Genomic DNA, 41,853 nt, shown 5'->3' with positions numbered 1-41,853 from the left:
CTTTCGTGAAAAAGAGCGAAAGTATGATAAAATCATCTGTTCTTATAAGAGTCCTGAAATATCTTGTCCAACAAAAGGGCTATCATTTATAAAAGTTGTAAACTGGTGTAAAAATAAGACTTTCGGCAAATTATCAAATCTGCCGAAAGCCTTTATTTCAAGCGTTTTTCACATATTTTCTTGAAACAGATTGTATCAAAATGCGGTTTTACATATCTATCTAATAGCCGTCTTTGATACAATGTAACTTTTCCCCAAACCTTTTAATTTTGCCCTATACTTTTTAATTTTGCCCCCATACTTTTTAACTTTGCCTCTGAGGGGTGTGCACGGAATAAAAAAGCCTTTGGGATATCTCCTGAAAGAAAATCCCAAAGGCTCCACCTGGCATTATTTATTCTCGTTAAATAACGTTTCTAAAACATCTCCATATTTTTCAAAAATTTCAAGAAGATAAGTATTCCAATGGCGGGCATCTTTTTCCGTGTTTCCGAATACATAATCCTCCTGCCCATAATCAATGACATCGAATGCCGGCATTGCCTTGCTTGCCCCTGCCGTCCTGTAAGCTGCGATATCTTTTAAAGAAAATGTGACTGCGGAAACATCCTCATGGTTTACCCAGCCGCTGATGTCCTTCCCTGCAGCTTCTTTGGCCGTTCCATTTGACTCCTGCCCTGCCGCTCCCGGCTTAGAAACAGAAACGGCGCCATCCACATATTCCCCATACATCTGGTCAACATAGAGGGAAAAGGAATCTCCCAATGCTTCAGACGGGACATGGCCGCCGTCCCACTGCCATTCAATCTCTGCATCAGCCCCTGCATTCAGCCATGCGATCTGCAGGTTCAGGGAATTGAACAGTGAGATGTCCCCTTCTGATGCACCCATAATGATTTTGATCCATGTTGGATCATCCGTGTTTTCGGCGCCGATGTAGTTTAAGGGGTTATACAGAGAAACAATATGATTCCCATACCTGTCTCCTGCATTGACCTCTTCGATATCCGCTTTATATGCAGCAACCATATCTTTGTAAGACTCATAGTTTGCAGAATCGCCCTTCCCGGTGGCAGACTGCGTTGTCCCGCCGTCAGGTGTCCCCACTATCATCTCCCCGGATTCTCCGCCCGGCATTCCGCTGTCAGGCATATTTCCGTCGGGAGGTGTCCCTCCAGGACCGCCCTCCGGCATTTTGCCGGACATTTCTCCATCCGGCCTGCTACCGCCCGGCATTCCGCCTCCGGGCATTTCTCCATCCGGCCTGCTACCGCCTGGCATTCCACCTCCCATCATGCCGCCGCTGCTGCCTTTTGCATAACGTCCTTCCAGAAATGCCTGCGCCTTATCTTCCCCTGTCATTGCCATGACAGCTTCATTACTGAGCGCACGCCCGTCTGCATCAAACCATGTCCACCCTTCGGCATAATCAAGGTTATCCAGATACCACTGCAGGTTCTGCGTAAATTCCGCCAGATACAGGTCGAGATAGGTCCCATAATACCCGTTGGTATCTGCGTGTGTTTCCGGGTCATATTCAATGGTCAGTGCAACCGTGTCATCCATATCACCATCACGGTTCAGGTCAAACCCTGCTGCACTCTCTGCCACGGAAAGTTCCTGCCCATTGATATATTCCATATAGGATTCCGACAGATACTCTGCAAGCTGCGCCTGGAAAGGCGTCTTGAAAGAGTATTCCGTGTTCAGGTAATACTCAAATGCCAGAGCCATATCCGCTTCATAGAGGGGTGTAATTGCACTGTACGCAATGCTCCCCCATGCACTGTCTGAGATTTCATAGTCCGTGCCGTCAATGGTGACCGTGGTGGAATATGTCCCATCCCCGTTTTTATACACGCCCACAGCGCCGGCTTCAATCTGGTAATCGTAAAAATCAGGATGGTTGGAGGTGGCTGCAAACATCGCCGCATGGGCGCCCCCGCCCGAACCGCCGGTAGATACAAAACAGTCCGCATTGCCGGGCAGGTTTCCGAGAAGGATATTGTACTTCACATATCGCGCAGCCGCTTTCTGGTCTGCCAGACAGGACGGGGCATCGCCCGTATAGTAAGTATTTCCCCCGTCATCAACAGCAGTATCCTGTTTTCCCCTGTTCCCGCAGGCAACATTAATATAGCCGTCAGCGGCATGGGATACAGAAGCCGCAGAATTGTTCTGTGAGCCATAGCCCGCTGCCCCGGTATTCAGGATCACAGGCGCTGTCGCCGCCGTATAGACCTGTCCGTTTGTACTTGTTATTTCTGCTTCATAGTCTATTACGAGGGAGCCTTTCACGGCAGCCTCTGCATTTTCAGATGTGGCATCGACATTTCCGTCCCCATCGGTATCAATGCCCTTAATATAAGCGCCGGGAACACATACCGATACCCCCTGCTGGTCGGGCAGTTCGGGATAAGCAACGGCAGACACGACGGAAAGCACCCATGCGTCCGCATCTTTGGAATATGTCCATTCCTGCCCTTCATTTTCTGCAAGGTTTAATGTCTGCTCAATATACGCTTTCTTTTCTTGATCCCCCTGACTGCCGCTTTCCCCTGCATTTGCCTGGGCACCGCTGCCCTCCTGCGGGGCATCCATATTCCCCGGCTTTCCTGCGCAGCCGAAGGTCCCTGCCGCCATTGCGAGGGAGAGAAACACTGCCAGTATTTTTTTATATTTTCCCATGAATATAGCCTCCTTTGCTCTGATGGCTTCATGGTACAACAGAAAGATTGAAGTTTCATTGAAAGGTTTCCTTTATTTCTGCAGGGGGATGCGGACGGCAAATTCCACTTTTGCCTCATGGCACAGCACTTCGATCCTGCCCCTGTGCGCCGTGACAACCGCCTTCGCTATGGCAAGCCCCAGTCCGTAATTCCCACTTTCACTGTTCCTTGCCTGGTCTGCACGGTAAAACCGTTCAAAGATTTTTTCACGCTGCTCTTTGGGGATTTCTTCCCCGTCGTTTATGACAGAAAGGAAAGCGGCATTCTTCCCTTTCGCTAATACAATCCCCACCGTCCCTCCATGCCCGCAGTGGCGGATGGCATTATCCAGAAGGATGGAGATAAGTTGCCTTAACTGGATGCTGTTCCCGCTGACCTGCACGCCATCCGCCACGCTGCTTTCCAGCGTTACCCCATTTTCAAAAGCCACGCTTTCAAAAGGCAGCGCTTCCCCGCTGACTAGACGGCCAAGGTCAATGCATTCCATCCGGGGGCTGACATTCTCCGTCCGGACAAGTTCAAGGAGCTGGGCCACCAGTACGCCCATCCTCTCGTTTTCATACTGGATATTTGACAGCCACTGGCTGCTGCCCGCTTCCCTTGCAAGCAGCTCGGCATTTGCACTGATAATGGAAACCGGCGTTTTCAGCTCATGGCCTGCATCTGAAATAAACTGCTTTTGCCTGCGGTAGCTTTCCTCCAGCGGCTTCACAATCTTTTTTGCAAGATATATGGCAAGGAAAAAAAGCAGCAGGATCGCACCACCGCCGAACACACATGTGTAACGGAACAAGGTAGCCATGCTGCCCTGCATGACCGTATTGTCCATAAACGCCACCAGCGTATAGCCTCCCTTATCTGCCATGAGGAACATAAGGCTCCCCCTGCTGCCATGTTCTTTCCCTCCATCCGCAATTTCCCTGGCAATTTCCGCAAGCTCCTCATCATCATAAACAAACCGCCCATCATTATCCGCCGCAAGCATCTCCCCGTTTTTGGAGAGCGCCACGGAATAGAATGTGGACAGCCGGAACGCAGGGGTATCCTCCGGGGCGTGCCTTCCCATATCCGGCCTGCCGTCAGGATGCCCTCCTGCTCCCGGCTGTGCCTCCAGCGAATAAAGCTCCACATAGCGTTCCAGCATTTCCCTGTTGGTTTTTGACACTTCATGATAACTGGAAGCGTAAATGACTGCAAGTGTCCCCAAAAACAGCAGGATCAGCACGGACATGATCGCAGCCACAATTTTCCGTCTGGATTTTCTAAACATTGTCGCACCTCAGTTCATACCCGATCCCGCGCACCGCCTTGATCTCCGTCTTTGCCCCCACAAAATACAGCTTTTTGCGTGTGAACGACATATATACTTCCACATTGTTATACTCGGCTTCGTTTTCATACCCCCATATTTTCAAGGCAAGCTGCTCACGGGTAAGGATCTGTCCCTGGTTGGCGATCAGGTATTCGAGGATGCGGTATTCCTTTTCGCCCAGACGGACACTCTGATTATTCACCGTACAGGCCAGGGATAATGTACCTGTATCAAGGACGATATCCCCGAATGACAGCGTGCCGTCCGATGAATGGATGTTCCGCCTGCCAAGGGCACGGAGCCTTGCCAGCAGCTCCTTCATCATAAACGGCTTTGTCAGGTAATCGTCCGCACCATTGTCAAGCCCTGTGACTTTATCGTCAAGCTCACTCTTTGCCGTGAGCATCAGGACAGGTGTGCGGATGCCTTTCTGACGTGCGTTTTTTACAATTTCAAACCCGTCCATTCCCGGCAGCATGACGTCAAGGATGATGATATCATAAACATTGCTTTCCACGGCATCCATGCCGGACACACCGTCAGCACAATGCTCCACCTTATATTTCTCCATGCGCAGGATTTCAACCAGTGCCTGCGCCATTCTTTTTTCATCTTCCACAAGCAGTATTTTCATATGGACACCTCCATCTTTATTGTAGCATAAAAGATTGAGGAAAGATTGAATTTACTTTTACTATTTTTTATGCTGTTAAAATAAGACGGCTTGGGAAACCAAACCGCCATATAGCCTTTATTCAGAATTGACCTCGAAGCAATACCCGACCTCCCTCACGCACCGGATGGTAAAAGGTGCATCCGGCTCCGCCTCGTACAGCTTTTCCCTCAGATGGCGGATATGGCATCCGATGGCATTGCTCTCATCCCCGTAGGAATCCTCTCCCCAGACCTTCCGGTATATCTGGTCATATGTAAGCACCTGCCCCCTGTTTGTCGCAAGCAGGCACAAAAGGTCATACTCCTTTGTGGTGAGGTTGATCTCCCGGCGGTCACGGTAAATCTTTCTCCGCCCAGGATAAATCTCCAGCCCCGGAAGCGACAGCATCGGCTCATCCCTCACCCGCAGGCATTCGATATCAGGATGGGATTCCACTATCTCCATGATTTTATCGAAGATATCGGAATCGCTGTCATGTATTTCAAATACTACTATGCGAACGATGCCATCACCTCCCCTACTTTGGCTTCATAAAATATCTTTGCAGCTTTCGGAAGCTCTCATCACTGATAGCGTGTTCAATCCTGCAGGCATCTTCTTCTGCGGTTACTTCATTGACACCTGCCGCAATGAGTTGATCCGTAAAAAATTGATGGCGTTCATAGATCTTCTCGGCGATTTCCCGCCCTTCTTCCGTCAAGTGCAGGAATCCGTCTTTATCCATTGTAAGGAAACCTCCATTCCGCAATACACCTACCGCATGGCTGATGCTTGGCTTGCTGAAGCCCATGTGCCGGGCGAGGTCTACGGAACGTACCATACCTATTTTCTTTTGTAAAACAAGGATTGCTTCCAGATAATCCTCGCCCGACGCATGAATCTTCATATTTTCCTCCTACACATTTACATTGAGCTTCCAGTTAGCTGATTTTGTCTGTAAATCAACCAGCTTCCGGTACAGCCCCTTCTTCTCCATAAGTTCAGAATGAGTCCCGCTTTCCGCAACAGTCCCCTCCGCAAGCACCACGATCCGGTCAGCCGCTTCAATGGTTCTCATCCTATGGGCAATCACCAGAACCGTTTTTCCCTTAATGAGTTTGGAAATCGCATTCTGGATTTCCGTCTCATTATCCACATCAAGAGAAGCGGTTGCCTCGTCCAGCAAAATAACCGGGGCGTCCTTTAAGAGGGCGCGGGCAATCGAAAGCCGCTGGCATTCACCCCCGGAAAGGGTAGAGCCATTCTCACCGATAACCGTCTGATAGCCCTGGGGGAGCCGCTCAATAAACTCATGACACATGGCCGCTTTAGCGGCAGCTATGACATCCTCATCCGTTGCATTTTTACGCCCCACACGGATATTCTCCATAACCGTATTGTTAAACAGCACCACATCCTGAAAGACAATAGAAAAATTTTTCATCAGCATGGTAGAATCCAATGGCGCAATATCCTTTCCACCTAGCAATATCTTCCCGCTTTCTAACGGATAAAATTTAGCGGCCAACTTTGCAACCGTACTTTTACCGCCGCCCGACGGCCCGACTAACGCCGTAACCTGCCCCTGCTTCGCCGTAAAAGAAACGTCCCGCAATACAGACTTGTCTTTCTCATAAGAGAATTTCACATGGTCAAACGTAATATCAAAACCATCCGTCTGAATATTTTTCTCCCCGGCTTCCTCCGGGTATTCCTCAATTTCTTTCAAGCGTTTCACCTGCAGGCCGACACTGAACATTTCCGCCATATTTGACATAGCGCCGGAAAGCGGGTCATACAGCCTGGAGGCTGCAATCAAAAACAAAATATACGTAAACAAATCCGTCCGGCCTCCCATAACCAGCCCATTCCCAACCACAATGACAGTCGCCAGGCCAAGCCGAAGAAACATCTGCCCGGTTGTCAGCAGACTCGCCGTTGTCAATTCAGAAGATACCTGCGCCTTTTCCGCAGCATCCATTTTCGCATCCAGTTTTTTCAGATATTCTTCTTCCTGATTACAGGCTTTAATATCCTGCACCGTTTCCAGGCACTCCTGAATCCCCTCCGCCAGTTCCAGCCTCGCTCCCATGTGCTTCTTTCCAAGTTTCTCCTGCCATCTGCGGGAAAGAAGCACGATTGCAAAAGAAATCGGAGCAACCCACAAAAGAGCAAGCCCCATCTGCCAGTTAAAAACCAGCAGGCCGACACACACGACAGAGGTTGAGATCACGGCACCCCAAAACTGCGGCACAGTATGGGAAAACGCATGTTCAAAGCTGGCACAGTCCCCCATGATCGTACTCGTCAGGTCTGAAAGGTCACGCTGGTGGAAAAAGTCAAGGGGCAAAGTCCGCAGCTTTTCCGCAAGGCGAATTCTCCGTCTCGCGCTTTCCGCATACGTCCCCATATACGCTGCCGTATATTGGAGATAATGCAGGATAAACACCACCGCCAGAATCAAAATTCCAATTCCGGTATAGAACCATGTGCTAAATTCCTGCGCCACCGTCCCTAACAGCGGAGCCAATAACCGGTTCAGGACAACCGCCAGCAGAATTACGGGGAGCATCAGACTGACGTTTGCAAGAACAGAATACACAATCCCCTTAAACAAATCCTTTGCGCCCTGATTGCTGAGAGCATATTTCTTTTTCAATGCTTCAATCATGGTTTGTATCCCCCTTTCCAACCTTCCAGGAAATCGAAGTCTGATAATCTTTCCACATGGCCGCATAAACACCGTTTCCAGCCAACAATTCCCCATGTGTTCCGCGCTCTATGATCCTCCCGTCCTTGAACACTAAAATCAGGTCGGCATCTTGTACGGTAGAAAGCCTGTGGGCAATCATCAGGACAGATTTCCCCTTCGTCAATTCCTCAAAAGCAAGCTGAATCTGATGCTCATTCTCTGCGTCAGCAAATGCAGTAGCTTCATCAAGCACGATAATAGGAGCGTCTTTCAGGATAGCCCTTGCCAAAGCAACACGCTGATTCTCGCCGCCGGAAAGATAAGTGCCGCCACTGCCTACAACAGTATCAAGCCCATCAGGGAGCCGGTCTATGATTTCCCCGCACTGCGCCATCTTGGCAGCCCTCAATACCTCCTCACGGGAAGCGGAAGGTCTGGCAGCCCGGATATTCTCTAAAAGGGTATCTTTGAAAAGGCGCGTATTTTGGAACACGAAAGCAACCCGTTCCATCAGGTCGTGCTTTGCAATATTACGGACATCCACGCCGCCGACAGAAACGCTCCCTTCCTGAACATCGTAAAAACGAGGAATCAGACTGGCCGCCGTACTTTTGCCGCTACCGGAAGCGCCAACCAGAGCAACTGTTTTTCCTGCAGGCACTTCAAAACTCACCCGATCCAGCGCTTTTTCTGCGGCTCCCGGATAGGAAAATGATACATCCCTGAACACAACACTTGCGTCTTTTGGTATCTGCAAAGAATCCGACTCCGGGAGCGGCTCTTCCTGCAAGATAGCTTCTACACGGCTGACCGCACTTTTAGCGGCCATGAGCTGCTCACTGGCAAACATGATCCGGTTCATCATCGTAGCACAGACCGGCGTAAACAAGCTGTAAAAAAGGAAATCAAGCGTCACGTCCGTATAAGCCGCCTGGCCGCTTACCGCCGATAAAATCAGCATGGCAGCCGGAATCAAAAGGACAAAAGTTCCATTCAGCGTCACGGTAAACCCGGTCAGCGGAATCCGGCACTTTAACGCATAGCCAAAAGCAAATTTCTGATATTCCTCAATAGCCGCATGAAAGTTTTTGAAAGAATAAATAGTCTGCTGAAATACCTTTACGACCGGAATGCCTCGGATATATTCAACAGCCTCCTTGTTCATTCCTTCCAGCGCGGTCATATACTTAGACATAAACTGAGCATTGTCACCGCCCATCATCTGCTTTAAGAAAAACACACTGACCGCCATAGGAATCAGACAACAGATCCCAAGCCTCCAGTCAAACAGAAAAATCAATACAAGAACAGTCACCGGCATGACAACAGCTCCGGTAAGGTCGGGCAACTGGTGAGCTAGAAACCCCTCTGTAAGCCCGGCGTTATCATCAATAATCTTCCGTAGCCGCCCGCTGGCATTTCGGTCAAAATAGCCCAACGGCAGGGTCACAATATGATGAACCGCCTCTTTTCTCATGTTTGTAGCGGTACGAAAGGCCGCAAGGTGAGAACAATTCAGCGCAAAGAAGTAGAGCAAAATGCTCAATGCTGAAAATAACACCGCCAGACATGCGTACCGGCTGCTGGAAACCGCAAACGTAACATCCCCCTGTCCGAGTACATGAATGAAATCCCGGATCACAAGCCAGATGCAGACAAACGGCAACATGGATAAAATGGTACTGATCCCAGAGAGTACGCAGCCCAGAATAGTCAGGCCGTGATATTTCCCGGCATACTGGAACATTCTGGACAACTCCCTATTATTTTGCTTATCCATAAGTCAAGCTCCTTTCTTTTTTCTGGCATACTTCATATGCCTACACGATATACCCGCCTGGCTCATTGCCCGCGCAAAAAGCAGGTAAGTTAGTATCGTTTAACTCACCTGATATAATAGAATACCTTCTTGTTTTCTGCCACTCCAAACAGCGCATATCTATCCAATCAGACACCCAAATTATTGTGCCATTAGGCAAGAATATAATTTATCCAAATTCCCCTGTAAAGAGAAATCCTCCACATGGCTTTTATCTGAAAAATACAAAGCCCGATTGCACGTCATTGCCGCAAATTCAAAGTCATGGGTAATGATCAGAATAGTTTTCCCTTTTTCAGCAAGCGATTTCAAATGGTCGGAAATCCTCCGCATATTCTGAAAGTCCAATCCGCTGGTCGGCTCGTCCAGAATCAAAACCGGCGTATCTATCCAATCCGATACCGCCAGTGTCAAGCGCTGCTTCTGCCCTCCGGAAAGAGTGGCCGGATGGAAGTCGCACCATTCATAGAGGCCATAGAGCCTTAGCAGCTCCTCAATCTGCCCGTCCTCCGCATTCTTTCTGTTCAGCTTCAATTCCTCTGCCACACTGTCGCCAAAAAGCTGACTGTCTGTATTCTGCGTGACAAAATAGGCAAAATTCCTTCTTCTTTTCCAGGAGACCTCCCTGCCGCAATATAACACCTTCCCGGATTTTTCCTTTTTGATTCCGCACAAAATATTTGCCAGCGTTGTTTTTCCTACCCCATTGTGGCCGATAACTGCGATCAGATCCCCTGAATATGCCTTGAATGACAGGTTTTCAAAAACAGGCTTTCTGCGATAGGCAAAAGAGAGGGCGCAGACAAACAAAATTTCTGACTGTTCCGCTTTCTCAGGAATTGCCGTCTCAATCTTATGCAAATCCGCAATGCGTATCCCGATTGTCTTTCGCTCCTGCTCTGGTAATTGCAGCAGTTCCTCTGACGACCACTCCTTTTCCAGCCGCCCATTTTCCATATAGAGAAAACGGTCTGCCAGATCAGTGAGATAGTATAAACGGTGTTCAGCCACCAAAACCGTATGCCCTTCTTCTTTCAGCTTCCCCATCAGCCCTTTCAATGCTTCTACCGAAAACATATCGAGATTGGCGGATGGCTCGTCAAAGACATAAATCTTAGGATTCACCGCACTCACAGAAGCTACTGCGATTTTCTGTTTTTCTCCGCTGGACATAGGGTAAATCTCTTTTCCCAACAGCATTTCGCCGTTGATCCCCCTGACTGCTTCCGCAACTCTGGTTTCCAACTCTTCAAAAGGCACACCGTAATTTTCGCAGCCAAAAGCAACTTCATCCTCTGTAATGCTGGCAAAAAACTGGCTGCGCGGGTCTTGAAAAATCGAACCGACAAGTTTTCCGATCTCATAGACTGGATAATCAGAAATAGGACATCCCAGCAAAGATGTCTTGCCGGTCAATGTTCCCTCATAAAACTTTTCCGCCAGTCCGTTGATGATACGGGTGATTGTTGTCTTGCCGCAACCGCTGCCCCCTGTCAAAACAACAAATTCACCGGATTTAATGTCCAGATTGATGTCCTTTACGCTGGAGCCTTTTGCGCCCGGATACTGAAAAGAAACATTTTCAAAAGAGACCACGGTCTGCCGCTTCTCATACCCGCTCATACTGCCACCGTCCTCTCCAAAACAAAATACATAACCGTGACAGCAATGGCCGCCACACACATGATCCAGTCTCTTTTTCGGAATAAAAGCTTTCTTCGGCAGCTATGGACTCCCGGATTGGAAATCCCCCTGCTTTCCGCAGATGCCGCCAGCTCCTCCGCAATTCTGGAAGAACGGAAGATTACCGGTGTTACAATGTACTCCATAGCGTCCAGCGGATGCCTCCATGACAACAATTTCCGCAGGCGCAGGGAAGCAAACACATCGGAAAATTCACTTCGTATCGTCGGAAAAAAGCGCAGCGTAAATGTGACGGGCAACGCAATCCCGTTCGGGGCATGGATTTTCTTAAATACAGCCACCACTTCCCCCGGAGGCATACCTAAAACGGGCTGTGCAGCCATAACCATCATCAAAATACGAAGTATCATAAACAGAAACATTTCCGGCATCAGAAATGTAACCCCATTTCCATCTGAATACAGGCGGAGTACGATAAACACACAGCACACAACAAAATATTTTACTGTCTGCCTGTAAAATCCCTGAATCAATAGATATATGCACAGAAGCCCTAACAGTGTATATATCAAAATGTCGCTTGTGAGCACTGCCACAAGCGACATCATGAGGACTATGACAAGCAGTTTCGTTCTGAAGTCAAATTTTATGCCCATAGTCTTATCTGATTGCCCCACTCTTTCTGAAATGTTTTACGATCAGCTTATTGCTGATCATACAGCCTAAAACAGCAAGAACAGCAGTAGCCACCAAACTCAACAGTACCCACTTGGGGTCGGTATAATACTGGGTTTGAATCTGAACCTGTTCCTCGCTGACGCCGGTAGCAAGAAACGCATCCTTAAAGAACCATATCTCCGACATACCATGCGCAGCCCGGACAAGTGCCGTAATAACCCACGAAACAGAAACTCTTTTAATGTCGTGGTAGCTGTCCTTTCCCCACATGGAAAGCTCGGCGATAATGCCACCGCCTAAAAACCATGGAATCATAAAAGGCCCCATCATCAAACCGGCAATGACAGCCCACATAATGTTATAAACCAGCGCAGGGCCGTGTTTGCCAACTTTCATACTCATATAAACATAAAACGGGGCAAGTATGAAACCGGCGCCAGCAGCATTGAAAATCATAGAATAAAACAGAGAAGCGCCGGTAAGCATAGAATACGCCATAAACACAACAAACATAATGGCACAGAAAATGCCTATGGTTGCCGCATCTTTGACAGAAAACTTTGTGGATACTGATTTTTCTTTTTCCATTTCGGAAATCCTCCTTTTTGTCTTACAGTAGTTAGCCAATTCTAACCTATGGACCAAAAAATAAGCCAGGTAAGCTGTTTCCTGCTTTTTTCTGACAGAGGATATTTTAGAGCAAATCAGACTTTTTCGCCACTCCAAAAAGTTCAATTCCTATCCATTTGGACACTCTTTCTCAAAGCGGTAGGTGGAATACCATAAACACTCTTAAATGCAGACGTGAATTTATTTGGATTCTCATATCCTATTTTTGCAGCAATCTCTGTAATCGACAAGACTGACTCTTTCAGCATCCGTTCTGCCACTTGTAACCGATATGTCCGAAGATATGCATAAATGGAAGAACCGTACACCCCGCGAAAACACCTTTTCAGAGCAGTAGGCGATATGTGAAATCTCTGTGCCAACTGTTCAATAGTAAAATGCGATGTCAAGTCAGTCGTGATAAATGCAGCAATTTCTTTAATCAATTTAACCTGGCTGCTACTATAATAATCTGTCTGTACCACTTCTTCTTCCGCATCAAGGTCACTTAAAAAAAGCAGCAGTTCTAATATTTTAACTTTCATATAGCCTGCTTTTCGCTTCTCTCTGACATGGTACATTTCTGAAAAAATATGTTCCACTGACGGATTTGCCCGCATAATACAACAGCGGTTTTCTTCACAAATATATGTATGAATTTTCTCTAAGTCAATACCCAACATTTCCATAATGGAACGAATCTCTGGTATTATCTCATCCAAATTAATAACAACAGTAATCCCATGATAATGGTTCAACGGGAATGATGAATACGATTTTTTACGCGTCAGCGAACCAATCGCCAAATCCCCCTGTGCCATATAGCAACAACTGTTTTCACCAAAACTACACTCATACCGCCCTTCACGACAATGATTTATTTCAATTATGTTTTTTGCCGTAGACTGTTTCTGGTTACAGTACGCTGTATGCATATCGTTGTAAAAAAGTTCTATTCCTGCAAAGACCGAATAACAGGTAATTTCTCCCGTCCCCGTTTCATTTTCAAACTGAAACTTTGTACACGCAGATGTAGATTTTTGGGTTATAAGCGCTGTACCATATAAATCAATTCCATGAAAAGAATCATTCTTCTTTGTTTGTATAATATTATCGCTTAGGGTTGAACCGGCTAAAACCATAGCTGCCATTTCATATGTGCTATTCATAGAATCTCCTCCTTGCTTGTAGTTAGTTATATCTAACCATTATAAGTATAAGCAAATTAAAACGCTTTGTCAAGTGTGTGGGAAAGCATCACTGATAATACTCCTTAAAAATAATAGAGGCTTTATGTAGTCACACCGTCTTTACTATACTCCGCATCATTTTTGCGGAATAATACCCTCCAGCACCTATGAGTAAGCTGTGGAGGGTATTCCCTATACCTTTATCTCCGTTTCATTTCTAAATACAAACTAAATGCCCTTCTTATTCCATCGCCCAATTCTGGCTCTGCGTCTGGAGCTTCACCATGCGGGCATAGATGCCATCCTTTTTCAAGAGCGTATCGGAACTGCCCTGCTCCGCCACTGTGCCTTCCGAAAGGACGACAATCTGATCCGCCCCGGCAACGGTACGCATACGATGGGCAATAATCATAACCGTCTTATTCTCAATCAGCCTTGACAACGATTCCTGAATCAACGTCTCATTTTCCACGTCAAGGCTTGCCGTCGCCTCGTCCAGCAGGATGATCGGGGCATTCTTCAGAAACGCCCTGGCAATCGAGATACGCTGGCGTTCCCCGCCTGACAGCTCGCAGCCGTTCTCACCAATCAGTGTATTCCACTTGTCCGGGAGCTTCTCCGCAAATTCGTCCACGTTGGCAAGCCTCGCCGCCTCAATCACCTCCGTATCGGTCGCATCTTTTCGCCCCAGGCGGATATTCTCCATGACCGTATTGTTAAACAGCGTCACATCCTGGAACACGATGGAATACAGGGACATCAGCGATTCCGGGTCAATTTTCGATATATCCATACCGCCTACCGTGATCCTCCCCTTCTGGATATCCCAGAACCTTGAGGCAAGGCGGGAAACCGTCGTCTTTCCGCCGCCGGAAGGCCCGACCAGAGCAGTGACCTGCCCCTGCTTTGCGGTAAAGGACACATCCTTCAATACTGTTTCCCCGCTGTTATAGGAAAACCCAACATGGTCAAAGGCAATGTCATATCCTCTGTTTGTCAGCTTCTCTGCGCCTTCCTGTTCCGGGTGGCTCAAAATTTCATCCATCCTCCTGCACTGGATATTCCTTATCATGATAATTGCACTCAGGTTATCCAATGCGGCGATCAGCGGGTCATATACACGGGAAACCAGGATCATAAAGGCAAAGAACGTAAGCAGGGTAATTTTACCGTCTGCTAACAACGCGCCTCCCGCCAGCACAGTCGTAGCGATGCCTACTTTAAGCACCATGCGCCCGCAGGTATGGAATACCGCATTGGTAAGTTCACCAATCACCGTATACTTCTCCACATCCTTTATTTTTCTGTCCAGCCCTTTCAGGTACCCCTCCTCCGCATTATTTGCTTTCAGGTCGCGCAGCGTTTCCAGGCATTCCTGTATGCCGTCCGAACACGCAATGGACACCTCGTTTACCTTTTCCTGCCTGCTGCGCATGACTCCCGCCGATGCCAGTATAATTCCGAAGGAGACAGGCAGCACCCACAGGGAGGCGAGCGCCATGCGCCAGTCGAAGATAAAGAGCCCTGCCGCAATCAAAAGGGTGGAAATAAGCGAGCCTATAAATTCCGACACCCAATGGGATAATCCGCCCTCTAATGTCGCACAGTCCGACATTAGAACCGTTGTCAGGTCGGACAGATTTTTTTTTCCGAAAAAGGACAGGGGGATCTTCCGCAGCTTCTCCGCAAGGGAAAGCCTGCGCACACCGCTCTCCACATAGGTGGCGAAAAAGGTGGCGTTGTACTGGATATAATATGTCAGCATAATGAGTCCGAGGGCAATGACCAGACCTGCGATGTAAAATGTACTTTTCCCCTCCGGGATGCCCCCATCCAGCAGGTCACCGATGAGGTTATATAACAGCACCACCGGAACCATCAGGGAAAGATTATGCAGGATGCAGGCGAAAAATGCCTTTACCATGTCCTTTGCGCCCTTGTCAGACAGGGCAAACGTGTGCTTTAACTTTTCATGCATTTGAAACACCTACCTTCCATTTTGCCGCTTTGTTGTACTGCCTCCACATTTCGGCGTACAAACCGTCTTGGTCCTTAAGCTGACCGTGTGTGCCTGTATCCGCAATCTTCCCGTCTTTGATTACCACAATCCTGTCTGCACCGGTAACCGTGGAAAGCCTGTGGGCGATCATCAGCACGGTCTTTCCCTTTGCAAGCACAGAAAACGCCGCCTGTACCTTTGCCTCATTGTCCGGGTCAGCAAAAGCGGTCGCCTCGTCCAGTATCAAAACCGGTGCGCTTTTCAGCATTACCCTCGCAATGGAGATACGCTGCTGCTCCCCACCCGACAGATACACGCCTTTTGCACCCACCACCGTATCCACGCCCTGCGGCAGTTTCTCAAGGATATCGTCGCATTGCGCGTCATGGAGGGCTTTCAGGATTTCTTCGCGGGAAGCGTCCGGTTTCGCCATCCTTACATTTTCCAGGATAGATGTTTTCAAAAGTTTAGAATCTTGAAAAACAAAAGATACCGTATCCATCAGTTCTTCTTTTGGGATATCTTTTACATTGACACCGCCGATTTTCACGCTGCCGCTGTTTACATCCCAGAACCTTGCCACGATGCTGGCAAGGGTGGTCTTTCCTCCGCCTGACGGTCCCACAAAAGCAACGTGTTCGCCCGGCTTAATCGTGAGAGATATATTTTCCAGCGCGTTCCTCTCAGCGTCCTTATACCGGAAGGAAACCCCGGAAAGTTCCACGGAATTGTCCTTCGGATGTTTCAGATGATCTGTTTCTGGCAGCGGCTCCATTTCCAGGATGCTGTCAATGCGGGACATGGCATCCGCCACGATCAGCTTATTCTCGCTGGCATACATGATTTTTGTCAGCGTCAGCGTAATGATCGGCGTGATAATGATGTAATATATCAGGTTCAGTAAAAACTCGTTTGTCACCCCGCCCGATGCCATCACCAATGCCGCTGCAACCAGTACCGCAAAAATCCCGTTTACCAGCGTGGTGTAGCACATCATGGGGAAACGCAGGTCTTTTGTATAGGCAATCACCCATTTCTCATAATTGTCGATGGCTTCCTTGAACCGCCTGAAAGAGAACACTGACTGACCGAAGGTTTTGACCACCGAAATGCCCCTTACATACTCCACCGCCTCACCCGCCATCTGCCCCAGGGCGTTGTTGTATTCTTCCATCTTTTTCGCCATGCGCTTCCCTGTCATAATGCTCATAATGATAAACGCCGCCGCAACCGGCAGAAGGCTCAAAAGCCCCAGCCGCCAGTCAAAGACAAGCAGAAGGACGATAAGCCCCACGGGTGTCGCAAGGGCATTTGCCTTGTCGGGGAGCTGGTGGGCAAGATAGGTTTCCGTTGCTGCGCTGGATTCATAAACAGTCTTCCTGACTTTTCCGCTGCCGATGCCGTCCATAAAGCCCATGGGCAGGGTCACGATGTGGTGCATTGCTCTCATCCGCATATTTGCCTGCACCCGGAACGCCGCCAGATGGGAGCATATGAGAGCCGCAATATAAATCAGGATCGCCGCCACTGCGAAAACTACCGCCATCCATCCGTTATGGGACAGGTTCTGTACATCCCCGTAATTCGGAGCCGCATCCAAAACTTCTTTGATGACTTTCCAGATGTACACAAACGGGAGCAATGCCACCAGTGCGCTCAGCGCGCTTAAGATCCATGACGCTATGGTCAGGTACTTATAGCCCCCGGCATACCGAAGGAGCCGCTTTAAATTGGATTCTTTTTTCAAAAGTAAGACCTCCTTGTATGTTTTTTTATGATAAAGGGAACGCTGCAGTCATTCCCCGTTACCCTTATGAAATATTAGTTAGTTTTTACTAACCCGCGAAGAAAAATATAATAGAAAGCCCGCAATGCAAACTTTCTATTATCGGCTGCCGGTCGGATTACTGCCCCATCTCGACTGGCGTCTCGATGGAGTTTCTCGTCAAATGCCAATCTGAGCAAGCTCGATTGGCACTTTCCTCGTTATTGTCCCATGATTTTCATCCACCCTGCGGTGTAGAAATCATTTAACTGCTGCAAAAACGCCTTTGCGTCGTCAAAAGGCATCCTATGGAGAACCATTTCAAAAAAGGCGCCTATCATCCCTGTTGCCATGATATGCTCCAGCCTTTCGTCAATTTTGGGGGAAGGAGTCCCAAGCCGCTCTAAGACTTTATAATAATGATGGGTAGCCTCCACCTCGATCTCCACCATGTCATCGATCATGGAAGCGTATTTCGTACCTGCCGAACATTTCAGGATCAGGTAAAATTCATCCATATGCTCACAGGAATATGCCAGCAGCTCATTCATACACTCTGATGACATCTTTCCCATCTGCTCTGGCTGCTTTTCCATGGGCAGGCTTTCAAAATATTCATGGGTCTGCTTATACCGCCCCATCATATATTCATAGGCCGGGTCCACCAATGCCGCGAACAGTTCTTCCTTGCTGTCGTAATAGCCGTAAAATGCCCCGGTGGTCACGCCTGCCGTTTTGACGATATTTCGCAGGGAGGCAGCCTGGAAACCCTTTTCCATAAATTCCGCTTTTGCCGCCGCATGAATCAGCTCCAGTGTGTTTTTTTCCGGCTCACTCATTCTGCCGCACGCTCCTTTCCTTGTAACAGTGTTATATATCACTGTTACATAGTATAGTCCAGACCGGAGTTTTTGTCAAGAGGATAAAATAAATTTCATCTGAATGCCCAAATCCCGTTTTGATTCTCCCTGCATTTTTATACCATTTGCAAAACCGAATACTTCATAAAAAAGAAAAGCCCCTGCCCACACTCCAAGTGCGTCAGAAGCCTTTTCTGTCCTCTAAACCTTATGCTTTTATCTCCATCCCGTTCTTAAAGGTAAACCGGACGTCATCCCTGCCGTAGACCGTCGCATAGTCCACCAGTGCGTACCATGCGCCCTCATCGAAGCTGTCCACGGCATCCCTTCCAGCGTATCCACCAGGTTCTGCATCATCTCCCGCTGCGCCTGCTTTGCCACGATCCCGTCCTCCACCTCGCCGAGCCGCGCCTTTGCCCTGTCGAACCGCTCTGCAAGGGCATTATAGCGTTTTTCGTATTCCTTCTGATTCTGCGCGATGCGGGTGTTTTCGGCAATGCACTGCTGTATCAGCTCCGCCACCACGTTCATCTCCTCCTGCAGGTGCTTTTTCTCCCTGTCCAGTTCGTCCGTCCCAAATGCCGCCTCCTTCATCTCCTCAAATGCTGCCGTAATCTCCGCCCTTTCCCTGCAGAAACTGTTCAGCGCCCTGACGAACAGCGTCTTTATGGCTTCCTCGTCAAGATGCGGCGTAGTGCATTTCTCCCCGCCGTCAAATTTATGGTTGCACTGCCAGATTACCTTCCGGTACTTATCGTTGGAATGCCATACCTTGGAGCCGTACCAGCTCCCGCAGTCCCCGCATTTTATCTTTCCGGAGAAAACGCCCACGCAGCTGTTCCGGTTCTTCCCCGGCCGCCTCGCCTTCATCAGCGCCTGGACGCTGTCAAAGACGTAAGGCTCTATGATGGCCGGATGGTTCCCCTCCACATAATACTGCGGCACCTCGCCCTCATTGACTTTTTTCTTCTTGGAGAGGAAATCCACCGTGTAGACCTTCTGGAGCAGGGCGTCGCCTTTGTATTTCTCGTTGGTGAGGATGGATTCCACCACCGCCTTGCCCCACACTTTCTTGCCGCCCGGAGTCGGGATGCCTTCTTCCGTCAGTATCTTTGCGATTTTATAAGGTGAATGCCCATGCAGGAACAGCCCGTAAATCTTCCGCACCGTTTCCGCCTGTCCTTCGTTGATGATAAGGTTCCCGTCCTCTCCCCGGTCATAGCCGAGGAACCTGCCGAACGGGACGCTCACCTTGCCGTCTGCAAACCGCTTCCTCATGCCCCAGGTGCAGTTTTCCGAAATGCTCCGGCTCTCCTCCTGCGCCAGCGAGGACATGATGGTGATGAGCAACTCGCCTTTGGAATCGAATGTCCAGATGTTTTCCTTCTCAAAATAGCATTCGCAGCCGTTCTCCTTCAGCTTCCGGATGGTGGAGAGGCTGTCGACCGTGTTCCTTGCGAACCTTGACACGCTCTTGGTGATGATGAGGTCGATGCGTCCGGCGAGGGCGTCCTCCACCATCTGGTTAAAGCCGCTACGGTGCCGTGTGGAGGTTGCACTGATCCCCTCATCCGAATACAGTTTGACAAACTCCCAATCCTCCCGGCTCTGTATGTAATTCGTATAATAATCGCACTGTGCGGCGTAGCTGGTCTGCTGGTCTTCCATGTCGGTGGAAACGCGGGCGTAGCCTGCCACCCTCCGCTTCTTCCGGCTGCTGATCGGGTCCGCCGTAAAGCGGTTTAGCGTAGCCGGTATCGTTGTCACGTTCTTTGCCATTTCCTCACCTTCCCTCCATAAAAATGACACGCGAGGCTCCCATCCTCCAGCGCCGCAAGCTCCTTTACCTGTTTTTCAAATTCAGCCCCGTCAAATTCCTCCATGCCCATCAGGTAAGCCGAGATTTTGCGGATGTCCGAATCCTGGAAATCCCGCCCGTTGCATTCCGTCCGGACTCTTGACTTTCCGCTGCACCGCCAGTAGGTGTATTTCCCATAACAGCAGTATTTGTGGTAAAGATTGCCGCAGGAGGCGCACCGTATCTTCCCCGTAAATTCCTCCGTGGATGTGTTCTCGTGCCTGCTGCCGCGGAGCTTCAGGGCTTCATGCATCCTGACCGTGCCGTCCTTCAGATGGAAGTCTATGCTCCCGGTTTTCTGCACCACCATCCGCTCCAGCGTTTCCTCAAAAAAGCCTTCGTTAAATTCATCCTGCCCCATAACCTTGCAGAAGATTTCCCTTATCTCCGAATCCGGGTAATTCACGCTGTCGCAGGTCACGCCGTGGCTGCTTTTGGCGCGGCAGTACCAGTAAAGATGCCCGCCGTCCGCAGTCTGGCTTACCGCCCTGCCGAAACACCGCCCGCAGGTTCCGCAGAAAATCTTCCCATCAAAAATGTTTTTCGGGCGTTTCCCTGCTGGCTTGTCAGGCTTTGGGGGCTTCACCGGCTCCGGCGGGGCCTCCCACACCTTTGTCTGCCCGTCCAGGAACGCCGCCTCAAGGCTGCCATCCGGAAGTACGGTAAGCCCCCGGACGGATTCCCCGAAAGCCTCTGCATCAAATTCCTCCATCCCCATCAGGCCGGCGCATATCCTCTGGAGCTGTTCTTCGGAATAATTGCGGCTCCGGCAGGTGATGCCTTTCTCTTTCTTCGCCCTGCAGAACCAGCTCACATATTCCCGCCCTTTCACAGTGGCCGAACGCCTCGTATAATGGCATCCGCAGATGCCGCATTTTATCTTCCCCGTGAAAGGGTATGCAGGATTTACCAGCGCCGCCCTTCTGATGATCTCATCCTGTGCCTTGTCAAAAACCTCGCGGCTGATGATCGCCGTATGGTCGTTTTCCACATAATACTGCGGGAGCTGCCCCTGATTCTTAATTTTATTTTTCCGTATGGGGTCTTCAATAAAGCATTTCTGGTACCTGCGGTCGCCGATGTAAATCTCGTTGCGCAGGATATAGTTTAAATGGGTGTAGGAAAGGTCATATCCCCTCCATGATTTTATCCCAGCCGCTTCCAGTTCGCTTTTGATTTCCCCAAGCGGCATGCCCGATGTGAACCTCTCGAATATCAGCCTTACGGCTTCTGCCTCTTCCGGCACGACCTCATAATTTTCGCCGTCATAGCTGTATCCGAATACCCGTTTGTTCTTCACTCCGTTCTCGCCGGACTGGTACCTTTTCCGGATTCCCCATTTCGAATTTTCCGAAATGGAGCGGCTCTCCTCCTGTGCAAACGAGGCAAGGATGGAAAGCATCAGCTCCCCGTCCCCGGAAAAGGAATGGATATGCTCCTTTTCAAACCGCACCTCCACCCCGATATCCTTTAAATGCCTAACAGTGGACAGCAGGTCCACTGTGTTCCTCGCAAACCTTGATATGCTCTTGGTCAGCACGATGTTCACCTTCCCCGCCTCGCAGTCCGCAATAAGGCGGAGGAACTCGCTGCGTGCCGCCGTCCCGGTCCCGCTGATCCCAAAATCCGCATACACCCCGGCATATTCCCACTCAGGGTTTGACTGTATCAGCCCGTTATAGTAACTCACCTGTGCGGAAAGGGAATGGGCGAGGCGGTCCGTTTCCATGGACACGCGGGCGTAGGCTGCGACTTTCTGCCGCTTCTTCAGAGCCGGTATTTTCGGCTCTATCCTGCTTATCTTCGCCATAAGATCACTCCTTCCGCTACTATACATCACTCTAAAACCGCATTAAGTCAACGGTTTTCCAGCCAATAATGTACCCGAAATCGGGCGGTATTTTTCCAGCAGTTTTGTATCAATTATGGCTAATACCTCTTCATCGATGACGCCCTTTTCCAGCATGGATTTAGCGATGGAGAGCGAGATATAATACAGCTTTTCCGCCCGGAGCTGCTCCTCAGTCATCTGCCCCGCCTCCTCCAAACCGGTCCTTGATATAGCAGGCATGGGAGCAGTATTTCCTTTTGGAATTGCCGTAGGCCGTGAACTCCCTGCCGCATCCGGCGCAGGTATGGGTGTAGACCGCTTTTTTGTTCAGCATCTCCGGATGTTCCTTCCACCATTTCTTCCGGCACTGCGCAGAGCAGAACACCCTCGTCTTCATCCCCTCGGCCTGCACCAGCGCCGCCCCGCACTCCTTACAGCGGCTGCCGGTCTCCTCCGGCGCTTTCCCCGTCCTGTTCCCGGTCAGGCCGTTCCGCCTGCAGAACGCCACCACGGCATCCTTTGTCAGCCCGGCCTCCTTTGCTATGCTCGCATATCCAAAGCCGCTTTTACGGCGCTTTATGACCATATTTTTCTGTTCTTCCGTCATGAGAACCACCTCCTGCGGAGGCTTATGTATTTTACCCCTGCTTATAAGAAAGCCTCCCATTTCATTGCCACGGCAGAAGGGAAAACTTGAGGGTAAAATAAAAAAACCGCCTTACGGCATCTTATGAGCCGCAGGCTTGTCACTATTCGCTGTTCTTTCATGTCGTTTTATAAAATATCATATTCTGTCGTGAAGCTCCGCAACACAGAAAAAGCAGCCTAGTTTCCCAAACTGCTTTACCGTTTATTCTGAATTAACCTCGAAGCAGTACCCAACCTCCCGCACACAGCGGATGGTAAACGGCGCATCCGGCTCTGCCTCATATAGCTTTTCCCGCATGTTGCGGATGTGACAGCCTATGGCGTTGTTTTCATCCCCATAGGCATCCTCTCCCCATACTTTGCTGTATATCTGGTCATAGGTAAGTACGCGCCCTTTGTTCGCCACGAGCAGGCTGAGAAGGTCATATTCCTTTGCCGTAAGCCTTATCTCGCGGCGGTCACGGTATATTTTCCTGCGGCCAGGATAAATCTCCAACCCCGGAAGCGAAACCATCGGTTCATCCCGCCGCCACAGATGTTCAAAACCCGGATGGCGTTTCAGGACTTCCATGACCTCGTCAAATGCGGAAACATCCTGATCACCAAATTCTATCACCATTACACGTCCGATACAGCCACCTTCTTTCCACTGGCTTTCTGATCATTGTATCTGCCAGCCTTCCGCCTGTTCCCTGATACGCACAAATTCACGGTAGGTTCCTTCCTGTTCCAACAGCTCTTTATGCGTCCCTTTCTGCGCCACCGTTCCTCCATCAATTACAAGAATCTGATCCGCATTTTCAATCGTTGCCAGCCTGTGGGCAATCGTGATGATCGTCTTCCCACAGGTCAGTTCAGAGATGGCTTCCTGGATCAGATGCTCATTCTCTGGGTCGATGCTTGCCGTGGCTTCATCAAGGATAACGATAGGCGCGTCTTTCAGCATCGCCCTGGCAATCGAAATCCTCTGCTTTTCTCCGCCGGACAGTGTGCCGCCGCCCTCGCCGACTACCGTATCATATCCCTGCGGCAGTGATACGATAAAATCATGGCACCTCGCCGCCTTTGCCGCCGCTATGACTTCTTTCTCTGTGGCATCCGGTCTTCCGAAACGGATATTATTTCGGATCGTGTCGTGGAACAGATACACATTCTGAAACACCATGGATATATTTTTCAGCAGGCTGTCGCAGGTAAATTCCCGCACATCGTGTCCGCCCACACGGATACTGCCCGCCTGCACGTCATAAAAACGGGCGATCAAATTACAGATGGTCGTCTTTCCGCTGCCGGAAGGCCCGACAATGGCAGTTGATGTTTTTTCAGGTATGGTAAAGCTGACATCCTTAAGCACTGTCCGCCCCGCATTATTTCCTTCCCCGTACCCAAAATCCACATGGCAAAATTCTATCCCGAAATTTGAAAGGACGATATCTTTCCCGTCACGGTCAATATAGTTTCCCTCTTTCAGCGCGTCAATCTGATCCATCGCTGTATTGATGATACCCAGCACATGGGCGCTGTCGCTGACTGGCTCAAGCGAACCGAAAATGCCGAAAGAAAAGAACACAAACATCAGCATAACCGGCATTTCCATGCTCCCGGCAAGGGCAAGAAAACAGGCAGCCGCAGCCAGGAATACCGATGCGGTTTTCAGTGCCAAAAGGTGTCCGCAGTTTGCCGGGGTAAACCCATATTCAATTTTCAGCCGGATATCACGGTTTTCCCTGGCTGCCTCTTTCATGCTCTGCATGGAGGCGCCGCCCTGCCCAAAAGATTTCACGGTGGGAAGTCCGCGGGCATACTCTAACACTGCCCCGGACAGCTTCCGCCCTGCCTCTGCTTCCCTTGGGGCATTCCTTACACTGTGTTTTGACACCAGCAGAAGGAATAGAAACGAAACCGCTGCGCCGACCAGCGCGATCAAAGCCGTAAGTGGTGAAAACACAAGCAGGCTTAAGAAAATAACGAGGAAGTTCAGGTAACCGCCTACAAAATTATCAATCATACGGATTCCCATGTTTTCCAGTGTATTTAATCCTGTGGTGATCGAATTTAAAATATCCCCCGTGCTGTTTTTCTGGAAATACCCAAGGGATACCCGCTTTAATGCGTCCCCGATGGCAAGCCTGTCTTTTGCCACAAGCTCATAACTGATAGCTTCCTGAAAACGGGAACGCATATAGTCAAAGAAAAACCGCAGGATGACTAACAGTGCGATTACCCCAAAGCTGATGCCTGCCCACTTTCTGTCAAAAGCCGTTTCTTTCTGTGCGGATGCAAGTAAAAGCCCTACGGTATACGCCGCCACCATCACCGGCATGGCGGCGAACAGATGGGAAAAGAAAGAGAATACAAACCCAGCGTATAATTTCCCCTTAAATTCACCGCACCAGCCTATGATCCGTTTTAATGTCTTAAACATTTCCTTCTGCCTCCTTTCCCTGCTTTCCTACCGACCAGTTCTTTGCACCGATATGGGACCCCCACATCTTTCGGTACAGCGGGCAGCCCATCAGCAGTTCTTCCTGCCGCCCCTGCGCCACGAGCTCTCCGTTCTCCAGCACCACGATATTGTCAGCGTTTTTAATCGTGGAAAGCCTGTGGGCAATAACCAGCAGCGTTTTCCCTTTCGTCAATTCCCGTATGCTTTTCTGTATCTTATCCTCATTCTCCGGATCAGTGAAAGCGGTCGCCTCGTCCAGTATAATGACTGGCGAACCCTTTAACATCATCCTTGCAATGGCAATACGCTGTTTTTCGCCACCTGACAGCCGTTTGCCAGCTTCGCCCGCAGGCGTGTCATAGCCATTTGGCAGCTTTCTGATAAATTCCTCGCACTGCGCCGCCCTTGCCGCTGCAAACACTTGCTTATCACTTGCGTCCGGATTTCCCATACGTATATTTTCCTTGATGGAGCAGCGGAACAGGAAATTATCCTGTGCCACAAAGCTGACAATGCCGGAAAGCTGTGCAAGGGGCATTTCCCTGATATCCACACCTCCGATGGAAATGCTCCCGGCAGACACATCGTAAAACCGGGAGACCAGCCTTGCCACCGTGGACTTTCCCCCGCCGGACGGTCCCACCAGCGCAGTAAAGCTGCCTTGGGGCAGTTTTAAGGAAACGCCGTGCAGCACCTCATCCTTTTCATAGGAAAAACGGACATCTTTCAGTTCCACACCATAGCCTTTCAGTTCTGCATCCTGCCCTTTTTCCGGCAGTTCCGGCAGTTCCAGATATTCCTGCAGTTCCTCCACTGTCATCTGCACTTTCTTAATTTCATTGGAAAATACCTCCAGCTTCGCAAGGGAGCCTACCATGGACATGGAAAGCATGACAGCGAGTGCCGTTTGTGCCGCTGTAATCGTCCCTCCCGCCCCAAGCAGGAGCGCCGCAGGCAGGACTCCTAACAGTGTGGACGGGAACAGGGCAAACGCTAGTTTCATTGTCACCCAGGTGGAGGAAAGCCACCTGACCACAAATGTCCTGTAATTCAGGATGGCAGAGGAAAACTTCCCATAGGATTCCCCGGCCCGCCCGAACGCCTTGATGACCTCGATCCCCTCCACATATTCCACAATGTTGCTGTTCATCTGTGCAAGGGATTCGTTGTATGTGTCATAGTTTTTCCCGCTGATTTTGAAGGTCAGCCCCATACAGATGAAAGAAAGCGGAAATGTAACCAGGGACGCAAGGAACAGCCGCCAGTCAATCGCCACAAGCGCCGCCATGCTTACCAGCGGCAGTACAATATGCCCGCTGCCCTCCGGAACCAGATGGGCAAGGGGCGGCTCAATGTCCTCGATTTTATCCACCATAATCCCTTTGATCTCCCCGATGCTGTGCTTCGCCACTTCCCCCAGCGGGGCGTGTAAAAAGCGGTCTGCCACACGGTTCCTCAAACCTTCCAAAATGTGATAGGCTGCGTAATGGCTCGCTGTGGTGGAAAGCCCAAAACAGAGTACCTTCCCCGCATAAGCACCAAGTGCCAGAAAGCTCCATGACCAGATTCCAGAAACCGAAACCGTCCCATCTAAAAACAGACAGAGTATACGGTAAAAACAATAGTAAGGCACAAGTCCCGCCGTAATGCTGATAACAGACAAAAATACCGACAAGATCAGTTTCTGTTTCCCTTCACGGGCATAGGACAGCAGACAGGATAAAAAAATCTTCTTTTTGATTCGACTGCCCGCAGACAAATTTCGTTCACTCATATGCAAACTCCTTCCATAAAACAAAATAAGAACGGGTAGCTTTCACTAACCATTCTTATCTTAACGCTTTCGGAAGCCGCTTTCCGCTCCACCCCGCCCGTTTCGCCCCGATTGGACAAATACTTTTTTTACTGCTGCAGGCGGTTCCGGTAATCCATCGGCGTCATCCCCATCTTCCTGCGGAATGCCGCCGCAAACTTGCTTGGGCTGTCATATCCCACGCACCCGGCAATCTCCGCCACACTCATTTCCCGCTTTGTCCTTAAGAAAACTGCCGCCTGGTTCATCCGGTACTCCAGAAGATAGCTGCCGATGCTCGCTCCAAAGACCGATTTAAAGCAGTTTTTAAGGGGCGTCAGCGGGATATCAAAACGGCGTGACATCTCCTCCTGCGTGAAATTCTCATCCATATGCCCCACAAGAAACTGCTGCACCGCCTTGACCTTTTCCACCTGCGTCCGGTAAAAATACGGCTTCTCCGCAGGATTTTCCGGCAGTTCCAGTGCTTCCAGATACAGCAGCAGTTCCAGAATCTTTATCTTAAAATAGGGCCGCTTGATCTTTTCCGGCACTGCGTACAACTCCCCAAAAATATGCTCGATAGAGCCTGCGCCATGCACGACGTAAGGGTAAATGCCGCCGCAGAACTTTTCCTGCAATGCCCGCAGGTTCACGGGAAAGTCCTTGATCTCCTGCGGCAGGAACCGGCAAGCCGCATCCATATCAAAAGACACCATTGCGCCATGGTAATGGGAAAGCGGCATCTCAAAATGCCCGGTGTGGGTAAGCCTGCGGTCAAGTTTCAGATCCCCCGCCTCCACATAGGAGTAGGCGTCGTCAGCCGCCGGATACTCCAGCCGTCCCTCCCGGCAGTGGTCGATGCAGAAGAGGTTCCTGTCCGGCTTGAATTCGCTTTCGTAATAACGGATATGGAAATCGTTATAGGAAAGGCTGACTCCCGGAAAAACCTCATAGATGGTGATAGTCCCTTCCCCTGTTTCATTCCGGAACTGGTACACGCTGCATCCGTCGTTTTCCGCCAGTTTCACGCCGGTACCGCCCGTAAGCAGGAAATCATCCATTCCCATCCCTCCTTCCGTCCATTTCAAAAATACGGTCGCAGGCCTTCTCCATGAACTCCCTGTCGTGGGAAACCACCAGCACAATGCATCCATGCCCCGCCAGCTCCCGGATCATACAACCCACCCCCAGCATATGCCTATAATCCAGCCCGCTCGTGGGTTCGTCAAATACCATGAGGCGCTTTCCTGAAAGGATGGCAGTTGCCACAGCCAGACGCTGCTTCTGCCCTCCCGACAGTGCCATCGGGTGGCGCTCCTTAAATTCCAAAAGGTCAAAGGCTTTCAAGATTTTTTCTATCTCCTCCGCCCTGCCCTCCGGCATGGACATCTCGCATTCATCCCATACACTGTCCGAGAAAAGCTGGTGGTTCACATCCTGCATGACAAGGCTGCACGCCCTGTTCCGCTGTTTCCGGTTCAGGGCCTTCCCGTCAAGCCGGACTGTCCCGCCCTCTTCCTTTAACAGTCCGCACAGACACCGCGTCAGCGTAGTCTTGCCCGCCCCGTTATATCCCACGATTCCAAGCACCTCTCCGGGAATTGCGGAAAAGCTGATCCCCTCAAATACTGTCTTCCTGTCAAATGTGCAGGAAAGATTTTCTACCGACAGACCGTCCTTCGTTCCGGGCGGCCTGGCACATGGCAGCTCCATCACAGGGTCAGTGAAACTCCGCAGCCCCATACGGATACGCTGCTGTTCCGAGATTCCTCTAAATTCATCCCCCGAAAAAATCCGAATGATCTTTCCGTCCTGCAGGAATACGGCACGGTCTATCAGATCCATCAGGAAATACAGACGATGCTCCGCAACAATGACCGTCCGCCCCTCTTTTTTAATCTGCATGATCTGCCTCCGCAGGATATCAATTGCCTCCGCATCCAGGTTGGCTGTCGGCTCATCCAGCACAAACACAGACGGGTTCATGGCATAAACGCTTGCAAAAGCAAGGCTCTGTTTTTCCCCGCCGGACATGGAGAAAATATTCCTCCCAAGAAGCGGCCCGATTTTTAACGCCAAAACCGTGGTTTCCAGGCGTTCTTTGATCTTCTCCGGGGCAACGCCCGCATTTTCCAGCCCGAACGTGATCTCGCTGTCAGAATCAATATTGAAAAACTGTGACTTAGGGTTCTGGAACACGGAGCCGACCTGTTCCGCCAGGCGGTACATTTCCGTATCCGCAACCTCCATCCCGTTTACCGACGCCCTGCCTGTTAAAGCGCCGCCTTCCACAAAATGGGGGATCAGGCCGTTGACCAGCTTTGTCACCGTTGTCTTGCCGCACCCGCTTTCCCCGCAGAGAAGCACGCACTCACCCTGCCCGACCTGCAGGTCAATATGGGATAGCGTCCCCTGCTCTTTCTCATATGCAAAAGAAACATCCTGTATCTCTACCACAGACCGCACCTCCTATCCTGCCGTAACTGAGATAAAACAAAACACAACGCCGACTGCCAGGCATAAAAAGTCCTGCACGCCAAATTTCATTTCAACCATGCTTGTTTTATGCACCGGATTTTCAATCCCCCTTGTGACAGCGGCGGCAGACAGTTCCTCCGCAGTTGTTGTTGCCGAAATCATGACCGGAACAAGCAGACACTCCATTTTCTGTATCCCATGGATGTCCCGCAGCTTCATGGCATCCCTTATGTACCCAACTTCTTCCTTCAAAGCCGGAAAATATCGGATGGTCACTGACAGCGGGATGATCAGCCCCTGCGGAATATGGCATCTGCGCAAAGCTGCCATAAGCTCCCTGACAGACGTCTTCTGTAATATCAGGGTCCCCACAATCAGGCAAGGAAAAACCTTTCTCGCATAGGAAACCAGAATGGTAAAGCTGCTCGCTAAAATCTTCGGCCCGTTTGGGAAAACATAATACTGCAGGAACAGGCAGAGTCCAAAAGCAAACGCCAGTCTGCCTGCGGCTTTTGTACAGCCGCAGGCAATAATCAGCAGGAGCAGCAAAACCACCCATGTAATCTCAACCCATAGGGAATGCTGGGTAAAAGCCACTACATTTGCCAGCACCAGAAACAGCAGCTCTGTCCGAGGGTCGAATTTCAGCATATGTTTTTTGCACGAAACGCCCATCACACAATTCCTGCCTTTACAAAATGTTTTTTGAACAGGGCTTTTGCAATAAAAGCACCAATGATCCCGCCGATGATAGGAGCCACAAACAGCACAACCAGCATGGCGTTGGAAGAAAGCGCTTCTACTGCGGACACATAATCCGCAGGCATCCCCTGCTCTGTAATCTGTGCGAGAAAATCAGCTTTAAACAGCCAGATGGGTAACGGGGAGCCGACCATTCCGAGTGAAAAAATCACATAAGAAACAGAATTCCCCTTAAAACTGTCATACTTCGTCATCCCGCGGATCACTTCGGCCAGGATGCAGGTGGATGCCATGGAAATCAGGATCACCAGGGTAAACTGTCCCGTTGCAAAATAAATCAATGCCGTAATCAGCCCCATCAGGAACACTGCTCCGGGCTTTTGCACCTTTGCCGCCATCAGCATGAAGGGAATCCCCGCAAAGACAGCAATAAAGCCGGGCATCAGCATCCACAGCACGGGATGGATGCCTCCCATCAACATAAAGGCGAAATTGATGACAAAATAGATTGCGGAAAAAATGCCGATTGTGATAAGGTCCTTCCCTTTCAGCCCTTTTCCGTTTTTTGAGTTTGACATGGTTTTTTCCTCCTTGTTGGTTAGATTAAGCTAACCATAGTTGTTTAAAAAAAGCGGATTTCCGCTTTCTTTTTTAGGATAACAAAAACCAAATCCTTTGTCTGTCCCGTTTCGCCCAAATTGCACCGATTGGACACTTTTATTTTACTGCTGTTCTTCCCGGAACTCCGCATGAACCATAAAGCTCATATGGAACGTCCGCATCACCCATGCGAAGATTCTGGTAACTACGCTTTTTCTCCAGCCACCTTTCAGGTATCCGTCTATGTAATCCCGCTCCGCCACATTCACGATGCAGTCAGACCAGCCTTCCAGTTCTTCCTTTGGCCTTTCCAATGAAAAGAAGGACTTCGTCTTATTGCCCGCCATCTTCACTTCCGCATTCACGCCCTTAAGCCCCACGGCATTCACCGCATCAAAAGTGACCATGCCGCCTGGGAAACGCTCCGCCATGGTGCACAGAAGGCGGCGCACCTGCTCTTTTTCAAAATAGTAAAACAGCCCTCCCGCTGTAAACACGATCCCATCCGACCGACGGAAATCAATCCGGTCAAACCATGAGAGATCATTCAGGTCACAGACCACGTTCCGTTCCAGCTTCCCATGCGGGATGTGCTTTTCACGCAGCGGTATCACATTTTCCATATCCAGGCAGTACCACGGATTCGTTTCATTCCCCATCTGCTGTCTGAGGCAGCTAAGCCCCGCACCTAGCTCCACGACTGCGGCACGGGGATATTTTTTCAGATAATGCCTGATCTCCCACGCCATGTTATACTGGCGGATCAGGCAGCACATCCACATATACTGGAACCGGTACAGTTTCTTGTCTGACCAGTCCACGCCTATTTCTTTTACAATCCTGCCCGCGTCATGGTCGGGAAACAGCGAAGGGTACTTTTCTGCCGCTATCGCCCGTCCCCATAAAGGCATACACAATGTCTGCTGTACCGTGTTTTCTTTCAATTCCGGCATAGTTATCTTTCCTCCTTCGCTATCATTTTACAGGAAGCACCTTCTCCAGCCGGACTGTCCCTGCTTTCTCCCTTGTGTTGTCCGACTCATCATAGCCGACGTAGGGCGCTTTTGGATCGTGGGGCTTCTGCCTTTTGGATGCATTGCACACGAGGTCTGTATGCGCAAACACAAAATCCATATCGTCAGACCACCCTGTATGCCCGGTGATGACCATCGGATGCAGATTCCTTTTCCGCAGCAGTTCCTTCAGCATGGCAAGCGACTTTATGGAAAGCCGGTTGTCCTCCGCCAGTGCATTCAGGAAACTGCGGCCGCCATCCGGCCCGAACCAGATGGTATCCCCGGTAAAGAGATAGGCGTCATCTACCAGATAAACCATATGCCCCCATGTGTGGCCCGGCACCATGATACATTCCACCTTTATCCCCTCGATATTCAGCGTCTGCCCTTCCTTTAACAGCGCCTTCCGGTTATCGATCTCCACATAAGGCAGCTTATACCATCCGCCGTAGACCTTGCGCCGCACCTCTTTCGTAAGGTAGCGGTTCTCCACTTCCCCGATGTAAAGCGTGGCATCCCGGAACAGGCCGTCACTGTCCCGCTCCACCGCGCCTACATGGTCCGTATCCTGATGCGTGATTAAAATATGCTGTATTTCTGACGGACCGATCCCGATCCACTCCATCTTCTCCCACAGGCATTCGTAGTTATAGCCCGCATCGATCATGATGGTGGTCCCGTCCTTTGTGTAAAAGAAAATATTGGCGATAAATTCACGGATGCATTTCACATGGTTGTCAATAGATCCCGTATTCAGCGGCTTGAATATCTCCTTGCCGCGGAATTTGAGCGCCATGAATTTTTCCTGAAATTTTGATGCTGACCTTGACATATCTTTTCCTTATCCTTTCTTTCATTCTCCACGCAGCGTCTCCATTGCCAGCATCTTTAACGCCTCATAGCTTTCCGGACTCACTGCGTGTTCCATCTCGCAGGCATCCGCTGCCGCTGTTTTTTCGTCCACCCCAAGCCCCGTCAGGAGCCGACAGAACGTACTGTGCCGCTCATAGGTGTCCTCGGCGATCCGCTTCCCCTTTTCCGTCAGATGGATTTCGTGTGTGTCATCCGCAAACACATACCCTTCCTCCGCCAGTGCTCTAAGCGCCACGGAAACCGTGGGGCGGGACACGCCAAGCTTCCCCGCGATATCCGAGCCATACACGGCTTTTCCTTTGGAAAGCGTATATATGACTTTAAGGTAGTCCTCTACCGATTTTTTCTGTTTCAAATCCGCACTCCCTTCTGCCTTTATCACTGCCTTACTCTTGCCTCGGCATAGGTCAGCTTCAGGCCGCCACTAAATGTTTTCCCACAGGTTATTTCAAACCCATTTCCCTTCAAAAAATCCAGATATCCCTGCGGCGTCCATTTATGGAATACTTTAAATCCGGAAAGCTCCGTGATCCGTATCCTCATCCTGCCGGACAGGCTGCCAGCCGCCGTGAAGGTCGGCGCAATCAGGATGCCGCCCGGTTTTAACACCCGTCTGATCTCCGCCAGGGCTTTTTCCGGTTCCGGCATGATATGCAGCGCATTGGAAATTACCACTGCGTCAAAGGTTCCCGGTGTGTAAGGAAGGTTTGTGGCATCCTGCACGGAGAAATGGAGGCGGGAGCTGTGCGCTTTCGCCTTTGCCTGCCGTATCATTTCTTCCGAAAAATCCGTCGCCTCCAGCAGCTTCACGCTTCCCGCAAGCCGCACTGACAGAAGCCCCGTCCCGCAGGCAAGCTCCAGCACAGTCATCTCCCTGTCCAACTTCCTTTTCATAAGATTCACAATCTGTGCATAGGTCCTGCTGTCTTTTGACATCATAAAATCATACCGCTTCGCCCATCTGTCCCAAAAGCCTTTGTTGCCTTTTTCTTTCATGAATTCCTCCTTTTTCCTACCAGAGCCATGTCATCACTAAAGCAATTGCCACACCTCCCAAAGCGAACACCGGGAGCAGCGGCAGCATTACTTTTACATGGAACCATTTCTGGTGGTATTCCTTCTCCATATGCTCCGTACCGGGAAGGCGGACCCTCCTGATATTCGCAAAAAGAATCCAGTCCAAGAAACAGGTATCAAAAACAGCAAGAACAATCATATATCCGTAAGCGGCAAGCAGCCCCTGGACGAACGTTTCCGCTCCGGCTTTATGCGCCATCCATGCGAACAGAAATAGTAATACAAGCAATGCGGCAATCTTCTTGACCGCCATAATCTTAGACAGCGTTTTTTTCGCTGCTTCCCTGTTCTGCGAACGGTAATATTCTTCCTGGATTTCGGGAGGATAATCGCTGATAAAGGTCAGGGGACTGGCAAACAGCATCCCGAATACCAAAATACCAAATAACACCGCCATAATTATGCACTCAATGATGAAAACTGATATGTTCATTTTCTTTTCCTTCCATTTCCCTTCCGCTTCTTTTTATATCCGCAGTCGCAGTACGGACCGCCCGAAGCCAGTGTATACTCCCGGACAAAATCCGAGGTCCCGCCCGCCTCGGCCATTGTATGATCCAGACGGCACATGGCAGGGACAAGGTCATAAAGTTCCAGCTCCCGCATCAGGGTGCAGATGCCGCAGGCAGTAAATCGGGCTTCATAGCCGCTGCCGTCCGGATAAGGATAAAAAACCATGTTCCACGAATAGGGGTTCCTGTCCGCAGCCCTTAACCGTTCGGTGGCTTTCATTGAGGAAATATCCTTTTTGGTGAACTTGGATTTTCCGCTCTTACGGCAGAACCACTTCATGGCCGGAGTCATCATGGAATCGGAATAATATGCTGTCAGCCGCCGGACATCGGGACGCTTTGGCATATTCAGCACGAAAGCGGCAAGCAGGGCGCAGCCTGCGATATTCATTTTGAAACGGTCTCCCTTTTCAAATTCCGGCAGCCCGGCAATAATCTCTTTATAACGTGGCTTTGCTTTTGCCGCCACCGCCTTTGCCGAGTCCCTGTCCAGTCCAAACCCTGTGAGCAGGTTCCTTTCAAAAGATCTTCCAAACAACGTCCACATACCCATGGGCATTCCAATGTATTTCATACGCATTCCTTTCTCCACTCCGCGATTGTCCGGGTAATGCGCCTGTCAATATCCATGCGGGCGGCCCTGCATTCTTTCGGATAGGCCCTGGCCGCCTTAAATGCCAGCCCTACGGCCAGCGCCGAGCCTATTGGCAGCAGAAGCCTCATCATCCCTTCCGGGAAAACAAAATGGGTGCCATTCTCATAAACCACGGCCTCCACTTCGCAGTCGTGGGGTTTTTCCGCCGGCCGCTTTTCCATCCACCGTATGTACTTTGCCGTGTTCCACAGCACATCGTCTTCTGCGCCGATCAGCAGGAGCTTTCCGTGAATATCCTCCACTTTTATGATTTCGGCTTCTGTGATGGAATGTGCTGCTTCCGAATCCTCATAGAGCATACGGGCATAGATCATATCCCCGGTACGTCTGCTCTCAGCGGCAACGCCCCTCCAGTACTGTGGTGCTGACAGGCAAATGGCATATAGGGCAGCGGTTCGCCGCGGTAGAAAAGCAGGGATTCCCCCTCTGCAGGCCACTCTTTGCAGCCGTCCCGCCTGCCCTGCATGACGCCCTGCCAGATAAAATCGGTGGGTGTCAAGGCAATAGTCAGAGTGATATCCTGAAAATAAGACGCTGCCGACAAAGCCATTGTGCCTGTGGTGGAAACCCCCGCAATGCCGGTTTTGCGGTTTCCCATGCTTTGCAGCCAGCAAATCGCCGCTTCAATCCGCTCCAACGGATAATTATGATATCCGCAGTCTTTCTTTGCAGTGGACATGGACAGGACATTCACGCCTTTGCCCAGAAACCACTTCGCACAGGCTTTCGCAAGATAATCCTCCGGGGCATCGCCCGCAAGCGCGATAACGGTGCAGCCGGAAGGCTCCCTGCTTTGCAGGTAAGCGCCGTAAAAACCGTCCGTTTCCAAATCAAAATGTATACGCTTCATCCTATGCTCCTCCTATTTTCCACCGCTGCTGCCCTTCCTGCACCGGAAAGCCGCCATGCCCTCCACGGTTTTTACCTGCGCTTTCCGGTACATGGATTTCAGCCTCATTTCCAAACTGCCTGCCGTCTCATAGGGAGGCGTAAAATATCCCTTTGGCGTATATATTTTTTCAACAAACCAGTCGGTGCGCTTGTGTTCGCCCCTTACATAAAAACATCCGCAGAATATGCCGCCCGGTTTCAGGACACGGAATACTTCCCGGTAAGCCGCCTCTTTGTCTGGGAAGGCATGGAAGCCGTTCAGCGACAGCACAAGGTCAAAACTTTCGTCAGGGAAGGGCAGCTTCCCCACATCACCCTGCTGGAAATGGACATTTTTAAGTCCCCGTTTTTCTGCCTGCCTCCTTGCACGCTCCATCATTTCCGGGGAATAGTCCACACAGGTGATGTCTGCGTCCGGCAGTGTTTCATACACCGGCATACTAAGCACGCCCGTCCCCACCGGCACCTCCAGCATTCTGCCGCCAAAGCCCTGCGGTATACCCGAAAGCGCAAGCTCCAGATAACGGTCGTTTTTCCTTTTATTCATGTTCCATACCAACTTACAGACTGCCTTACCTGGCAGCGTGGAGCAGGTTATCATCCCGTCATAGAATGTCGCCTCCCCTCCAAGGCTCTTATATGCATTTTTGATCTCATCATGTCTGCTCATTTTCCTCATCCTCCCATTCTTTTATCCAAGCGCCACATCCAGCGCCATCATGACCGTAAACCCTGCCGCAAACAGCACTGTCCCCACGTTGGAGTGCTTCCCTTCCGACATTTCCGGGATCAGTTCCTCCACGACCACATAGACCATGGCCCCGGCCGCAAAGCTCAGAAGATACGGCAGGAGCGGAACCGCAAAGCCCGCCGCAAGTATGGTCAGCGCCGCGCCCACCGGCTCCACCGCGCCGGAAAGCGTACCGTAAAGGAACGCCTTTCCCTTACTGACGCCCTCTGCCCGCAGGGGCATGGAGATGATAGCACCTTCCGGGAAATTCTGTATCGCGATCCCAAGGGAAAGCGCCAGTGCGCCCATGGCGGTGATCCCGGCATCCCCGGAGAGCCAACCGGCATAGACCATGCCCACCGCCATGCCTTCCGGCAGGTTGTGGAGAGTCACCGCCAGTACCAATAAGACCTGCTTCTGCAGACTGCTTTTTGGCCCCTCCGCCTTACTGCTGTTCATGTGAAGATGGGGGACTGCCCGGTCAAGCAGCAGAAGGAACAAGATGCCAAGCCAGAAACCCGCTGCAGCAGGGAGGAACGACAGCTTCCCCATAGACTCCGACTGTTCCATTGCCGGGATCAGCAGGTTCCAAACAGATGCCGCCACCATGACGCCCGCCGCAAAGCCCGTCAGCGCCCTCTGCACCATTTGGTTCAGCCTGTTTTTCATGAACGGCACACAGGCAGAGCCGAGCGTCGTCCCAAGGAACGGTATCAGGATGCCCTGAAACACTTCCGTCTGCATGGCATCACCTCCCATACCTTCTGAACAGCCCTTTCTTCTCATAAGGCTCACTGCTTACGGATACGGCATCGTATCCCGCCTTTGCCACCACGCTTTTCAGTTCCTGCTCTGGGATGTCTTTCTCCGCAAGGATGACCGTCTGCTTCTTTGTATGGGAGCTTGCCACTTTCTTTACCTGAAAGGCATTCCTTACAGCCTCGTTGATATGCGCCTCGCACATACCGCAGGCCATCCCTTCTATGCCTACTGTTATCTTCACCATAAAACGCCCTCCTTTTCTCTCCTAATCACAGTTAGCAAAAACTAACTCATATCCCTAAAAAATGCGGCTGTTTTATGTTAGTAGCCGCTAACTCAATTTTAAGTATACCTCTTATACCTTGCTTTTGTCAATAGGATAGAAAATCATTTGCAGAATTTTCAGACTCCGACCACAGCCTTATCACTGTTTTATCACAAAGCGCTGCTTATAGAGAAACTGCCCCAGAACATGAAAATTGAGTTGATAACCCGCAGATTCAGAGTTAATATGCACCACTGAGGAAAGGAGGGATTCTGCCATGGATAAGGATTCCGTACTGGACCGCATTCTGAAAAAGGATGAGGAATACCATGAAATTGTCCGGAAGTCCGGAGGATATTTAGACCGGCTGGAGGCTATGGATCTGCCAAAGGAGGCACGGGAGCTGATTGACCTGCACTCCTGCGAACAGAACGCACTCGGCACACGGTATGGCGCCCTTGCCTATCTGCTCGGCTTCTCAGACTGCGTAGAACTGATGACAAAGCCGCTGCACCTGCCGGGCGCACAAAAGAAAACCAGCTAAAAGCCATACACTGTCCACAACTTAAGATCAATTTCCATTTTCAGGGAGAATTTCGCTAAAGGAAATATACAGTTTTAACAACAAAACTAATGAGATTTCAGCGCTTGACCTATGTGGAAATCTTATCCATTTCCCTTAAGTTGTGGACAGTGAAAAGCCATAACGAAAAAAAACAGCCCGCGGCATCGTTTGAAATGCCGCAGGCTGTCCTGCTGTTTTCAGATATTCAATTACACTCTTTTGTCATAATCCAGCGAAATCCATCCGTTTCTCTTTTCCTGGTAGGATTTCAAAAGTCCCCACTTGGACGCTCCTTTTCCGTCTGCTTCCTCCACAATCGTGAAGGTGCCGATTCCCGTATATTTCCCGGTCTTGCCGTAGTCAGTCCCCGGACCTTTCCGGATGTTCAGGTTGGGGATGGATACCCGCACCAGATACGGTTTGAACGCCGCCGCCCTAGCGTACACTGCTCTCCCGGTTTCATCAAACACAGAATACCCCGGATTTTCATCCGCACATTTCTTTGCGTTATCCAGCGACTTGAACGCCCCTTTCTGCGAGGAAGCGTCCGCCCACGACTTCCGGACGCGGTACCAGGCTTCTGCAGGCTTCAATGTGCCGCCTGCCATGCCGAGGATGCCTTTCAGGATGGAGAGGATTTTCTCCCCATAACCGGCTCCCGCCGCCCATCCTTTCCCATCCGGGTTTTCCTTCTGCCCAAGCCACTCCACATATTCCGCACAGCCCCTCGTGACATACTTGAAACGCGGGTCAATGCAGGCGTTCTTCAGTGCATCCGTGGAGGCGTAGGCTTTCAAATGCTGCACCTGCGCCCGGATGCCGAGCTGCGGCGTGTCAAAGGAATTCCCCTTCATACCATTGGAAGTCACGCCCATGCCGCAGAAATTATTCTGGGAAAGCGTGACCGCAGAGCCGGAAAAGGTAAAATTGCCGGTCTCAAGGCAGGACTGTGCAAGGGCGACGTCGCCCCAGACTCCCTCCGCCTTACCCTCGGAGAGATACAGCGGAACCATATCAAGGACAATCTGTGCCACGTTCAGATTCTTCGCTTTCAGGTACGTTTTCATCTGCTCCGCCGTTGCTACGGCATTCCCCATGATCTTCGTGTATCCGTCCGTGCCGGAGGACGCACCGCCCATTGCCGCCTTGACCGCCCTGCGAAATCCGTCCATCGTGTACCCCATCCCAAGCTGCATCCACAGATGTTCCGGGTCGCCATGGTTGCTGGCAATGCCACGGCTGTGGCCTTCCCGGTGGCTGACGATGACACCGTCCGCCAGCGGGTCCAGTCCGTATTTCTTGCAGAGCATGGCGAACAGCTCCACCGCCGCCTCGTAGGTCCTCTTTGCCACCGCTTTTGCCGTGGCGGTATCGGAACAGGTAAAATTTGAGCCTGCCGTGTACTTGATACACGCAGGCTCGCACATTTCTACTCCGATATGGGTGTTGTTCCCGCTCCCTTTGTTTCCGCTTCCACAGTGCCACCCCCGGTGGTTCCAAGGGAGCGTCTGGTACATCGTGCCATCGTTGCCGTCAATGAATCCGTGGACGCAGGAACTGTCATGCGACAGGCTGTTCCACGAATTGATGAACTCGGATGCCTTCGGCTGCGGGCAGCCTACGGAATGGAGCATCAGCCCCTTCACCGTAATCTTCCTCCCCGCCGTGTAGCAGGGGTTCCTTGTCAGAATCGATTCCACCAGTTTCATGATTATTCGTCCCCCTTCCCGTTCTCTGCCCTGTCATGCAATTGTGCCAGGATGTCCTTCAGCTTTTCCGGGATGGGCAGCCCGAGGTGTCCGGCATTCTCCAGCAGGCTCACGCCCTCGTTGGAGATATAGAAAAAGATGACTGCCGTCCGCAGGACGCTCCCCGTGCCGATGACCTGCACGTCGAGGATGTTGGCGATCCCCACCAGCAGGAAGATCAGCACCTTCTTGGCGATGCCCTTAAATCCCACTTCGCTGGACAGCTCCTTATCCGCCACGGCGCACATCACGCCCGTGGCATAGTCCACCACGACAAATGCGATGAGCGCATACAGCAGGCCGTCACAGCCGCCTAAGAACCAGCCGAGCCACCCTCCGATGGCAGTGAAAATGAGTTGGATCGTGTTCCAGAATTCCTTCATAGTGAAACCCTCCTCGTATAATAAGTTTGTAAGCAAGAAAAACAGCTTACAGACTTATTCTTTTTTTGTTAGACAGAAGGGTAATTCTAAACATCCTTTCCGAAGATTCTTCTTCAATCATGCTGGTTCATCCATTCTCTGTCTATTGGTTATTAAGTTACTTTATATTCATGGTCCCAGATGTTACAATAAGTTCTATAAGAACTGTAGCTATGGTCATTGCTTCATCACTCCTGCAAAGCATTTGCTATTGCTAAGAAAGCATGCAACCCTAATGCTGCGCTAAGACTTATTACACAAATGCTGCATCCTGGTATCTAGCCACCAGCAGGGTATTTCTGCCAGGTATTGCTCATAACGCGAGGTTTAGGCCGGCGCAGTGATCTGGGATAAGCCATGATTACTCTTCTTCATTTTTATTGAAAGGTGGTGATGATCCGTGAAAGAACATATTGATTGCCTCTCAACACTGTTTGTTGGGATCGACATTGCATCCCGTATTCATGTTATTTCTGCACTTGATTTCAATGAGAAGTTCTACATCAGGATGAAACCTGTAGAAAACACCCGGGAAGGCGCTGCCCTTATGGAACAGATGATTGCTGATGTGTTAGAACATAACCATCTGTTCAAATACGTTGTGATCGGTATGGAAGCCACTGGTTTCTATGGTGTCCATCTGGCTAATTATCTCTCTGCCAGTGGCCTGCTTGCGCCATTCTCTGTCAGGGTTTACTGTCTCAATCCAAAGGAAGTCAAGAACTACAAGAAGTCCTTTAACGACATCGGAAAGAATGATGGCATAGATTCCTATGTGATCGCTGATTTTGCCCGTGTAGGACGTATTGCTGTCAAACCATGGCGCGGTTCCCAATACCTTGCCCTGCAGCGTCTTACCAGACACCGTATGCACATCACTGAATGTATCGCAAGAGAAAAGACTTACATGCTTAACAACATTTATCTCAAGTTCAGCGAATACGCATTACTCCGTGATGGACTGCATCCATTCGCAAACAAATATGGCGCCACAGCCGAAGCCATTCTTACTGAGTGCACAACGAATGAAGATATCGTAAACTCATCAGTAGAAGACCTCGTCGCTTTTATTAACTCTAAGAGCAGAGGCCGTATTGCTGATCCGGAAGAAACAGCAAAAATCTTACAGGCTGCAGCCCGCAACTCATACCGGCTTGATAAATGCCTCTATGAGCCGCTTACTATCTCAATCGCTTCTTCCTTTAACTGTATCAGTTCCTTTGAAAGGGAACTCAAAGCGATTGATAAGGCAATCCTTCAGACAGTTCAGGGACTAAGCCCTGACGAGTACACGGTACTGAATTCCATTCCCGGGATCGGTAAAGTTTATTCAGCCGGTATCTTAGCCGAAATGGGTTCCATTAAGGCTTTTCCTAATGCCAATGCCCTCGCAAAATACTGTGGTATCGTTTGGAACGATAATGACTCCGGCGACTTTGTTGCCGAAGACAAACACATGAGCAAAGCTGGCAACAGATATCTGCGCTACTACATCATAGAAGCTGCCGGAAGTGTTATAAGGCACTGTCCTGAATACAAAGCCTTCTATGACAAGAAATATGCTGAAACAAGAAACCATCAGCATAAACGAGCACTCGCGTTGACTTCCCGTAAATTTATACGTCTGCTCTTCGGTCTGCTGGACAAGGGTCAACTCTACTCTCCGGAAAAGAGTAGGTAATCCATACCGCATATCAAACTTACGTTCTTGACAGGCCGTAGGTTTATTAAGGTTACCCTTTTTCAAGAAAATCTTTTTCATTTTCCTCTTGACATATTACCAAATTGCTTTCGGGTTGTTTCCTGCCTTTATCATACTGGCTTGTGATATTCCTTGCAAATGTGCGGTTCTGCCGTTTCGCTTCGATTTGCACATTTCGGACTGCCGCCGAGATTTTCCGCAACGCCATCTCAGAAATATCGCTCGTGGCGATGCCGATGGCGTTCAATGTCTGGGGCATATTGAAATTTATAATCTCCGCAAAGTCCTCACGCTCAAAATACCCGTCCGCATCCAGACCGCAGCG

42 protein-coding genes are annotated in these 41,853 nt (G+C 50.3%); 3 read left to right on the top strand and 39 right to left on the bottom strand.

From position 1 onward, the window contains the following. On the top strand, nucleotides 1-184 hold a 184-nt coding region (locus E5329_RS30800), incomplete at its 5' end, for a hypothetical protein (protein WP_275443450.1). A gap of 206 nt (nucleotides 185-390) precedes the next feature. Here the strand turns inward: E5329_RS30800 and E5329_RS18495 are convergent. The 36 genes from E5329_RS18495 to E5329_RS18330 form a co-directional block, all read right to left on the bottom strand. Continuing rightward, entirely contained in the window at nucleotides 391-2,688 is a 2,298-nt protein-coding gene (locus tag E5329_RS18495; RefSeq protein ID WP_135990874.1) for a hypothetical protein, read from the bottom strand. Between the two features lie 72 nt (nucleotides 2,689-2,760). After that, nucleotides 2,761-3,999 carry a sensor histidine kinase gene (locus E5329_RS18490; protein WP_275443449.1) on the bottom strand — a complete coding sequence of 413 codons (1,239 nt, stop codon included), beginning with the start codon at nucleotides 3,997-3,999 and terminating at the stop codon, nucleotides 2,761-2,763. Continuing rightward, entirely contained in the window at nucleotides 3,992-4,675 is a 684-nt protein-coding gene (locus tag E5329_RS18485; RefSeq protein ID WP_135990873.1) for a response regulator transcription factor, read from the bottom strand. The genes E5329_RS18490 and E5329_RS18485 overlap by 8 nt, the downstream gene beginning before the upstream one ends. A gap of 117 nt (nucleotides 4,676-4,792) precedes the next feature. Further along, nucleotides 4,793-5,161 (bottom strand): winged helix-turn-helix domain-containing protein, encoded by a 369-nt coding sequence (locus E5329_RS18480; protein WP_275443448.1) that lies wholly within the window; start codon nucleotides 5,159-5,161, stop codon nucleotides 4,793-4,795. 73 nt (nucleotides 5,162-5,234) lie between these two features. Continuing rightward, entirely contained in the window at nucleotides 5,235-5,603 is a 369-nt protein-coding gene (locus tag E5329_RS18475; RefSeq protein ID WP_135990871.1) for a metal-dependent transcriptional regulator, read from the bottom strand. Nucleotides 5,604-5,612: 9 nt separating this feature from the next. Beyond that, nucleotides 5,613-7,367, bottom strand: coding sequence for an ABC transporter ATP-binding protein (locus E5329_RS18470; protein ID WP_135990870.1), 1,755 nt, complete (start codon nucleotides 7,365-7,367; stop codon nucleotides 5,613-5,615). Continuing rightward, entirely contained in the window at nucleotides 7,360-9,168 is a 1,809-nt protein-coding gene (locus E5329_RS18465) for an ABC transporter ATP-binding protein (RefSeq protein WP_135990869.1), read from the bottom strand. The genes E5329_RS18470 and E5329_RS18465 overlap by 8 nt, the downstream gene beginning before the upstream one ends. A 180-nt stretch (nucleotides 9,169-9,348) precedes the next feature. Beyond that, nucleotides 9,349-10,830 (bottom strand): ABC transporter ATP-binding protein, encoded by a 1,482-nt coding sequence (locus E5329_RS18460; protein ID WP_135990868.1) that lies wholly within the window; start codon nucleotides 10,828-10,830, stop codon nucleotides 9,349-9,351. Then, complete coding sequence (locus E5329_RS18455; protein ID WP_135990867.1) at nucleotides 10,827-11,507, bottom strand: energy-coupling factor transporter transmembrane component T; 681 nt, start codon at nucleotides 11,505-11,507, stop codon at nucleotides 10,827-10,829. Before E5329_RS18455 ends, E5329_RS18460 begins: the two co-directional genes overlap by 4 nt. Nucleotides 11,508-11,511: 4 nt before the next feature. Beyond that, nucleotides 11,512-12,117 carry an MptD family putative ECF transporter S component gene (locus E5329_RS18450; RefSeq protein WP_135990866.1) on the bottom strand — a complete coding sequence of 202 codons (606 nt, stop codon included), beginning with the start codon at nucleotides 12,115-12,117 and terminating at the stop codon, nucleotides 11,512-11,514. Nucleotides 12,118-12,260: 143 nt separating this feature from the next. After that, entirely contained in the window at nucleotides 12,261-13,307 is a 1,047-nt protein-coding gene (locus tag E5329_RS18445; protein WP_275443447.1) for a helix-turn-helix domain-containing protein, read from the bottom strand. 262 nt (nucleotides 13,308-13,569) lie between these two features. Further along, nucleotides 13,570-15,306 carry an ABC transporter ATP-binding protein gene (locus tag E5329_RS18440; RefSeq protein WP_135990865.1) on the bottom strand — a complete coding sequence of 579 codons (1,737 nt, stop codon included), beginning with the start codon at nucleotides 15,304-15,306 and terminating at the stop codon, nucleotides 13,570-13,572. Continuing rightward, nucleotides 15,299-17,074: an ABC transporter ATP-binding protein gene (locus E5329_RS18435; protein WP_135990864.1), complete on the bottom strand. Its 1,776-nt coding sequence runs from the start codon at nucleotides 17,072-17,074 to the stop codon at nucleotides 15,299-15,301. Before E5329_RS18435 ends, E5329_RS18440 begins: the two co-directional genes overlap by 8 nt. Nucleotides 17,075-17,313: 239 nt before the next feature. Further along, on the bottom strand, nucleotides 17,314-17,931 hold the full coding sequence (locus tag E5329_RS18430) for a TetR/AcrR family transcriptional regulator (protein WP_135990863.1): 618 nt from the start codon (nucleotides 17,929-17,931) through the stop codon (nucleotides 17,314-17,316). A gap of 237 nt (nucleotides 17,932-18,168) precedes the next feature. Next, nucleotides 18,169-19,731: a recombinase family protein gene (locus E5329_RS18425; RefSeq protein ID WP_330572249.1), complete on the bottom strand. Its 1,563-nt coding sequence runs from the start codon at nucleotides 19,729-19,731 to the stop codon at nucleotides 18,169-18,171. Then, on the bottom strand, nucleotides 19,716-21,620 hold the full coding sequence (locus tag E5329_RS18420) for a recombinase family protein (protein ID WP_168356684.1): 1,905 nt from the start codon (nucleotides 21,618-21,620) through the stop codon (nucleotides 19,716-19,718). The genes E5329_RS18425 and E5329_RS18420 overlap by 16 nt, the downstream gene beginning before the upstream one ends. 42 nt (nucleotides 21,621-21,662) lie before the next feature. After that, entirely contained in the window at nucleotides 21,663-21,839 is a 177-nt protein-coding gene (locus E5329_RS29920; RefSeq protein WP_168356683.1) for an SHOCT domain-containing protein, read from the bottom strand. Next, nucleotides 21,832-22,248: a zinc finger MYND domain-containing protein gene (locus E5329_RS18415; RefSeq protein ID WP_135990862.1), complete on the bottom strand. Its 417-nt coding sequence runs from the start codon at nucleotides 22,246-22,248 to the stop codon at nucleotides 21,832-21,834. Before E5329_RS18415 ends, E5329_RS29920 begins: the two co-directional genes overlap by 8 nt. A 243-nt stretch (nucleotides 22,249-22,491) precedes the next feature. Further along, nucleotides 22,492-22,908 carry a winged helix-turn-helix domain-containing protein gene (locus E5329_RS18410; protein ID WP_135990861.1) on the bottom strand — a complete coding sequence of 139 codons (417 nt, stop codon included), beginning with the start codon at nucleotides 22,906-22,908 and terminating at the stop codon, nucleotides 22,492-22,494. 42 nt (nucleotides 22,909-22,950) lie between these two features. Continuing rightward, nucleotides 22,951-24,714, bottom strand: a complete 1,764-nt coding sequence (locus tag E5329_RS18405; protein ID WP_135990860.1) for an ABC transporter ATP-binding protein — start codon at nucleotides 24,712-24,714, stop codon at nucleotides 22,951-22,953. Further along, nucleotides 24,707-26,509: an ABC transporter ATP-binding protein gene (locus E5329_RS18400; RefSeq protein ID WP_135990859.1), complete on the bottom strand. Its 1,803-nt coding sequence runs from the start codon at nucleotides 26,507-26,509 to the stop codon at nucleotides 24,707-24,709. Before E5329_RS18400 ends, E5329_RS18405 begins: the two co-directional genes overlap by 8 nt. 128 nt (nucleotides 26,510-26,637) lie before the next feature. Then, a complete protein-coding gene (locus E5329_RS18395; protein WP_135990858.1) occupies nucleotides 26,638-27,591 on the bottom strand; it encodes a helix-turn-helix transcriptional regulator in 954 nt (317 codons plus the stop codon). Continuing rightward, nucleotides 27,584-28,987 carry an ABC transporter ATP-binding protein gene (locus tag E5329_RS18390; protein WP_168356682.1) on the bottom strand — a complete coding sequence of 468 codons (1,404 nt, stop codon included), beginning with the start codon at nucleotides 28,985-28,987 and terminating at the stop codon, nucleotides 27,584-27,586. The genes E5329_RS18395 and E5329_RS18390 overlap by 8 nt, the downstream gene beginning before the upstream one ends. 12 nt (nucleotides 28,988-28,999) lie before the next feature. Continuing rightward, the gene (locus tag E5329_RS18385) at nucleotides 29,000-29,683 is read right to left on the bottom strand and encodes an energy-coupling factor transporter transmembrane component T (RefSeq protein WP_135990856.1); all 684 of its coding nucleotides are present in this window, start codon (nucleotides 29,681-29,683) and stop codon (nucleotides 29,000-29,002) included. After that, nucleotides 29,683-30,288, bottom strand: a complete 606-nt coding sequence (locus E5329_RS18380) for an MptD family putative ECF transporter S component (RefSeq protein WP_135990855.1) — start codon at nucleotides 30,286-30,288, stop codon at nucleotides 29,683-29,685. Before E5329_RS18380 ends, E5329_RS18385 begins: the two co-directional genes overlap by 1 nt. Nucleotides 30,289-30,432: 144 nt before the next feature. After that, nucleotides 30,433-31,263, bottom strand: coding sequence for a class I SAM-dependent methyltransferase (locus tag E5329_RS18375; RefSeq protein WP_135990854.1), 831 nt, complete (start codon nucleotides 31,261-31,263; stop codon nucleotides 30,433-30,435). Nucleotides 31,264-31,285: 22 nt separating this feature from the next. Then, the gene (locus E5329_RS18370) at nucleotides 31,286-32,122 is read right to left on the bottom strand and encodes an MBL fold metallo-hydrolase (RefSeq protein ID WP_330572248.1); all 837 of its coding nucleotides are present in this window, start codon (nucleotides 32,120-32,122) and stop codon (nucleotides 31,286-31,288) included. A gap of 57 nt (nucleotides 32,123-32,179) precedes the next feature. Further along, nucleotides 32,180-32,554 carry a metal-dependent transcriptional regulator gene (locus tag E5329_RS18365; RefSeq protein WP_135990852.1) on the bottom strand — a complete coding sequence of 125 codons (375 nt, stop codon included), beginning with the start codon at nucleotides 32,552-32,554 and terminating at the stop codon, nucleotides 32,180-32,182. A gap of 23 nt (nucleotides 32,555-32,577) precedes the next feature. Continuing rightward, the gene (locus E5329_RS18360; RefSeq protein ID WP_135990851.1) at nucleotides 32,578-33,195 is read right to left on the bottom strand and encodes a class I SAM-dependent methyltransferase; all 618 of its coding nucleotides are present in this window, start codon (nucleotides 33,193-33,195) and stop codon (nucleotides 32,578-32,580) included. 16 nt (nucleotides 33,196-33,211) lie between these two features. Continuing rightward, nucleotides 33,212-33,709, bottom strand: coding sequence for a hypothetical protein (locus E5329_RS18355; RefSeq protein WP_135990850.1), 498 nt, complete (start codon nucleotides 33,707-33,709; stop codon nucleotides 33,212-33,214). Beyond that, complete coding sequence (locus E5329_RS18350; RefSeq protein WP_330572247.1) at nucleotides 33,706-34,368, bottom strand: L-2-amino-thiazoline-4-carboxylic acid hydrolase; 663 nt, start codon at nucleotides 34,366-34,368, stop codon at nucleotides 33,706-33,708. Before E5329_RS18350 ends, E5329_RS18355 begins: the two co-directional genes overlap by 4 nt. Continuing rightward, nucleotides 34,359-34,757: an acyl-CoA thioester hydrolase/BAAT C-terminal domain-containing protein gene (locus E5329_RS31780; protein WP_330572246.1), complete on the bottom strand. Its 399-nt coding sequence runs from the start codon at nucleotides 34,755-34,757 to the stop codon at nucleotides 34,359-34,361. The genes E5329_RS18350 and E5329_RS31780 overlap by 10 nt, the downstream gene beginning before the upstream one ends. Beyond that, a complete protein-coding gene (locus E5329_RS31775; protein WP_330572245.1) occupies nucleotides 34,754-35,293 on the bottom strand; it encodes an alpha/beta hydrolase family protein in 540 nt (179 codons plus the stop codon). Before E5329_RS31775 ends, E5329_RS31780 begins: the two co-directional genes overlap by 4 nt. A gap of 12 nt (nucleotides 35,294-35,305) precedes the next feature. Continuing rightward, on the bottom strand, nucleotides 35,306-36,004 hold the full coding sequence (locus E5329_RS18340) for a class I SAM-dependent methyltransferase (RefSeq protein ID WP_135990849.1): 699 nt from the start codon (nucleotides 36,002-36,004) through the stop codon (nucleotides 35,306-35,308). A gap of 21 nt (nucleotides 36,005-36,025) precedes the next feature. Then, on the bottom strand, nucleotides 36,026-36,808 hold the full coding sequence (locus tag E5329_RS18335) for a ZIP family metal transporter (RefSeq protein WP_135990848.1): 783 nt from the start codon (nucleotides 36,806-36,808) through the stop codon (nucleotides 36,026-36,028). A 4-nt stretch (nucleotides 36,809-36,812) separates the two neighbouring features. Further along, nucleotides 36,813-37,070 carry a heavy-metal-associated domain-containing protein gene (locus tag E5329_RS18330; RefSeq protein WP_135990847.1) on the bottom strand — a complete coding sequence of 86 codons (258 nt, stop codon included), beginning with the start codon at nucleotides 37,068-37,070 and terminating at the stop codon, nucleotides 36,813-36,815. A 298-nt stretch (nucleotides 37,071-37,368) separates the two neighbouring features. Between E5329_RS18330 and E5329_RS18325 the strand changes: the two genes are divergently transcribed. Further along, nucleotides 37,369-37,635: a hypothetical protein gene (locus E5329_RS18325; protein ID WP_135990846.1), complete on the top strand. Its 267-nt coding sequence runs from the start codon at nucleotides 37,369-37,371 to the stop codon at nucleotides 37,633-37,635. Nucleotides 37,636-37,865: 230 nt separating this feature from the next. Here the strand turns inward: E5329_RS18325 and E5329_RS18320 are convergent, their stop codons facing one another. Then, nucleotides 37,866-39,365, bottom strand: a complete 1,500-nt coding sequence (locus E5329_RS18320; RefSeq protein ID WP_135990845.1) for an N-acetylmuramoyl-L-alanine amidase — start codon at nucleotides 39,363-39,365, stop codon at nucleotides 37,866-37,868. Nucleotides 39,366-39,367: 2 nt separating this feature from the next. Continuing rightward, entirely contained in the window at nucleotides 39,368-39,787 is a 420-nt protein-coding gene (locus E5329_RS18315) for a phage holin family protein (RefSeq protein ID WP_135990844.1), read from the bottom strand. Nucleotides 39,788-40,226: 439 nt separating this feature from the next. Between E5329_RS18315 and E5329_RS18310 the strand changes: the two genes are divergently transcribed. Further along, nucleotides 40,227-41,507: an IS110 family RNA-guided transposase gene (locus E5329_RS18310; protein WP_135990843.1), complete on the top strand. Its 1,281-nt coding sequence runs from the start codon at nucleotides 40,227-40,229 to the stop codon at nucleotides 41,505-41,507. 52 nt (nucleotides 41,508-41,559) lie between these two features. Here E5329_RS18310 and E5329_RS29915 read toward each other — a convergent pair. Beyond that, a partial coding sequence (locus tag E5329_RS29915) for a hypothetical protein (RefSeq protein ID WP_168356681.1) occupies nucleotides 41,560-41,853 on the bottom strand: 294 nt, incomplete at its 5' end.

Source organism: Petralouisia muris, assembly GCF_004793545.1.
Classification (GTDB): Bacteria; Bacillota; Clostridia; order Lachnospirales; family Lachnospiraceae; genus Petralouisia; species Petralouisia muris.
Note: the sequence above shows the minus strand (reverse complement) of the source record. Positions and strands in the feature narration are given on the sequence as shown.

Coding starts and splice junctions, on each gene's coding strand:
- E5329_RS18445 (WP_275443447.1), bottom strand. CDS start 13,307: ATGAATAGCACATATGAAATGGCAGCTATGGTTTTAGCCGGTTCAACC.
- E5329_RS18450 (WP_135990866.1), bottom strand. CDS start 12,117: ATGGAAAAAGAAAAATCAGTATCCACAAAGTTTTCTGTCAAAGATGCG.
- E5329_RS18470 (WP_135990870.1), bottom strand. CDS start 7,367: ATGATTGAAGCATTGAAAAAGAAATATGCTCTCAGCAATCAGGGCGCA.
- E5329_RS18430 (WP_135990863.1), bottom strand. CDS start 17,931: ATGAGTGAGCCGGAAAAAAACACACTGGAGCTGATTCATGCGGCGGCA.
- E5329_RS18325 (WP_135990846.1), top strand. CDS start 37,369: ATGGATAAGGATTCCGTACTGGACCGCATTCTGAAAAAGGATGAGGAA.
- E5329_RS18400 (WP_135990859.1), bottom strand. CDS start 26,509: ATGAGTGAACGAAATTTGTCTGCGGGCAGTCGAATCAAAAAGAAGATT.
- E5329_RS18340 (WP_135990849.1), bottom strand. CDS start 36,004: ATGAGCAGACATGATGAGATCAAAAATGCATATAAGAGCCTTGGAGGG.
- E5329_RS18485 (WP_135990873.1), bottom strand. CDS start 4,675: ATGAAAATACTGCTTGTGGAAGATGAAAAAAGAATGGCGCAGGCACTG.
- E5329_RS18375 (WP_135990854.1), bottom strand. CDS start 31,263: ATGCCGGAATTGAAAGAAAACACGGTACAGCAGACATTGTGTATGCCT.
- E5329_RS18440 (WP_135990865.1), bottom strand. CDS start 15,306: ATGCATGAAAAGTTAAAGCACACGTTTGCCCTGTCTGACAAGGGCGCA.
- E5329_RS18335 (WP_135990848.1), bottom strand. CDS start 36,808: ATGCAGACGGAAGTGTTTCAGGGCATCCTGATACCGTTCCTTGGGACG.
- E5329_RS18330 (WP_135990847.1), bottom strand. CDS start 37,070: ATGGTGAAGATAACAGTAGGCATAGAAGGGATGGCCTGCGGTATGTGC.
- E5329_RS18410 (WP_135990861.1), bottom strand. CDS start 22,908: ATGGTGATAGAATTTGGTGATCAGGATGTTTCCGCATTTGACGAGGTC.
- E5329_RS18315 (WP_135990844.1), bottom strand. CDS start 39,787: ATGAAGGAATTCTGGAACACGATCCAACTCATTTTCACTGCCATCGGA.
- E5329_RS18480 (WP_275443448.1), bottom strand. CDS start 5,161: ATGGAGATAGTGGAATCCCATCCTGATATCGAATGCCTGCGGGTGAGG.
- E5329_RS31780 (WP_330572246.1), bottom strand. CDS start 34,757: ATGATCTATGCCCGTATGCTCTATGAGGATTCGGAAGCAGCACATTCC.
- E5329_RS29920 (WP_168356683.1), bottom strand. CDS start 21,839: ATGACTGAGGAGCAGCTCCGGGCGGAAAAGCTGTATTATATCTCGCTC.
- E5329_RS18465 (WP_135990869.1), bottom strand. CDS start 9,168: ATGGATAAGCAAAATAATAGGGAGTTGTCCAGAATGTTCCAGTATGCC.
- E5329_RS18355 (WP_135990850.1), bottom strand. CDS start 33,709: ATGAACATATCAGTTTTCATCATTGAGTGCATAATTATGGCGGTGTTA.
- E5329_RS18320 (WP_135990845.1), bottom strand. CDS start 39,365: ATGAAACTGGTGGAATCGATTCTGACAAGGAACCCCTGCTACACGGCG.
- E5329_RS18420 (WP_168356684.1), bottom strand. CDS start 21,620: ATGGCGAAGATAAGCAGGATAGAGCCGAAAATACCGGCTCTGAAGAAG.
- E5329_RS18455 (WP_135990867.1), bottom strand. CDS start 11,507: ATGGGCATAAAATTTGACTTCAGAACGAAACTGCTTGTCATAGTCCTC.
- E5329_RS18415 (WP_135990862.1), bottom strand. CDS start 22,248: ATGACGGAAGAACAGAAAAATATGGTCATAAAGCGCCGTAAAAGCGGC.
- E5329_RS18370 (WP_330572248.1), bottom strand. CDS start 32,122: ATGGCGCTCAAATTCCGCGGCAAGGAGATATTCAAGCCGCTGAATACG.
- E5329_RS31775 (WP_330572245.1), bottom strand. CDS start 35,293: ATGAAGCGTATACATTTTGATTTGGAAACGGACGGTTTTTACGGCGCT.
- E5329_RS18360 (WP_135990851.1), bottom strand. CDS start 33,195: ATGAAAGAAAAAGGCAACAAAGGCTTTTGGGACAGATGGGCGAAGCGG.
- E5329_RS18495 (WP_135990874.1), bottom strand. CDS start 2,688: ATGGGAAAATATAAAAAAATACTGGCAGTGTTTCTCTCCCTCGCAATG.
- E5329_RS18405 (WP_135990860.1), bottom strand. CDS start 24,714: ATGTTTAAGACATTAAAACGGATCATAGGCTGGTGCGGTGAATTTAAG.
- E5329_RS18350 (WP_330572247.1), bottom strand. CDS start 34,368: ATGCGTATGAAATACATTGGAATGCCCATGGGTATGTGGACGTTGTTT.
- E5329_RS18490 (WP_275443449.1), bottom strand. CDS start 3,999: ATGTTTAGAAAATCCAGACGGAAAATTGTGGCTGCGATCATGTCCGTG.
- E5329_RS18425 (WP_330572249.1), bottom strand. CDS start 19,731: ATGGCAAAGAACGTGACAACGATACCGGCTACGCTAAACCGCTTTACG.
- E5329_RS18385 (WP_135990856.1), bottom strand. CDS start 29,683: ATGGGCGTTTCGTGCAAAAAACATATGCTGAAATTCGACCCTCGGACA.
- E5329_RS18380 (WP_135990855.1), bottom strand. CDS start 30,288: ATGTCAAACTCAAAAAACGGAAAAGGGCTGAAAGGGAAGGACCTTATC.
- E5329_RS18475 (WP_135990871.1), bottom strand. CDS start 5,603: ATGAAGATTCATGCGTCGGGCGAGGATTATCTGGAAGCAATCCTTGTT.
- E5329_RS18395 (WP_135990858.1), bottom strand. CDS start 27,591: ATGGATGATTTCCTGCTTACGGGCGGTACCGGCGTGAAACTGGCGGAA.
- E5329_RS18460 (WP_135990868.1), bottom strand. CDS start 10,830: ATGAGCGGGTATGAGAAGCGGCAGACCGTGGTCTCTTTTGAAAATGTT.